A 56,761-nucleotide genomic window follows, 5' to 3' on the forward strand; every position below is an offset into this window, starting at 1 on the left:
GAGGATGTGGATGTGCATAAACCGTGTCGCGCCGCGTGGGCGAAGAGTGCGGGAAACATGAAACGGCGCCGCGTGCACGCCGTGCGCGAAGACGCCTGGAGGCGCATATTGTAACCGACGCACTCCGCCACCTTACGCCCGCCGGCAGCCGATGCAAACCGGCGCGATCGAGGGCCGATCAACGCTCGATCGAGACCCGATCGAAGCCGTTCAACGATATCTAGTATTATTTCGCCATGGTTCGCAAATCACATTTCGATCCGCAGCGCGTGCGCGAGGAAATTGCCATCGCGGCTGCGAGAATGATCGCCGAAGACGGCCTCGACTACTCCACAGCCAAGCGCAAGGCGGCGCGGCAGGTGGTCGGCGAGGCGAAGATCGGCGGCGAGTTTTTGCCCGACAACGATCAGATCGAAGAGGAGATCCGCGAGTATCAGGCGATCTTCCAGAGCGACAGTCAGCCTGTCGTCCTGCGCCGCATGCGCGAGTTCGCGCTCGAATGGATGGAACGGTTGAAGCCCTTCGATCCTTATCTGACGGGCGCGGTACTCAACGGCACGGCGGGCGAGCATTCCGACGTCCACTTGCAATGCTTCTGCGACAACCCGAAGGAAGTCGCGATCTACTTGCTGAATGCGAACATTCAGTACGACGTGTCGGAGACGCGGCATTTCGCCGGGCGCGGTTACGTGGAAACGCTGAGTTTTTTGCAGCGCATACCCGGCGAGGAACCAATGGGCCTGCACATCGCGCTCTACGATCCTGACGACTTGCGCGGCGCCGTGCGCGCCGATGGCCGCGGACGTCTCGCGCGTGCGAACGCCGCGACGGTACGCACGCTGCTCGATCATCCCGATACCCCGTCGCTCGAAATCAGCGGCTGACTCTATTTTTTCCTATGAACAGCAAACGGATTCTGGCGCTTCTAGTCGTCGCGGTCGCGGCGACGGTCGGCGGCTTCTACGCGGGGCATGTCTTCACCGGCGGCGAAACCGTGGCCGCGACACAGAACAATGGCAACGCCGTCGAACAATTATGGAAGGCCGCGCCGCCGGGAGCCTCGGGCACCGCGCAACCGCTTGCATCATTTAAAGGAAAACCGGTCGTCGTGAACTTCTGGGCTTCGTGGTGCGGACCGTGCGTCAAGGAAATGCCGGAGTTGTCGGCGCTACATCGCGAATATGAGAAAAAAGGCATCACATTTATCGGCTTGGGAGTGGACAGCGAGAAGAACGTCAACGATTTTCTCGGTAAGGTGAAGGTGGACTATCCCGTCTATGTGACGGGCTTCGGCGGCGCCGACCTCGCGCGCAGCTTCGGCAATAACGCGGGCGGTTTGCCGTTCACCGTCGTGATCGACGCAAAAGGCGTGGTCCGGTCGACCAAGCTTGGTGAAGTCAACGTCGCCGAACTTAAGCGCACACTCGACGCGCTGTAAAAATTCGCTGCGTTTTTAACCGAAGTGTCGCTCAATAAGCAGCAAGTTAGCAGGTTGAACGCCGATCTTGCCGGAACTTCGCTCTTTCGCTACGACTTGTCCGAACTTCTGCCCTACTGATCGGACCCTGTCGGAACGGTAAAACTAGACAAAATTCTCTAAAGAGCGCTAAAGTGCGCCGAATTCCGCACAACCCGAAGCGACCATGAACACTCAACCGGTGCCGCAAGGCGACATTGCTGTCGAAACCGACACGCGTTTGGTGTGCGTCGGCCAGGCTTTTCGCAGGCCATCGGGGAGCGCGCTTCAAAACGATCACGATGACGCATTCGACATGAACGCGCCTTGCGTGCCAATCGATTCTGCCGCCGCAACTTCGGCTCACGTTTGGTCCAGCGCACGGCGCTCGCAGCGAACGCGTGCCGAAGCGCTGGCCCTGCCGGTCCGCGGCTGACAGTCAGAACACCACAAAGTCAAGTCAAGCACCGGGGACAGTCCCGGTCTCCAAGCATTGAAAGGGGAATTTTCGATGGACCTTCGTAAACTTAAAACGCTGATCGACCTCGTCTCGGAATCCGGCATCTCGGAACTCGAAGTGACGGAAGGCGAAGGCAAGGTTCGCATCGTCAAGAATGCGGCGCCGGTCTACATGCAGGCGCCTCAGCAATACGCGCCGCAGATGCAGGCCGCACCCGCGCCGTTCGCCGGCAGCGCAGGCGAAGGTTCGGCGGCGCCCGCCGCGAGCCCCGCTGCCGTCGCGCCGCAAGGACACATCGTCACTTCGCCGATGGTCGGCTCGTTCTACCGCGCGCCTTCGCCGGGCGCGGACCCGTTCGTCCAGGTCGGCGATACGGTCAAGGAAGGCCAGACCATCTGCATCATCGAAGCCATGAAGCTCCTGAACGAGATCGAAGCCGATAAGTCCGGCGTCGTAAAGGAGATCCTCGTCGAGAACGGTCAGGCGGTCGAATACGGCCAGCCGCTCTTCGTGATCGGCGACTGACGCGTTACGCCGGACGACGCCGGATGCACCTCATCACGATGGCTCGCACCGTGTTTTCGATCTCCGGCTGCCCGCCGTGTCCGCGCGCTTCGCATCGGTTTTCCCCGATGCCCGAACCGCGCGCCGCCGATTCGATTCCCGAGGGCGCGCCCGTCGCGCCCGTTGATGAGCCGACCCACAGCCATGTTTGAAAAAATCCTCATTGCGAACCGCGGCGAGATCGCGCTTCGCATCCAGCGCGCGTGCCGCGAACTGGGCGTCAAGACCGTTGTCGTCTACTCGGAAGCCGACAAGGAAGCAAAGTACGTGAAGTTGGCCGACGAAGCCGTGTGTATCGGTCCGGCGCCGTCGAACCTCAGCTATCTGAACATGCCCGCGCTCATCAGCGCGGCCGAAGTCACGGACGCCGAAGCCATCCACCCCGGCTACGGCTTCCTTTCCGAGAACGCCGATTTCGCCGAACGCGTCGAGCAATCGGGCTTCACGTTCATCGGGCCGCGTCCCGAAACCATCCGCATGATGGGCGACAAGGTCACGGCCAAGCAAACCATGATCAAGACCGGCGTGCCGTGCGTGCCGGGCTCGGAAGGCGCGTTGCCGGACGATCCAAAAGAGATCGTGAAGATTGCGCGCACGGTCGGCTATCCGGTCATCATCAAGGCGGCGGGCGGCGGCGGCGGACGCGGCATGCGCGTCGTGCATACGGAAGCGGCGCTCGTAAACGCGGTAAACATGACGCGCGAGGAAGCGGGCCGTGCGTTCGGCAATCCGCAGGTCTACATGGAGAAATTCCTGGAGAACCCGCGGCATATCGAGATTCAAGTGTTGGCGGATTCGTTCCGCAACGCGATCTGGCTCGGCGAGCGCGACTGTTCCATGCAGCGCCGACACCAGAAAGTGGTCGAGGAAGCGCCGGCGCCGGGTATCGCGCGGCGGCTGATCGAGCGTATCGGCGACCGCTGCGCCGACGCATGCAAGAAGATGGGCTATCTCGGCGCGGGCACGTTCGAGTTCCTGTACGAGAACAACGAGTTCTACTTCATCGAAATGAATACGCGCGTGCAGGTCGAGCATCCGGTGACGGAACTCATCACGGGCGTGGATATCGTGCAGGAACAGATTCGCATCGCGGCTGGCGAGAAGCTCTCGATCCGCCAGAAAGACATCCAGTTTCGCGGCCACGCGATCGAATGCCGGATCAACGCGGAAGATCCGTTCAAGTTCACGCCGTCGCCGGGACGTCTTACGTCGTGGCACGCGCCGGGCGGTCCGGGCATCCGCGTCGATTCGCACGCCTACAACGGCTATTTCGTCCCGCCCAACTACGACTCGATGATCGGCAAGCTGATCTCCTACGGCGCGACGCGCGAGCAGGCGATCAACCGCATGCGGATCGCGCTCTCGGAAATGGTCGTGGAAGGCATTCAGACCAACATCCCGCTGCATCGCGAACTGATGATCGACGCCAAGTTCGTCGAAGGCGGCACGAGCATCCATTACCTCGAAAACAAGCTCGCCGCGCGCAAGGCGGCGGTGGCCGAAGAGTCGAAGGCATAAGCGAGTCGATTAGCATGAGTTACCGGGAATTGATCGCCGAGCTGGATCGCGAGCACGCGGAAGCGCTGTCGGATGCGTTGCTCGACGTGGGCGCGCTGTCGGTCTCCGTCGAGGACGCCGACGCCGACACGCCTGACGAGCAACCGCTTTTCGGCGAACCCGGCCTCACGCCGGAGAAGAGCGCGTGGAAGCGTTCGCGCGTGGTCGCGCTGCTCGCCGACGACGCCGATCCCGCCGTGCTTCTCGCGGCCGCCGCGAATGAGATCGGTCTTGCCGACACGCCCGCCTATTCCCTGCGCGAAGTCGAAGAGCAGGATTGGGTGCGGCTCACGCAAGCGCAGTTCGATCCGATTCATATCGGCGAGCGTATCTGGGTCGTGCCTTCGTGGCATGACGCGCCCGACCCGGACGCGCTCGTGCTAGAACTCGATCCGGGCCTCGCGTTCGGTACGGGCAGCCATCCGACCACGCGGCTCTGCATGGAGTGGCTGGAGCAGTCGGTGAAACCCGGACAGTCGTTGCTCGATTACGGTTGCGGCTCGGGCATCCTCGCGATTCTCGCGAAGAAGTGCGGCGCACAGCCGGTATATGGCATCGACATCGACCCGCAGGCGGTGGAATCCGCGCGTCAGAATAGCGAACGCAATCACGCCGACGTCATCTACGGTCTGCCCGACGAATGTCCTGCCGGCGAGTTCGATATCGTCGTTGCCAACATTCTGTCCAATCCGCTCAAGCTGATGGCGTCGATGCTTGCCTCGAAGGTGAAAGCGGGCGGCCGTATCGCGTTGTCGGGCATTCTCGCGCGACAGGCCGACGAGGTTGCGGCGGTCTACGCGCAGTGGATCGACATCGCTGTCTGGCGCGAGCACGAAGGCTGGGTGTGCCTCGCCGGAACTCGGCGCGAAAGCCTTTAGAATAACGCCATCGTCCACGACTAGGCCGCGAGGCCAATGGCACTCTCCTATGGCGCTGGCAACCCGCTGCCCACACTGCGAAACCGTCTTCAGGCTGGACCCGCATCTGCTCGCGCCGCATGACGGCCGCGTGCGTTGCGGCCATTGTCAGGAAGTCTTCGACGCCGCGCATCATCGCTTCGAGCTTCCGGAAGAGCACGCCGCGCCGCACGAGGCGCAACATGCGGCGATCATCGACGATGAAGTCGCCGTCGGTCCTGCAAGCTTTGCGTCCGATGCGAATGGCGATGCATCGGCGAATTCGGTGGCAGCGGAATCTCCGGGTGTTACGGCGTCGGCAACGCCGAAGATAGCGAAGGAAATAGAGAAGCCGGCGACGCCGAGTCCGGCAGCGCCTGCCGCTGTAAAGCCTTCGACGCCTCCCGCCGCCAAGCCGATCACGCGAAAGACACCTGCGCCGGTTCCAAGCGGACCGTCTGCATCTGCGCCTCGACCGCTCGATCTGGGCGCGAATAATCCGCCCGCGCCGCCCGCGCCGCCCGTGCCGCCCGTGCCGCCCGTGCCTTTAGCGCCCGAAGAGGACAGCGACCGCACCGTCTACGCGAATACGCCTGCATCCGCGCAACCAGCGCAGAACCATCCCGCGAAGCAGTTCGTTCGTGTCGATGCACCGCCAGCCGATCACGTCACTCCGGCCGCACAATCTCCAACGCGCCCTGTCCCTCCGCCCGAGACACCCGCCGCACGCTTCGTTCCGCCAGACGATCGCGCGGAGCCGTTCATCGGCCCGACGCCGACCGCGGCCGAACCGCCGCGTCCCGCACCGGAGCCCGCGCCCGCCGCCGACTGGGGCAAGGACCCCGAGCCGGCCTTCGGCGCAAAGTCACCGCGCCCGCCGGGCGCCGCGCACGCGGCCAGCGCCAACGAAGCGTTCCCGGTCATCCGCGAATCGCGCGATGCACTCGGTCCGCTCGATCCGCCCGATCCCGAATGGACGCGTCCGCGCACGGGCTGGCGCGCGGCGGGCATCGTGCTCTCGGTGCTGCTCGTGCTGACGCTGATCGGCCAGATATTGTGGTGGCAACGCGAATCCGTCATGGTCTACGTTCCCGGCACGCATTCGCTCTACGCGGATATCTGCTATCAGCTCGGCTGCACCATCGCGCCGCCGCGCTATATCGACGGGCTGCAGATCGAGAGCTCCGGGCTGCGTCAGGTCGACGGTCCGCACAAGCTCGAACTGAAGCTGTCGCTGCGCAATCGGTCGGACGTATCGCTGGCTTATCCTGCGCTCGAACTCACCCTGCTCGACGACAAGAGCAACGTCGCCGTGCGCCGCGTGCTGTGGCCGCAGGATTACGCCCGACCGGGTACGATATTCCCCATCGGCCTTCCGCCGCAAAGCGCGCAGCCGGTCGTCGTGAGGCTGGATACGGGCGATGCGGTCGCCGCGAACTACAGGGTTCAAGTTTTCTATCCGTGATGCGTGCCCGCGCGGCCGCACGAACCCTGTCCTTTCTGACGCGCGCGTTGGCATCGAAGATGAACGAACGCGCGCGCTTTCCCGTCAGCATCTGACACATTCTCTGGAGCGCAACATGAGTCAAGTTACCCTCGGCGGCAATCCTATCGACGTACGCGGCACGTTTCCGAGCGCCGGCCAGCAGGCGGCCGATTTCACGCTCGTCGGCGCCGATCTCGGCGACGTCAAGCTGGCGAATTTCGCGGGCAAGCGCAAAGTGCTGAACATTGTGCCGAGTCTCGACACGCCGACCTGCGCGACCTCGACGCGCAAGTTCAACGAAGCCGCCGCCGGCCTCGACAACACGGTCGTGGTGGTCGTCTCGGGCGATCTGCCGTTCGCCGCCAAGCGCTTCTGCACGACCGAAGGCATCGAAAACGTGGTGACGGCATCGACGTTTCGCGGTCACGAATTCGCGGAAGCTTATGGCGTGGACGTCACGAGCGGACCACTCAAGGGCCTGACGGCACGCGCCGTCGTCGTGCTGGACGCAGACAACAAGGTGCTGCATTCGGAACTCGTGCCGGAAATCAAGCAGGAGCCGAATTACGACGCCGCGCTTGCTTCGCTCAAGTAAGGTCGACGGCATGCCGGACCGCCGCGGCGGTCCGGCGGTCCGCATACGGGACGCGGTGGACGCTCATAAGGGTTTCACCGCCGCGCGCCGTATGCGCACCCTCTTCCTCGGCACCTAAACTTAAAGGACGTTCGCCTTGGCTACGCTTATCTGCGGCTCGCTCGCCTACGACAACATCATGACTTTCCAGGGCCGCTTCGGCGACCACATCCTGCCGGACCAGGTGCACATGCTGAACATCAGCTTCCTGGTGCCGACGATGCGGCGCAACTTCGGCGGCTGCGCGGGCAACATCGCCTACGCGCTCAAGCTACTTGGCGGCGATCCCAAGATCATGGCGACACTGGGCGCGGCGGATGCTCAGTTGTATATCGACCGGCTCGACGCGCTCGGTATCTCGAAAGAGTACGTGCGCGTCCTGCCGGACCAGCACTCGGCGCAATGCTTCATCACGACCGACCTGGCGAACAATCAGATCACCGCGTTCCACCCCGGCGCGATGATGGAGTCGCACCTGAACCGCGCCGACGAAGCGAAGAACATCTCGCTTGGCATCGTGGCTCCGGATGGCGCAGACGGCATGCGCGAGCACGCGGCGCAGTTCGCGTCGGCGGGCGTGCCGTTCGTGTTCGATCCGGGTCAGGGTCTGCCGATCTTGGAAGGTGTCGAGCTTTGTCGCATGATTGAACTTGCCACTTACGTGGCGGTCAACGATTACGAAGCCAAGTTGTTGAGCAACAAGACCGGATGGTCGATCGAAGACATCATGAGCCGCGTCGATGCGCTCATCATCACGCGCGGCGAGCATGGCGCGCAGATCTATCACGAGGACGGCGTGCTCGAAGTGCCCGCCGTGAAAGCGCGGCAAGTCGTCGATCCCACTGGCTGCGGCGACGCGTTCCGCGGCGGCCTGCTGTACGGTATCGAAAACAAGCTTGGTTGGGAAAAGACGGGCCGTCTTGCAAGTCTGATGGGCGCATTGAAGATCGAACATCAGGGTCCGCAAACTTATGAGCCGGCACGTGCCGAAATTGAAGAGCGTTACAAGCAGGCTTTCGGAAGCAGCCTGTCGTGATTGAGTGGAGTAATGGAATGAAAACGATAAGTCGTATCGCGCTTGCAGTAGCGCTCGTCGGCTCGGTGGCGCTCACGGGCTGCGCCTACAACAGCAGTTCGCCGGACGTGTACACGGCTTCGCAGGCGCAACGTGAAGAGACGGTGCGCATGGCGACCGTCGAAAGCGTGCGGGGCGTGAAGATCAGCTCGAACAACGGTCAACCGACCGGTCTCGGCACCATAGGTGGCGGCGCGCTCGGCGGCGTGGCCGCAGCCAGCGTCATTGGCGGCGGCAACGGGTCGATCATCGCGGGCATCATCGGCGGTCTGGCAGGCGCGGTCGCGGGTAACGCGGTCGAGAACAACGTCGCCATGAAGAACGGCCTGGAGATCACCGTGCGTCTCGATAACGGCGACATGCGCGCCATCACGCAAACCTCGAACGGAGAAGTGTTCCAGGCAGGCGAGCGAGTTCGCCTGCTGTCGAGTGGCGGCGTCACACGCGTCACGCACTAAGGTATTCAGCGGAGGATTAGCCCTCGCGTGGGCTCGTCAGATCGAGCGCACGCAGGTCTTTCGCGTTCCGAACGAAGCGTATGTATCGAAAGATGCATGCGCTTTTTCTTTGGCTCACGAAAACGCGGCGAAGCCCCAAGTCATGCGAACGGAAAAACCCGCCGCCAGGTTTCCCTGAGCAGCGGGTTTTGAGGCCGGGTAGGCCTACCCGGTCGAAAGGCACATCGGTGTGTGCCGTGGTCCTGCCAACTACGAACGTAAAGACTTACGGACGGCTGCCCGTCGGGAACGGCCATGCTGCCGCCGGATTCAACGCCGTCTTGACTGCGGCGGCCGGAGCCGGAGCAGGCGTCGATACGGTCGTTGCCGTCGTTGCAGGAGCGGCAGCCGTAGTCTTCTTCGCAGCAGCGGCCTTTTTGGCCGGAGCTTTCTTGGCTGCGGGAGCCTTCTTCGCTGCGGGAGCAGCGGAAGCAGGAGCGGCAGCGGGGGCAGGCGCGGCGGCGGGAGCAGGGGCAGCAGCGGTTTTGGCGGGAGCCTTTTTCGCGGCAGCCTTCTTCGCAGGAGCCTTTTTCGCGGCAGCCTTTTTGGCGGCAGCCTTCTTCGCGGGGGCCTTCTTCGCCGCAGCCTTCTTAGCAGGCGCCTTCTTGGCAGCAGCCTTCTTCGCTGCGGCCTTCTTCGCAGGCGCCTTCTTCGCGGCTACTTTCTTGGTGGCTACCTTCTTCGCTGCAGCCTTCTTGGCGGGCGCCTTCTTGGCAGCAACCTTCTTCGTTGCGACCTTCTTCGACGCTACCTTCTTTGCTGCCGCCTTTTTAGCCGGAGCCTTCTTCGCTGCAACCTTCTTCGCCGCGACCTTCTTCACCGCGACTTTCTTGGCTGCTACCTTCTTCGTGGCGACCTTCTTGGCTGCTACTTTCTTCGCCGGGGCGGCCTTCTTTGCGGTGACTTTCTTTGCTGCAACCTTCTTGGCTGCGGGTTTTTTCTTGGCAACTGCCATGGTTTTTCTCCTTCAGGTTTTCAGATGAGAGTCAGTTCAAACTACACCCTTCGTCAAAACCCGCTTCCCACGCGTCGCTTCTCAAGGCGCACGCTACGAAGCGGATTATTCATCGGCGTACGCTGATCCCACCTGCTTACGCTAATGAATACGGCAAGGCGCGCCGTGCCCTTTGGCACCGCGCGCCAGATAGTGTCAGCACCGCTGATACGCGGCGCCGGCCATCGCTTGATCGAGCCAGCGAGCTTGCCGCTGGCGTTTTCCGGGGGGAAGTTTGCCCATCCCATTGAAGGGATCGCAAAAGGCCTGTCTTCTATCGCAGCCGTGTACGAGCACGGGCTAGCTAAGTCACAAGGCGCACTCTGCATCAGGCGACCGTTCTCCTAAACCTTGTCGGCCGAGCGCGCGTGAGTGTCACGCCGCTGCCCGGCCGTCCCATCGATTTCGTCTGCAACACGTCCTGGGCTTGTTGTTATTCCCAGGTCAGCGCGCCGCCGGTTTGATACTCAATCACGCGTGTCTCGAAGAAGTTGCGTTCCTTCTTCAAGTCGATCATTTCGCTCATCCACGGGAACGGGTTTTCCTCGTTCGGGTAGAGCGGGTCAAGCCCGATCTGCTGGCAACGCCGGTTGCAGATAAAGCGCAGGTAGCTCTTGAACATCGACGCGTTCAGGCCGAGCACCCCGCGCGGCATGGTGTCTTCAGCGTAGCGATATTCAAGTTCGACCGCCTCCTTGAAGAGCTCGCGGATCTCGGCCTTGAAGTCGGCGGTCCACAATTGCGGCTCTTCGAGCTTGATCTGGTTGATGAGGTCGATGCCGAAATTGCAGTGCATCGATTCATCGCGGAGGATGTACTGATACTGCTCGGCAGCCCCCGTCATCTTGTTCTGGCGACCCAGCGCCAGGATTTGCGTGAAGCCTACATAGAAGAACAGCCCTTCCATGATGCAGGCAAACACGATCAACGACTTCAGCAATTTCTGGTCCGCTTCCAGCGTGCCCGTGGTGAAGGCCGGGTCCGTCAACGTCTGGATGAACGGAATCAGGAACTCGTCCTTCGCGCGGATGGAAGCGACTTCGTGATAGGCGTTGAAGATTTCGCTTTCATCGAGCCCGAGCGATTCGACGATGTACTGATACGCGTGCGTATGGATGGCTTCTTCGAACGCCTGGCGCAGCAAGAACTGGCGGCACTCGGGAGCGGTGATGTGACGGTACGTACCGAGCACGATGTTGTTCGCGGCGAGCGAGTCTGCCGTGACGAAGAAGCCCAGGTTGCGCTTGACGATGCGGCGCTCGTCGTCCGAAAGACCGTTCGGGTCTTTCCACAGGGCGATGTCGCGCGACATGTTCACTTCCTGCGGCATCCAATGGTTCGCGCAACCCGCAAGGTACTTTTCCCACGCCCACTTGTACTTGAACGGCACCAACTGATTGACGTCGGTCTTGCCGTTGATGATGCGTTTGTCCGCGACGTTGACGCGTGCTTCGCTTTGCGCGGCGATGACGCCAGCGGAAGGAGTCGCGGCTGCGGGCGGAACGAAGCCATCGGAGAAGATGTTGTTCGCTTGCGCGATCTGATGAGCAGCTTGATGAGCTTGGGCAGCACGATGATCGACATGCGCTGTACCTTGCGTACCGAAAGTCGTGCCTTGAGCGTTCTGCAACGGGTTCTGTTGCGAAGCGCTCGAGGGAGCTACGGCAGTGGTCTCGTCATCCCAGTTGAGCATAAATTCTCACCATCAATTTAGTTCGGTTTGTACCATCTTTCCATGAGCATTAAAAGAGTTTGCTCATGGAAATTCTCGTTTTCACGCGTTTTAGTTTCGGCGTTGCTTCCTGCATACAACATTTGGTTCATCACATCGTGTGTGAAGCGTCATGCAAGATCGGTGGAAGCGTGTGTGAAGCGGTCCTGATCGAGTGTGTTCGATGACATCGGCGAGTGCTTCGACCGTGTTCTCTCGAAGCTCTGAGAGCGTTGCCGCATAAGGCTTTGCGGCTGACGATCAAATCATGTCGCGTGACTTCGCGCTTGCTCGATGACTCTCTTCGCGATAGATGCCGCGTAGCGCTGACGTTCTTGCTTGCGATGTTCGAGCGATGCAATGTCGAGCGATGTCACAAGACTCAAGCGCTTGGATGATTCGTGGTGTCGATACGTCATCTCTGCATGCTCTTCGCCGTGCTTCGATGTGCTTTGCCGTGGTCTCGCGAGACGCGGATGCATGAGCTCGACGAGTGACTCGATGCAAGGGTTCGAAGCCTGTTCATGCATGCACCGAAGGCTGTTTTCGACCTCTCGGCAAAGCGCTCCGATGCGTCGAAACCGTTGCCGAAGTCTAGCATTTGGCGCATCCAATTTCCACTAGATATTGTGTCTTGCGTTCCCGGCAAATACAACCTATAGCGCTTGACGCACAGCCTCAGCGGCCTCGCAGCGGATCGAGCAGAGAGCGCAAATTGTTATGGTCGATCTCATGCATGAGCGCAAGCAGGCGACCCAGCTTGCCCTCTGGAAAACCCTCACGCGCGAACCACGCGAGATAGTGAGCGGGCAAGTCGGCGATGAGCCGGTCCTTGTACTTGCCGTAGGGCATCGTCTGCGTGACGAGTCGTTGCAGGTCTTGCGGGTCCATCGCTTCTTCACTCCTCTTCCATGTTCATCGCGGCGCGTTGCGAGTTTCGTACTCGTCGGCTGCTCCATATCGGTGCCATAATCGCCGCTCTCGCTGCCTCGTGTCGAACGCGATTCTCCATGCCGATCGCCAAAGCTCTCATCGCCCCTCTCATCGTCGCGTGCGCGATGTTCATGGAAAGCGTCGATGCCAATGTCATCGTCACTGCGATTCCCGAAATGGCGCGTGCCTTCGGGCGCGATCCCGTCACGCTGAAGATTGCCGTCACGAGTTATGTGCTCGGCCTTGGCGTCTTCATACCGATCTGCGGCTGGGTCGCCGACCGCTTCGGCGCACGCACCGTGTTTCGTGCGGCCATCGGCGTGTTCGTGGTCGGCTCTATCCTATGCGCGGCGTCCACCTCGCTCGGACCATTCACGGTGGCGCGCTTCATCCAAGGCGTCGGCGGCGCGATGATGGTGCCGGTCGGGCGCATCATCATCTTCCGCTCGGTGCGGCGCGCGGACTTCATTCGCGCGATGAACTATCTCTCGCTGCCCGCAATGCTCGGACCCGCCGTGGGGCCGCTGCTCGGCGGTTTCATCACGACCTATCTGCACTGGCGGCTGATCTTCTTCATCAACATTCCGATCGGCATTCTCGGTATCTATCTGACCAACCGCTACATCGCGGATTCGCGCGAGGAGCATCCGGGCAGGCTCGACTGGTTCGGCTTCTTTCTCTCGGCGGGCGCGGGCGTGCTGCTGCTGCTCGGCTTGTCGCTCGTGGGCGGCGAGCTCGTGTCGCCAAGCGTGGCCGTTGCGATGTGCGTCGTCGGCGCGCTCATGGTCTCGTTCTACATCATGCATGCGGCGCGCGTCGAACGGCCGCTGCTCGATCTGCGCTTCTTCAAGGTGCCGACGTTTCAGGCGAGCGTGATCGGCGGATCGCTCTTTCGCATCGGGCTTGGCGCGGTGCCGTTTCTGCTGCCGCTCGCGTTGCAGGAAGGGCTCGGCATGACGGCCTTCAAGTCCGGCGCGATCACCTGCGCTTCGGCTTTCGGCGGCATGTTCATGCGCTCGCTGGCGTCGCGCGTGTTGCGGCGCTTCGGCTTTCGACGCACGCTCTTCTTCAACGCGGCGCTTTCCGGAATTGCCATCGCCGCCTGCGGGACCTTCTTTCCGGGCACGCCGACCTGGCTGATCTGGGCAGTCGTGCTGCTCGGCGGCTTCTTTCCCGCATTGCAGTTCACGAGCCTCAACTCGCTCGCTTATGCGGAGATCGAAACGCGCGATGTCGGACGCGCGACGAGTCTCGCGAGCTTCGTGCAGCAGGTATCGCTCGGGCTGGGTGTGACGATCGCCGGCGTGACGCTCGAGTTCTCGCAGTATCTGAACGGACATTCGGCTGTGCAGTGGTCGGATTTTTGGCCCGCGTTTTTCGTCGTCGGAATGTTTTCGTTCTTGTCGATGCCGATAACCGCGCGATTGCCGCTCGATGCCGGATCGGAGATTTCGCGAGGAACGCGAGGTTGATGAAAGCCTGAAGCGCCACGCTGCAAAGCCGCGAAGCAAACAGAACGATCGAACCAAAACGAAACCGGGCCGGCACCGCGCGCTTCCTTCAACGAAGCACGCAATGCCGGCCCGGCGTGAAACATAAAGCCCTACCTGATCAAACCGCCAGCAACTAGCTTACTGACAAGCTTCGCACTCGTCGAAGCCGGGGTCGCCGGGACGCATCATGCAGACGGGCCCATCCGCTTCCGGAGCCGCTTCAACCGGCACGGCAGCAGCCACCGCCGCAGCGTTGAATCCGCCCGCCGCCGCACCGCCAACCGCGCCGCCGTTGAATCCGTCCGCACCACCAGCGCCAGCGGCACCGCTACCGCCATCGCCTGAAGGAACCGCGTTGAGCGCGCCGTGCGCCACCGTCGACTTCTCGACGTGCGTCGCCGCCATCGTGCGGAGATAGTAGGTGGTCTTGAGGCCGCGCAGCCATGCGAGCTTGTAGACCTCGTCCAGCTTCTTGCCTGATGCGCCGCCCATGTAGATATTGAGCGACTGCGCCTGATCGATCCACTTCTGGCGACGCGCCGCCGCTTCCACCACCCACTTCGCGTCCAGTTCGAACGCGGTGGCGTAAATGGCGCGCAGATCGGCCGGAATGCGGTCGATGCGCGACAGCGTGCCGTCGAAGTACTTCAGGTCCGACACCATGACTTCGTCCCACAGGCCGCGCGCTTTCAGGTCGCGCACCAGGTAGTCGTTGACCACCGTGAACTCGCCCGACAAGTTCGACTTGACGTACAGGTTCTGGAACGTCGGCTCGATACACGCCGACACGCCGATGATGTTCGAGATCGTCGCCGTCGGCGCAATCGCCACGCAATTCGAATTGCGCATGCCGTGCGTCGAGATGCGCGAACGCAGCACGGACCAGTCCATGGATTCGGACGTGTCGACTTCGACATAACCGCCACGCGCCTCGGCCAGCAACTGCAGCGTGTCCTGCGGGAGGATGCCGCGATCCCACAACGAGCCGCGATAGCTCGAGTAACGGCCGCGCTCTTCCGCCAGTTCCGTCGACGCGTAGTAAGCGTAGTAGCAGACGGCTTCCATCGAACGATCCGCGAACTCGACCGCTTCTTGCGACGCATACGGCGTGCGCAGCAGATGCAGGCAGTCCTGGAAGCCCATGATGCCCATGCCCACCGGACGATGCTTCAGGTTCGAGTTACGCGCCTTCGCCACCGCGTAGTAATTGATGTCGATGACGTTGTCGAGCATGCGCATCGCCACACTGATGGTGCGCTTGAGCTTCGCGTGATCCAGCGCGAGCGTGCCGTCCGCCTGTTTCGCCAGGTGCGCGACCAGGTTCACGGAACCCAGATTGCACACGGCGATTTCGTTGTCGCTCGTGTTCAGCGTGATTTCCGTGCACAGGTTCGACGAGTGCACGACGCCCACGTGCTGCTGCGGCGAGCGCACGTTGCACGGGTCCTTGAACGTGATCCACGGATGGCCGGTCTCGAACAGCATGCCGAGCATCTTGCGCCACAGTTGCGCCGCGGGCAGCTTCTTGAACAGCTTGATCTCGCCGCGCGCCGCTTTCTCTTCGTAAGCCGTGTAGGCCTTTTCGAAAGCCGCGCCGAACAGGTCGTGCAGGTCCGGGCAGGTAGCCGGCGAGAATAGCGTCCAGTCGCCGCCTTCGTGCACGCGCTTCATGAACAGGTCGGGAATCCAGTTCGCCGTGTTCATGTCGTGGGTGCGGCGACGGTCATCGCCCGTGTTCTTGCGCAGTTCTAGGAATTCCTCGATGTCCAGGTGCCACGTCTCCAGATACGCGCACACCGCGCCCTTGCGCTTGCCGCCCTGATTCACCGCGACGGCCGTATCGTTCACGACCTTCAGGAACGGCACGACGCCTTGCGACTTGCCGTTGGTGCCCTTGATGTGCGAGCCGAGCGCACGCACGCGCGTCCAGTCGTTGCCGAGCCCGCCCGCGAACTTCGAGAGCAGCGCGTTTTCCTTGAGCGCTTCGTAGATGCCGTCGAGGTCGTCGGCGACGGTCGTCAGATAGCACGACGAAAGCTGGGAACGGCGCGTGCCGGAGTTGAAGAGCGTGGGCGTGGACGACATGAAGTCGAACGACGACAGCACGTTGTAAAACTCGATGGCGCGCGCTTCGCGGTCGATCTCGTTGAGCGACAGACCCATTGCGACGCGCATGAAGAACGCTTGCGGCAGTTCGATACGCTTGCCTTCCGTGTGCAGGAAGTAGCGGTCGTACAGCGTCTGCAGGCCGAGATAGCCGAATTGCAGATCGCGGCTCGCGTCGAGCGCGGCGCCGAGACGCTTCAGGTCGAATTGCTGGAGCTTGTCGTCGAGCAGTTCGGCTTGCACGCCCTGCTTGATGAATTGCGGGAAGTATTCGGCGTAGCGCTCGCCCATTTCGGCTTGCGTCACTTCGCCTTCGAGAATTTCGCGGCGGATCGTGTGCAGCAGGATGCGCGCGGTGACCTGGCTGTACGCCGGGTCTTTTTCGATCATCGTGCGCGCGGCGAGGATGGCCGAGTCGTAGACCTGGCTCATCGGCACGCCGTCGTACAGGTTCTTCACCGTTTCGGCGACGATCGGGTCGGCGGAGACGGCATCGCCCAGATTGGCGCAGGCCGAGACGATCAGAGCCTTGAGCGCGTCCAGATCGAGCGGATGCGTGACGCCGTTGTCCACCACGTTGATGCCGCTCGCGTTCGCCCGGACTTCCGGCGCGTGCGCGCGCTCTTGCGTGCGCTTCTCGCGATACAGCACATAGGCACGCGCGACGTTGTGCTCGCCGCCGCGCATCAGCGCGAGTTCGACCTGATCCTGAATGTCTTCGATATGGAACGTGCCGCCATGCGGACGGCTGCGCACGAGCGCGCGCACGACGGCTTGCGTCAGTTGGTCGACGAGTACGCGCACGCGAGCGGACGCCGCGCCCTGACCGCCGTTCACGGCGATGAACGCCTTCGTGACCGCGATGGCGATCTTCGACGGCTCGAACGACACCACGCTTCCGTTGCGGCGGATGACTTTGTAGTCCGCGTACGTCGTGTTCGGCGCGAGCGCTGGCGCGCCCGATGCATTGGCGCCGCCCTGCGGCCGCGCGGATGCGCCTTCGAAGGAAGTCGTGGCGTTCTCGGTGGTTTGCATGTGCAAAACTCCTGATGTTCGAATGGTGCGGATGGTCCGCGGATTTATCACTTATGCCGCGCGCGTTTGCTGTCGTCGTTGAACCGATGCGACACGCGCGATGTTTGACGGTAAAGCCAGGCTGTGAATACAGCAGGCTCGGAACACGAATCGCGCAAAAAATAACGCCGATAACGGCCCGCATTGTTTCTGGCGTCTCATGCGATGCCCGCGTTGGCGCGCGGTGTCGGTCGACGCGATTTCACGTTTCAACTCACGTTCCGACTCACGTTCCGACTCACGTTCACTTGCATGCCTTCTTCACGGTGCTTCTTGCTGGCGCTCGATACACCCGATGCCCCATTCCTCGCAGATGGAAGCGTCGCGCGCACCGCCCCGGGCCAGCCAACTTCTCTTACGCCGGAAAGCCGACGGCGCCGGCTCATTAGAGCGGGCGCCGCCTCAACAACACAAGATATAGTGCAAAGTACGTCTTTCGGCACCAAGTATAGTGGACTTTCGCACAGTCTCAAAAAGTTTTATTTGCTCTGACCATGCGCTCACGGGGTTGACTTTTGCTGCGTCAAAGCACGGCAAGGGATCGGGCGTGAGCTTGCTGCGGCGCAGCGAGACGGAGCTTCCGCGAGGCGTTTATAACGAAGTCAAGATGTGTGGACAGGCGTGAATCGGGCGCGTGATTGCGCTATACGCGAAGGCCGATTTGAGTCTTTGCGCGTGCGGGACGTTCACGCCGATGCCATCCTGGCGATACAGGCGTTCGCGGTCGACGAGAGTTTAGATGCATGAGACTGCGCTCGCCGCACTAAAGACGCTGCAAACCGCATCTCACGTTCACGGTTGGCCAAGTAGCCGCCGCATGCGCTTAGTGCGTGTCAAGGGAGGATGACCGTGCTTACCGCAGCACGGCCTTTGCGGGAACAGCGCGCCTTTGCGGTCTGCAAGACATCCTCGACGTGAGGCGGCGCATGTTCGTTTCGGCACCGAAGGCTCAACGCGCGTCGCGCCCTCGCGGGCTCGCGGCATGACGTCGCGCGTGTTCATCGCAACAAAAGCGCTGTCCCGCCACCACGATCGACTCGCTGCGTGGCGTATGCACGCCGCATTGCACGCAGCGGATGAGCGGATCGGTGAGCTGCGGAGCATCGCTCGCAGCGGCGCCGCCACGCGTGCGACGCGCACCAGTGGCACCCGCAGCACCCGCAGCGCCCGATGAACCCGGCGCGCCGCTTCCCGCCGACGAACGCGCATCGGCTTGAGCGCGCTCGTTGGCGCGGCGCAGTTTCTTCAGGAGCCATTGGGTCACGAAGAAGAGCGCGATCAGAAGAATGAAGTTTCGCATCGACTTGAACAGGTTGGAAATGCCGCGCTCACACCACTGCGCGATGCAGCAGCACTTCGAAGACGAACCGGCTGCCCACGTAAGCCAGCAACAATGCGACGAACGAAGCGAGCACCCAGCGCAAGGCAGCGCGTCCGCGCCAGCCGGAAACGCGTCGCGCGGTCAGCAGTGCGCCGAACATTACCCAGGAAAGGAACGCGAACACGGTCTTGTGATCGAGACGCAGCGCGCGATCGACCAGTTGCTCGTTGAACGCGATGCCCGACACCAGCGTCAGCGTAAGCAGCACGAAGCCAGCCGCGATCAATCTGAACAGCAGCTTTTCGAGTGTAAGCAGCGGCGGCAAGGTATCGAGCCAGCTCGCGAGCCAGCCGCCATTGGCCGCATGACGCGTGTTGAGGCCGCGCATGCGCTGCAGCCGGCGCTCGAGCAGCAACATGAGCACCGCATGCAGCGCCGCGATGGCGAACAGCCCATAAGCGATATTGGCGATCAGAAAATGCAGCTTGAACATTGGCGCGGCGGAATACGAGAGCACGCGCACGCCGCCGAACAGAAGCGGCAGCAAGGACGCCACGCAAGCGAGCGGCAACACGAGCAGACGCAGGCCGTCGAGCGGAAAGAAGAAGCTTTCGATCCAGTAGATGCCCGCGCCCAGCCAGAACATGGCCGAGAGCGCGAACGCGAAGCCGAAGATCATCGCGTTCTGCGGAAAGATGGTGGTGTGCAGCAGAACGCCATGCACCAGCAATGCCACTAATAATAAAGCGCGCCCGACACCGCTCATGCCCGATGCGCGCGACGTCGATGTCATCGAGCCTACGCCCGCAGGCACGCCCGCCAGCGCCGGTTCGACGGCGGTATGACGATGCGCGCGCCACCCCGCCACGGCTAGTCCGCCGTAGAGAAGCGCAGTGAGGGCATACAGTACAATATCCATGTTCGAAGTTTACACTAGGCCCCGGTTCCGCGACGCCTTCACCCTTGCGCCAGCATAGTGCGCAGCGCGGTGAGCGCGCCATGTCACTGTGAATTCTGGGCCGCATTCTATAGCGCTCCCCATGCTCGACAACCTCACTCAACGGATGGCGCGCGTCGTCAAGACGCTGCGCGGCGAGGCCCGCCTCACCGAGGCCAACACGCAGGAGATGCTGCGCGAAGTGCGTCTCGCGCTTCTCGAAGCAGACGTGGCGCTGCCGGTCGTGCGCGAATTCATCGCCAAGGTGAAGGAAAAGGCGCTCGGCGAGGAAGTCCTGTCGAGCCTTTCGCCGGGCCAGGCGCTCGTCGGCGTCGTGCAGCGCGAACTGACTGCCGTGATCGGCGGCGACTACGAAGGCAAGGCCGCCGAACTGAATCTCGCGGTCACGCCGCCCGCCGTCATCCTCATGGCCGGCCTGCAGGGCGCGGGCAAGACCACGACCACCGGCAAGCTCGCCAAGCTGCTGCGCGAAAAGAGCAAGAAGAAGGTGCTGACGGTTTCTGTCGACGTGTATCGTCCGGCGGCTATTCGTCAGTTGCAGACGGTGACCGAGCAGGTCGGCGCGGACTTCTTCCCGTCCGAGCCGGATCAGAAGCCCGCGGATATCGCGCGCGCGGCAATCGACTGGGCCAAGCGCCACTACCATGACGTCGTGATCGTCGACACGGCCGGCCGTCTCGGTATCGACGAAGCCATGATGAAGGAGATCAGCGAGCTACACGCGCTGCTCAAGCCCGCCGAAACGCTCTTCGTCGTCGACGCCATGCTCGGTCAGGACGCGGTCAACACCGCCAAGGCGTTCAACGACGCCCTGCCGCTCACCGGCGTCGTGCTCACCAAGCTCGACGGCGACTCGCGCGGCGGCGCGGCGCTCTCCGTGCGTCATGTCACCGGCAAGCCGATCAAGTTCGTCGGCGTCGCGGAAAAGCTCGACGGTCTCGAAGTGTTCCATCCGGATCGCATGGCGAACCGGATTCTCGGCATGGGCGACATTCTCGCGCTCGTCGAGGAAGCGCAGCGCGGCGTCGACACGCAAGCCGCGCAGCAACTCGCCGACAAGGTCAAGAAAGGCGGCGACTTCGACCTGAACGACTTCAAGGCGCAGCTCTCGCAGATGAAGAAAATGGGCGGCCTCTCTTCGCTCATGGACAAGCTGCCGGCGCAGTTTCAGCAAGCGGCGCAAGGCGCGGACATGAACAACGCCGAGAAGCAGATGCGCCGCATGGAAGGCATCATTAATTCCATGACGCTTCAGGAACGCGCGAAGCCCGAGCTCATCAAGGCCGCGCGCAAGCGTCGTATCGCGGCGGGCGCGGGCGTGCATGTGCAGGAAGTCAACCGCATGCTGAACCAGTACGAGCAAATGCGCGGCATGATGAAGAAGCTCAAGGGCGGCAACCTGCAAAAGATGATGCGCGGCATGAAGGGCATGATGCCCGGCATGCGCTAGGCGCGACAGAACAGGCCCGCGCTCGCGCCGAACGCCGCGAGGAGCGCGGGTTTATCATAGGGCGCACGCCGCCGTTTCTTTCCACACTAAGTAGTCCGCCTCCCCGCTTCCCTCTATGAATCGCGAAGAAGCTCTCCATATTTTCAGCCACTCCGAAGAGATCGTTTCGGTCGAGGCCGTCAACGCATCGATCGAACGCATGGCTGCAGCCATCAAGGCGGCAACGAGCGACGATTTCCCGCTCGTGCTTTCGGTCATGGGAGGCGCGGCCGTTTTCACCGGCATGCTGCTGCCGCATCTCGACTTCCCGCTCGAGTTCGACTACATCCATCTGACGCGCTATCGCAACGCCATCAAGGGCGGCAGCGAAATGCAGTGGCGCGTGGCGCCGGCCGAATCGGTGAAAGATCGCGTGGTGCTCGTACTCGACGATATCCTCGACGAAGGCGAAACCATGGCTGCTATCCGCGACCGCATCATGGCGATGGGCGCGAAGCAGTTTTTGTCGGCGGTGCTGTGCGAGAAGATCATTCCAAAGGCGAAACCGCTGCGTCCTGATTTCTGCGGCTTCGAAGTGCCGGACCGTTATGTGTTCGGCTGCGGCATGGACGCGAAGGGTTACTGGCGGAATCTGCCGACCATTCGCGCGCTAACCGAAGGCGCATGAGCGTTCGTTCGGTAGTCAGTGAAAAAAAGCGGCCGAGGCCGCTTTTTTCATAGCTGATGCACGAAGGTCCGTATGCCCGTGAGCATCATCTCGACCGAAATGGCCACGAGCACGAGCCCCATCAAGCGCTCGAATGCCGTCACCGCGCGCTCGCCGAGCCAGTGTTGAATCTTCTCGGCCAGCACGAGCACGATGGCGCACACAACCATGGTGACCGTGAGCGCGCCGATCCATTCCAGCATCTTCCCCGGCGCTTGCGATGTCAGCAGCATTACCGTGGCAAGCGCGGACGGTCCCGCAAGCGCGGGAATGGCGAGCGGCACGATAAGCGGTTCGCCGCCGCGCGAGTCGCCGCCCATCGGGCCGTCGGGATGCGGAAAGATCATCCGCAGCGCGATCAGAAACAGCACGATCCCGCCACCGATACGCAACGACAGATCCGTCAAGTTCATCGCGCGCAGGAAGCGGTCGCCGGCCAGCATGAACACCAGCAGGATCACGAACGCAATCGCCACTTCCCGCAAGATCACGACGCGACGCCGCTCGATAGCGACGCCGCGCAGTGCGTTGATGAAGATTGGAATATTGCCGAGCGGATCGGTAATCAACAGAAGCAGAATCGTTGCCGACAGGAAGTTGTATTGCACGTTACTCCGCGAGCGCCTCACGAATCTTGGCCGTCACCATGCCCGCTGCCTCGTTCACCGGCACGAGCGTGGCTTCGGTATCGCGGCGCGCCTGATATTCCAGCTTGCCGTCCTTGAGCCCGCGATCGCCAATGACGATGCGATGCGGCACGCCGATCAGCTCCCAGTCCGCGAACATCACGCCCGGGCGCTCACCGCGATCGTCGAGAATTACGTCGAGGCCGGCTTCCTGCAAGGTCGCGTAGAGCTTGTCGGCCTGCTCGCGCACGGCTTCACTGCGGTCGTAGCCCATCGGGCAGATCACGACTTCGAAAGGCGCAATGGCTTCCGGCCAGATGATGCCCTTGTCGTCGAAGTTCTGTTCGATGGCTGCGCCCAGAATACGCGTGATTCCGATGCCGTAGCAGCCCATCTGCATGGGCGCGGGCTTGCCGTTTTCGTCGAGGAAGGTCGCGCCCATCGAATCCGAGTACTTGGTGCCAAGCTGGAACACGTGGCCCACTTCGATACCGCGACAGATTTCGAGCGTGCCCTTACCGTCCGGCGAGGGATCGCCCGCGACGACGTTGCGGATATCCGCGACTTCCGGCTCGGGCAGATCGCGGCCCCAGTTCACGCCGGTCGTGTGGAAATCCACTTCGTTCGAGCCGACCACGAAGTCGCTCATGTTCGCGACCGTGCTGTCGGCGATCACGCGCACCGGCTTTTTCATGCCGATTGGGCCGAGATAGCCCGGCGGCGTGCCGAACCATTCGACGATCTCCGCTTCCGTCGCGAAGCGATAACCCTTGAGGCCCGGCAACTTGCCCGTCTTGATGTCGTTCAACGAATGGTCGCCGCGCAGCATCAGAAGCCAGATGGTCGGCTCGGCGCCTTCGTTGTCGGTGGCGAGAATGATCGACTTGATCGTGCGCTCGAGCGGAATGCCGAGATACTCGGCGACGGCTTCGCACTTCGCCTTGCCGGGCGTCGGCGTCTTTTTGAGCTCTTCGGCGGGCGCGGCGCGCGTGGCGATGAGCGGCACGCCTTCGGCAGCCTCGACGTTCGCCGCGAAATCCGAAGCCGGGCAATACGCGATGTCGTCCTCGCCCGTCTCGGCGATTACGTGGAATTCATGCGAGCCGCTGCCGCCAATCGAACCGTTGTCCGCCGCGACGGCGCGAAACTCCAGGCCGATGCGCGTGAAGATGCGCACGTAGGCATCGAACATTTTCCGATACGACTCGGCGAGGCCGGCCGTGTCTTTATCGAACGAATACGCGTCTTTCATGATGAACTCGCGGCCACGCATGACACCGAAGCGCGGGCGGATTTCATCGCGGAACTTCGTCTGCACCTGATAGAAGTTCACCGGCAACTGCCGATAGCTCTTGATTGCGCTGCGCGCGATCTCGGTCACCACTTCCTCGTGCGTCGGGCCCATGACGAAGTCGCGGTCGTGACGGTCCTTGAAGCGCAGCAGTTCGGGGCCGTATTGTTCCCAGCGTCCCGATTCCTGCCACAGTTCGGCGGGCTGCACGGCGGGCATCAGCAGTTCGAGCGCGCCCGCGCGGTTCATCTCTTCACGCACGATGGCCTCGACCTTGCGTACCGAACGCAAGCCGATTGGCAGGTAATCGTAAATGCCGCCCGCGACGCGACGGATCATGCCGGCGCGCATCATGAGCTTGTGGCTGACGATTTCGGCCTCGGAGGGCGCCTCTTTCAGGGTGCCGATGAAGAAACGGGATGCTTTCATTCAAGTTTTCCAAATGCGCCACGCGCTCCGAAAGCTCTGGCTCTCGAAACTGGCGATACGTTTGAACGACGGGACGGACGACGGCTTTGTACGGAGCAGAGGCGGCGCGTCGATGCGCTACTTCGGCCAACGGAAGAAGATTTTGCCGCACGCGGAGTGCTCTGGCAAAAAGTCGCTTATGCGTGCTTCGAACCCGGGCTAATGACGAAGGCCGGTTCCGCGGGTTGATTCCAATACGCCGTGCCCGTTATCTGTTTATAATCAAAGCAATTTTAAAGGATTCGAAGGTGGTTGTATGCTGGATCGTGAAGGCTTTCGCCCGAACGTCGGCATCATCCTCTTGAACGCGCGCAACGAAGTGTTTTGGGGTAAGCGGCTGCGTGAACATTCCTGGCAGTTTCCGCAAGGGGGCATCAAGTACGGTGAGACCCCTGTGCAAGCGATGTATCGGGAGTTACACGAAGAAACCGGCTTGCTTCCGGAGCACGTCAAGGTCGTCGGTCGCACGCGCGACTGGCTGCGTTATGAGGTGCCGGATAAGTTCATCAAGCGCGAAGTGCGCGGACATTATCGCGGACAGAAACAGATCTGGTTTCTGCTGCGCATGGTGGGACGCGACTGTGACATTTGCCTGCGCGCGACGGACCATCCGGAATTCGATGCCTGGCGCTGGAACGAATACTGGGTCCCGCTGGATGCGGTAATCGAGTTCAAGCGTGACGTTTATCAACTGGCTCTGACCGAGCTATCCCGCTTCTTGCGGCGTACCAACTCCCGCGTCGAACGCGGCGAGCGCGTCGCGCATCACGGACCGCGCTATCCACGCGTCGTCCAGACGATGACGATCGAAGCACCTGCTGTAACCGTCGCTGGCAACGAGGTTCAGGCAGAATGCACGATCAGCGAGGAAGTGCATATCATCGTGCAGCGGTCTTCGTGCGACTGATCACTGCGGTTCTTCTTTTACTTTGACACTGAGCACGGCACGGCGAGTAATTCGCCGTGCTGTTGCCGTATGCGCACCTGTTTTCGGGAAGATCGAATTGAAAGCCATTGGTTCATTTGCGTTGTCCGCTGCGGTATCCGTGGCCATGCTGGCCACGCTCGCTGCCTGCTCCAGCAACAAAGGCCCGTCCACACAGGACGATGGCGTCTTCACCTATCTGCTCGACCAGAAGCCGGAGTGGACCGAGGAAAAGGTCGATACGCTTCCGCCGCTGCCCGAAGCCTCGAATCTGCTTGCGTTCAACGTGTCGCAGAATACGCCGCTGATTTTCGCCGTCGACAAGACTTCGCTTTCGGTCGGCAAGGATGGCGTCATTCGCTACGTGATCGTCGCGACGAGCCCGAGCGGCGCGCGCAATGTGAATTACGAAGGCATTCGCTGCGATACCTACGAATGGCGCCGCTACGCGAGCATCAACGATAACGGTACGGCCTGGGATCGCGAGGTCGCATTCGACTTTCGCCGCATAGAAAATGGCGAATTGAATGCGTATCAGGCGGCGCTGTATCAGGATTATTTCTGCACGAGCAAACTGCCGGTCGGCACGGCCAAGCAGATCGCCAGCAACATTCAGTACAAGCGCACACAGAGTTCCATCAACGTGCGCTGAAGTTGGGTTGCGTTGAGTTTACGTTGAGTTGAGTTGCGTCGAACGTGCGCTCATGCGAAAAGGCCCGCTTTCAAGCGGGCCTTTTACGTATCAAGTCTCAGACGAGCACCAGATTATCGCGGTGAATCAGCTCCGGCTCCAGCATATAGCCGAGCACCGTTTCGATCTCGCCGCTCGGCCGCCGATGAATCAGCCGCGCTTCCGAACTGCTGTAATTCGTGATACCGCGCGCCACTTCGCGTCCTTCGTCGTCCAAACAGGCGATGACTTCGCCGCGATCGAACGCGCCCTTCACGTCGATCACGCCGATCGGCAGCAAGCTCTTGCCTTCGGCTGTGACCTTCTGAACCGCGCCGCTGTCGATCACCACGTGACCGCGCATTTGAAGGTGATCCGCCATCCACTGCTTGCGCGCCGCAATGCGCGCCGTACGCGCGATGAGTTGCGTGCCGATCATCTCGCCGGAAGCGAGCCGCGTGAGCACATCGGCTTCGCGGCCGCTTGCGATCACCGTGTTCGCGCCGCTATGCGCCGCGCGCTTCGCCGCGAGAATCTTCGTCAGCATGCCACCGCGTCCGAGGCTCGAACCCGCGCCGCCCGCCATGGCTTCGAGTTCTGGCGTGCCGGCGTCCGCCTGTTCGACGAGCGTCGCGCTCGGGTCCTTGCGCGGATCGGCGGTAAAGAGGCCGCGTTGGTCGGTGAGAATGACGAGCGCGTCGCCTTCGATCAGATTCGCCACGAGCGCGCCGAGCGTGTCGTTGTCGCCGAACTTGATTTCGTCGGTGATGACCGTGTCGTTCTCGTTGATGATCGGCACCGCGCCCAGACGCAGCAGCGTGAGCAAAGTGGAACGCGCGTTCAGATAGCGCTCGCGGTCGGCCAGGTCGGCGTGCGTCAGCAGAATCTGCGCGGTGCGAATGCCGTGCGCGCCGAAGCTGCTCTCGTAGACCTGCGCAAGCCCCATCTGCCCGACGGCGGCGGCGGCCTGCAATTCGTCGATTTCGCGCGGACGCTTGGTCCATCCAAGCCGATGAATGCCCTCCGCGATCGCGCCGGAACTCACCAGCACGACTTCCTTGCCCTGCTCGCGCAAGGCCGCGATTTGCGCCGCCCAGCGATTGATTGCCGCATGATCGAGCCCGCGCCCGTCGTTTGTAACGAGGCTAGACCCTACTTTCACTACGATTCGCTTCGCAGCGGCGATGACCGAACGCATCGTGCGCATTCTCCTCGGGTGTCGCGGCCCACGCGGGCGGGCCGCGTCGTTACTCTTCGTCTACGTCTTTGTCTGCTTGCTCTTTCACAGGCGTGTCGCGAAAGCGCACGTCCGCCGCGAGATCCTCGGCCTCGGCCGCGCGCGACGCGTCCGAGTTCTGCGAAATGTAGTCGTAGATTGCGTAGATGAGCGCCTCGCAACCCTGACCGGTCAGCGCCGAAATCTCGTACACCGGCCCGGTCCATTCGAAACGCTCGACGAAGTCGTCGATACGCGCGCGACGTTCGTCTTCCGGCACCATGTCGAGCTTGTTCAGCACGAGCCAGCGCGGCTTTTCGTAGAGCGACTCGTCGTATTTGCGCAGTTCGTTGACGATGGCCTTCGCCTCGGCAACGGGATCGACGTTTTCATCGAACGGGGCGAGATCGACCAGATGCAACAGCACGCCCGTGCGCTGCAAGTGACGCAGAAAGCGATGCCCAAGCCCCGCGCCTTCCGCCGCGCCTTCGATCAGGCCGGGAATGTCCGCGATCACGAAGCTCTTGCTCGGACCCACGCGCACTACGCCGAGATTCGGCGCAAGCGTGGTGAAGGGATAATCGGCGATCTTCGGCCGCGCGTTCGACACCGACGCGATAAACGTGGATTTTCCCGCGTTCGGCATGCCGAGCAGACCGACATCCGCGAGCACCTTCAGCTCGAGCTTGAGCATGCGGCGCTCGCCCGGCTTGCCGTCGGTCTTCTGACGCGGCGCACGGTTCGTGCTCGACTTGAAATGTAGATTGCCGAGGCCGCCCGAGCCGCCTTGGGCAATCAGAATCTGCTGATTGTGTTCGGTCAGATCGGCGATGAGTTCGCCCGTGTCCTGATCCGTGATGATGGTGCCGACCGGCATGCGCAACGTGATGTCGTCGCCACCTTTGCCGTAGCAGTCCGCGCCGCGACCGTTTTCGCCGTTGCGCGCCTGATGCTTCTTCGAGAACCGGTAGTCGATCAGCGTATTGATATTGCGATCCGCAACTGCGTAGACGCTGCCGCCGCGACCGCCGTCGCCGCCGTCCGGTCCGCCGAACGGGACGAATTTTTCGCGGCGCATCGACGCGCTGCCATCTCCCCCGTCGCCGGCGATGACTTCAATTCTCGCTTCGTCAATGAACTTCATGCGTTGCTCCGTCCCGTGTTTCTGCTCGATGAGACCGAAACTTGCATTGAAGCTCAAGTTCCGGTCGAGATACTATTTTGCCGTGACTGACGTGCGCCAGCCATGGTGATGAAGAATTCCTGGCGATGCGGCGTTTCGCGCATCCAAAAAACAAAAGGCCCCGCGAACTTCGCGGGGCCTTTGTCGGTCCTGAAGCCCGTGCAGTAAAACTTAAGCTGCCGGGACGACGACGACCGTGTGCTTTCTTGCTGCGCCCTTCGTCACGAACTTGACGTGACCGTCGGCCAGCGCGAACAGCGTGTGATCCTTGCCGATGCCGACGTTTTCACCCGGGTGCATGCGCGTGCCGCGCTGGCGAACGATGATGCCGCCTGCGTTGATTGCCTGGCCGCCATAAACCTTCACGCCGAGGCGTTTCGATTCTGAGTCGCGGCCGTTGCGGGAAGACCCGCCTGCTTTTTTGTGTGCCATTTGATTAGCTCCTTAACCGATTTCCGCGTAACGATAACGATGCGACCGCGCCTTAGGCGTTGATCGCGTCGATGCGCAGTTCGGTATAGTTCTGGCGATGGCCAGCGTGCTTTTGGTAGTGCTTCCGGCGACGCATCTTGAAGATGGTCACTTTGGCATGACGACCTTGGGAGACCACGGTAGCCTTGACGGAAGCCCCACTGACCAGCGGCGCACCGAACTTAATCGATTCGCCTTCGCCTACTGCGAGAACCTGGTCGAGCGTGATTTCAGCGTCAATGTCTGCCGGTATCTGTTCTACTTTCAATTTTTCGCCAACGGCAACTTTGTACTGCTTGCCGCCGGTTTTTATGACCGCGTACATTGAGAACCTCACTCTGAATTCATTTTTCCACGCACCGCGCGAGGAAAACACGAGATTATACATAGGGTTAGAGGCTTCGTCAAAACGCATTGACAATCCCGTGCGTTGTGCATGACGGCGCGATCCTCGGCGAAAACAGTCCGATTTGACGCCGATTTCGCGGGCAAACGCCTCCGATGCTCGCGCCCGACACGCGTGGTCAGTCGGATTCGCCTTATAATCCGCCGCATCACCTTATTAGCCGATCATGTCGTCCACCGCCACTTCCCCTCCCAACGCCGCCGCACTGCTTGCCCCGATCGCCGAGGACATGCAGCAGGTCAATCGCGTCATCCGGCAGCGCCTGGCATCAGAAGTGATGCTCATCAACCAGATTTCCGAGTACATCATCGGCGCGGGCGGCAAGCGCTTGCGGCCGGCGCTCCTGCTACTCGTCGCGGGCGCGCTCGGGGACACGACGGGGCACCGGCATGAACTGGCCGCCGTGGTCGAGTTCATTCATACGGCGACGCTTCTCCACGACGACGTGGTCGACGAATCCGACCTGCGTCGCGGCCGCAAGACGGCCAATGCGCTCTTCGGCAATGCCGCGAGCGTGCTGGTCGGCGACTTCCTGTATTCGCGCTCGTTCGAAATGATGGTGACCGTTGGCAAGATGCGCGTGATGGAGATTCTATCCGTCGCGACCAACGTCATCTCCGAAGGCGAAGTGCTGCAGCTTCTGAACATGCACGATCCGGACGTGGACGAAGCGCGTTACATGCAGGTGATCCGCTACAAGACGGCGAAGCTTTTCGAAGCGGCGGCCCAGCTCGGCGCGGTACTTTCAGGCTCTGACGCGCGCACGGAAGCAGCGGCGGCGGAATTCGGCCGGCGCATCGGCACCGCGTTTCAGATCATGGACGACTGGCTCGATTACACCGGTACGCCTGAATCCATGGGCAAGAATGCCGGCGACGACCTGCGCGAAGGCAAGCCCACGCTGCCGCTCATCTATTTGATGGAGCACGGCACGCCGGAGCAAGCGACACTCGCGCGCGAGGCGATCGAGCAAGGCGGCACCGATCGATTCGATACGATCTTCCACGCCATTACGACTTCCGGCGCGCTCGATCACACGCTGGAGTGCGCGCGCAAGGAAGCGCATGCTGCGGCAAGCGCGATTTCTTCGTTTCCAGATTCCATTTACAAAGAAAGCCTGATAGAATTATGTTCTTACTCGACATCGAGGCAGTCTTGAAAGAGACTAAACCGCCTCAAAAGTCCAGGTAAAACAAATTCGGGGTGTAGCTTAGCCTGGTAGAGCGCTACGTTCGGGACGTAGAGGCCGGAGGTTCGAATCCTCTCACCCCGACCAGATCTTTCCTTACAAACAGCGGACTAGATGTCCGCTGTTTTTGTTTGTGTGCTCGGTAGTGGCAATTCGGTGGCAATCGGGCCGAATTCGCCATCGCGAAAAAAGTCGAAAAAAAGTTGGCCTACTGTTCTCAGGCACTTTCTGACAATCCACGCGCCGAGCGACAAAACATGCGCACTAGTTCGACGTATACCGTGCTCCTCAACAAATTGAGCATGGACATGGCGTCCATCGAAAACCGCTCGCAGTATCTCGTAACGGTCAAGCATCGTGACGACCTCAAGCAAACCTTCGCCCACAGCGCCAAGAAAAAAGCCGACGCATACGTCGAGTCGCTGAAAGGCCAACGCCTTAAGCCCAAGCTCAGCCGGTTGGACGACTATTTCGTCGTCCGCGTGCGAAGTGGGTCCGACAAGAATCAGACCCTAGTTGCCCGCATCGAAAAGGAAGCGAACGACATCAAGAATCGGCTTGAAGGCGAACGGCGGCATGGCCTGTTCGTCAATTACGCCCAGGCCCATAAGGTCGCTTATTTATTTGGAGGAGGACGCCTTCGAGCCGGGATACATCCTGCTCGAGAAACCGCTCAAGTTCGCCGCGAGACTCCCTGACCTGAAACATCTCATCCCCCTCCTTTTGCATTCGAAGATACGAGTTCTGTCGAATTCAACCCCTGTCGCACGCCCAAGCCTTGCCATCGTTCCATAACGTCCGAACGCTGCGCGAGTGTCCTATTAGGACACCGGTGAGCGATTTTTCGAAGACTTGGGGGATTCACAAACCCGATAAGCATCATCTGATGCCCATCATGCAGCAATATCACCAGTCGGCCCAATGCCCGGCTATTCGGCCAGCACGGGCTGCTGTGGCTCAGCGGCAAGACTAATGTGCTCCAGCCTCCAGCGCTTCAACTGCTTGAACATCTCGTACGTCAGCACCGACTCCGACATCGGCTCACAAAAGCGGAGTTCGATTTGCTGCCATTGCTTTGAAGGGGCGAGCAGCTTTTCCTTGAACGCCTTCCCGATGGCATCAGCGGCCGCCCTTGCAGCGCTTTCCGCAGCGACGAAATCAGGGGCCGCCTGGTGAAGGATAGTAATGTCGAGCACATAGGTGTCATCTGGACCGTTCCGAGTAACTTCCACACCTTCGTCCACGTCGAAGAAGACACCGATAATCAATTCCCCATGCGGCTTGACGGCCTTCGCGATTTTCTCCGCCAGCTTGGTTTCCTTGGTCAACCGGCGCTCGAATTCATCCGCAAAAGCGGAGCGGCGGTATCGACTCGCCAGCCACATCTGCAGGACGGCGTGGTCCTCGGAACGGAGGCGGACTTCGGACCGAGGCAAGTATTCATTTAGCCTGAGCTTGTCGATACTAACTTTGGCCGTCGCCTCGAACTCCGCCCAGAAGGGAGCCTCGCCTGCAAATTCAACGTGAAGCTTGCGCGCATTTTTGGCGTGGGTGCAGTTGCCGTCCTTCACGGTCAAACATCCCACGACGACCTCGACGACCGGCTCGAATTGCGGGTCCTGTGCGAGGTCACAGTCGTGAGTTGCAACGACGACTATCGTCTTGTCGGGACTTGCCGCATGGCGAAGCCCCAACGCATCAATTGCGGCGTCGCTGAGCAGAAATCCTTGGCGCCACGGTGTCTCACGATTCCACTCCACCACTTCGCACCTTTACGCCTGGTCGTTGGATGAAGGAAGGTCAAAGTCGGCAGTAGCTGACGTCTTTGCGCGGTTTGCAATTCGAGCGTTCATACGCTCACGCTGAGCGCTCTCGCGCTGGTGAATCTGCGCCAGCACCAACGCTGCGTCGCGCGCAGACTCTCCTGACTGGGCGACTTGCATGAGCGTTCGGCCATTGGCAAATTTCCGCTTTAGCAATGCCGCATTTACGGCGACTCCTTCGTGGGCCAGCACATCAGCAGCTCGAGCAAGGTCCTGCAACCTAGCTGCATTCTCCTCTGCAACTTGCTCCCCATTGAGCCAGTTGTAGACGGACTGACGGGACACTCCGAGTGTCGCAGCCAGGTCCGACACTGCCGGATGCAGCACGTCGCGTATCCGTGCAAGGTCTTCAGCTGGCGTTCGGACATCGTCAACTACCGCTACATCAGCGGTGCTATAGAGCGCTTGCTGAACTCCCGATTGAAGGCGCTCCAGTGACAAGTGGCCGCCCGTACCTATCACGGTCAATGCCGCCCCAGCAGCGGCGACCCACCCGACCAGCCGCACCAGGCTTGAAGTACCGCCAGTCACGGCCGGGCGTTCGGTAACCCATCCACCGTAGGACATCTCGCTGCTCATAGCGCCTCCTTCAGGCCCAAGTGGCCAAAGCGTGGTCTGTTACGATAGCCTTGAAGCACTTGTCAATTTCGTTGTGAAGGGCTGTCAACCGGGCCTCGATTTTTTCCAAATCGAACACCTCTCGCTGAGTGACGGAGGCATCCGTATCGATTACGGCGTGCAAGCCTACGTGCTGCGTAAATCGAGGGTCTATATTTGGTGCCAGCGAGGTCAGTTCAACTGGCAGACCAACTTGCCCATGACGAATAATCACGCGCGAGACAAGCTGCCCTGCAGGACTGGTCACGAGCGTTTCACTGACCGAATGTTGGTGTTGTGCGTGGTCGCGCAATGAGAGTCCGAGGACCTCTGGTACGAGAAAGTCTCGCAGCGACTCCTTTTCTCCTGACGGCAACACGGCATCCAGATACCGTAGGCCGATTCGCTCGATAAAATCCAGTTGCAGGGCGTCATGCACAGTGCCAAGACCCGCCAACAACGCATGAGAAAAGGCATCGAACGTTTCGTACTCAGTGGTCTGAAACGACAGTGCGTTCGTCTCCAGCACGAACCTTGTGCTGCCCGAAATATCGCCAAACTGATACCTCGACTGAGGTGTGAAGGTCGGCGCCGCGACCTGGCCAGGCTCAATAGCTCCAAAAGGAAGCACAAGCCGCTGGACCACCTCCTGCTTGAAGTCCGGAAAATGCTTTTCCCGCATTTTGGCTTGGATAGCCGAAATGTATGCGTCCAGATTCAGGACGGGATTGAACTGGATTTGGGCGACGGTGTAGTAGACCGGTGCGTTGCTCAGCCTCTTACCCATGACTTCCTCGATGTTGACTTGACAGGCGGGTTGACACTTTACACTGTACTTGACAGATTAACCATCGTAAAGTGCCATCCGTGGATGCACCGCCAGACCAAAATTTTCAAGAATTTGTCGGTCCGGTCCCGGGTGTCACTCCAGCCTGCTCGCATCCGCATCTCCAGCAAACAGCGCATCTACAGCGTGCCCGCTTTCCCGGAGGCAAATCGGTGGCACCTTTGATTCAATGCCGTGCGAAGAAAAACAGGTGGCGAATAGGTGCCAATTTTGCGCGGATTGCCACCGAACCGAAAACATCAACCGACCATCGCGTTATACTAACCCATTGATATATAATGACTCTTCCCTAGGCTGGGGTACGGATACAGGCAGCGAAAGCGCGTTCGCGACGTAGAGGCCGGAGGTTCGAATTCTCTCACCCCGACCAGAATTGCTGAAAAACCCGCATGGTCTGCCATGCGGGTTTTTTGTTTTGCGCGGCTGATTTACGCGTCTGCCATGGGTCCGCCAAGCGCGTGCACGCAGCAGGCAAGTCAATAAAACCGTCTGTTATAGTCGTCCCCATCACCGCCCCTACTCGATCAACGCGTGGACAACCTTCCTTTATGGGCGCAAATTTGCGCCATCTTTCTGCTGCTCATTCTTTCCGGTTTTTTCTCGATTTCCGAAACGTCGATGATGGCGCTCAATCGCCATCGGTTGAAATTCCTTGCTAGTCAAGGATCGCTGCGCGCGCGCACCACGCAAGGACTACTCGCCAAGACCGATCAACTGCTTTCGGTCATTCTCATCGGCAACAACCTGATCAATACGATCATCCCGGTTCTCACCACGTCGATTGCGCTCAAGACTTTCGGCCACAACAACATGGTCCTGTCGATCACGACGGGCATGGTCGCGTTTCTCATCATCGTGTTCGCGGAAATCGCGCCGAAAATCGTCGGCGCGACATATCCCGAAAAAGTCGCGCTGCCCGCGAGCCTGATCCTTTCGCCGCTCATGCGCATCGCGCGGCCGCTCGTGTGGTTCGTGAATCTTTTCGCCAACGCCATTCTGAGCGCGTTGCACATCAACACGAAAGGCGGCCGCGATCAACGCATTTCGCCGGAAGAATTGCGCACCATCGTGCTGGAATCGGGCAGTTTCATGCCGACCAAGCACCGCAGCATCCTCCTGAATCTGTTCGATCTGGAGAACATTTCCGTCGATGACGTGATGATCCCGCGCCGACGCATTGAAGCGCTCGACTTCGATGCGCCCTTCGACCAAATTCTGCATCAGCTCGAAACCTGCTATCACAATAAGCTGGTGGTGTTTCAGGGCGATATCGACCGCGTGCTAGGCGTGCTCCACGTGCGCAAGACCTTGTCCGCGCTGCATAACCAGGAACTCGAACGCGAGACGCTGCGCGCGCTGCTCGCCGAGCCTTACTTCGTGCCGACCGGAACGCCCGTGTTCCAGCAGCTTCAGTACTTTCAGGAAAGCGGCCAGCGAATCGCGATCGTCGTCAACGAATACGGTGAATTGCAGGGGCTCGTGACGCCGGAAGACATCATCGAAGAACTGATCGGTGAATTCACGACGACGATTCCGCGCGGCGCGGGGTCGCGCGGCGGCTGGGACGACAAAGGCGAGTGCATCGTGGCGGGCAGCATGCCGCTGCGCGAACTCAACCGCTGGCTCAAGCTGACCCTGCCGACCGATGGCCCCAAGACGCTCAACGGTCTGATCCTCGAAACGCTGGAGGACATTCCGGACGGCGACGTGTCGGTGCGTATCGCGGGCGTGTATTTCGAAGTCATGCGCAGCGACGATCAAGCCATCCGCACGGTCAAGATTTTCCGCCCCGTCGCGCCGGTCAAACGCCCGCAGCGTTAGCCATTCGGACGACTACGCACGCGCCGTGCGCCGCGAGATGATCGGAGCCTTCCGACATCGACCGGCTCACGCGCATGAATTCTCCCTTTCGCCTTGCTTCAACCGCCGATCCGGCACCCGATTCCCCTTCCGATCAAGACGCGCCCGCGGTCACGCTCGTCGCCGATACGCTGCGCGAAGCGGCGTCGCGCGGCGCGTCCGATGTCCACATCGAGCCGGGCGAGCATGGCTGGCGCGTTCGTTTGCGTGTCGATGGCGTGCTCCATGTGTTGCGGCATCCGCCGACGCATCTGCGCGATGCCGTCATCACGCGAATCAAGGTGCTGGCGCGGATGGATATCGCCGAGCGGCGCGTGCCACAGGACGGGCGGCTGCGTCTCGCGCTGGCGGGCGGGCAGATTGGCGACTATCGCGTGAGTTCGCTGCCGACCGTGTTCGGCGAAAAGTTGGTATTGCGCAGGCTCGACGCGCTGCCGCCCGCTCTTTCGCTCGATGCCCTCGGGCTCGATGCGCAGCAAAGCCGCACGGTCGAGTCCGCCATTCGCGCGCCGCATGGTCTCGTGCTCGTGACGGGTCCGACCGGCAGCGGCAAGACGCTCTCGCTCTATTGTTTCCTGCAGATGCTCAACGCCGAGGCGCGCAACATCTGCTCGGTCGAGGACCCGGTGGAGATTCAGCTCGCGGGCATCAATCAGGTGAACGTGCGCGACAAGGCGGGGCTCAACTTCGCCGTCGCCTTGCGCGCGTTCATGCGGCAAGACCCGGACATCGTGATGGTCGGGGAAATCCGTGATGCCGAAACCGCCGACGTCGCCGTGAAAGCCGCGCAGACCGGCCATCTCGTGCTCTCGACGCTGCACACCAACGACGCGCCCGCGGCTATCGCACGGCTGATCGATATCGGCGTCGCGCCGTATAACCTCGCATCCGCGCTGCGGCTCGTCACCGCGCAAAGGCTCGTGCGCAAGCTGTGCGAAGCGTGTCGCGCGCCCGCGCCACTTACGCTAGATGACGGCATCCGGCCGTTCGAACCGCGTGGGTGTCCGGCGTGTCATGGCATCGGATATCGCGGGCGCGTCGGCGTGCATCAAGTTATGCCGGTTTCCGATGACATCCGCGAACTCATCGTCGGACGCGCGGCGACGCACGCCATTGCCCGCACAGCGCAACTGCACGGCATGCCCGCCTTGCGCGATGCCGCTTTCGCACGCGTTCGCGAGGGCGTGACGAGCGTCGCGGAAGCCACCGAGGCCACGGAAATCGCATGATGCGCGACGAATCCACGGACACGCGCTTCGCGTGGCGCGGCGTCGATGCCGACGGCCGGCGCCGCAGCGGCAAGACCATCGCCGCCGATGCCGCATCGGCGCGCGCGTCGCTTCGGTCCAACGGCGTGATCGTCATCGGGCTGGAGGCACTCGGCCGGGCCCCGGCGCCGCGCACGAAAGGGATCGAGATCACGGTCTTTACGCGTCAGCTCGCCGGTTTGCTGCGCGCGGGACTGCCGCTCGCAAATGCGCTCGACATGCTATCCAATGCCGGTTCGCGCGGCGGATTGGCGCGTCTCATGCGCACGCTCGCCCGCGACATCACACGCGGCGTGCCGTTTTCGGCGGCGCTAGCGCGTCATCCCGCTTCGTTCGATGCGCTGTATTGTCAGCTCGTCGCGGTCGGCGAAGTGGCGGGCGCGCTGCCTGCCGTACTCGGACGTATCGCCGATGACCGCGAGCGCAGCGCGTCGCAACGCGCGAAGCTGCGGGCCGCGCTGACTTATCCGGTGATGGTGCTACTGCTGTCGCTCGCGATCACGGCGGGGCTGCTGATCGGCGTCGTGCCGACCTTCAAGACGATCTTCGACGGCTTCGGCGCCGCCCTGCCCGCGCCGACGCGCTTCGTGCTCGCGTTATCGGACGGCGTCGCGCGTCATGGCGTGCCGTTCGTGGTGGTTTGCGCGTGCGTGGCGCTGATCGGCGTACATCGGCTGAAGCGGTCACCGCAGGCGCGACGGCGCGCGGATCTCGCCGCGCTGCGTTTGCCGCTCGCGGGTACGTTGCTGCGCTCGCTTGCGGTGGCGCGCTGGAGCCGCGCGCTCGGCACGCTGCTCGCGGCCGGCACGCCACTCTCCGACGCATTCGATTCGCTCACTCAGGCCACCGGAAATCGCGTGTTCGACGACGCCACCGTGGAGATCGCCGTGCGTCTGCGGCGCGGCGAGCGTCTCGCGGCCGCCATGCGCGCGCTGCGGTGCTTCCCCGATGACGTCGTGCAGCCGATCGCCGTCGCCGAGGAATCCGGCTCGCTCGACGCCATGCTGCTCGATCTCGCGAGCCTTGCCGACCGGCAGGTGGACGATCGCATCGGCACCTTTGCGAGTCTGTGCGAACCCGTGGTGATCGCCGTGCTGGGCGCGCTCGTGGGCGGTCTCGTCATCGCGATGTATCTTCCCATCATTCAGCTCGGCAACGTGGTGTAGCATCGCGGGCCAAAGCCATCGTTTCACTAACATGCAGCCTTTGTTCGATCCATCCGCCGTTCATTACGCCAGCCGCTATTTCGCGGCTTTCGCCGCGCTTCCGTACGCCGTTCAGTACGGCTTCGCCATCGTGTTCGGCCTCGTGATCGGCAGCTTTCTCACCGTCGTCGTGCACCGCTTGCCGGTCATGCTCGAACGCGCCTGGCGCGCCGAAGTCGATGCAGCGCTTCCAAATGCTCCGCAGCCCGAAGGCGATTCCTACCCTAAACGCTTCAACCTCGCCGTGCCGCGCAGTGCGTGCCCTCATTGCGGTCACGTCCTGCGCGCGTGGGAAAACATTCCCGTCGTCAGCTATCTTGCTCTGCGTGGAAGATGCGCGTCATGCGGCGCGCGCGTGAGCCCGCGTTACCCGCTGACCGAACTGACGACGGGCGCGTTCGCCGCGCTTTCGCTCTACGCGTTCGGACCGGACTGGCCCGCGTTCGCCGCGTTCGGGCTGTGCGCGACGCTCTTGGCGGCCAGTCTCATCGATTACGACACGCGCTATCTGCCCGATGTGCTGACGCTGCCTCTGCTTTGGGCCGGGCTCATCGTCAATTTCGGCGCGGGCGGGTTTGCGACGCTGCACGATGCCGTGACCGGTGCCATCGCGGGCTACCTTTTCCTATGGTGCGTCTATTGGCTCTTCAAACTCGCGCGCGGCGTCGAAGGCATGGGCTATGGTGACTTCAAGCTACTCGCGGCTATCGGCGCGTGGCTCGGCTGGGAAGCGCTTGCGCAGGTCGTGCTGATCTCGGCGGTCGCGGGCGCGGCCTTCGGCATCGTGGCGACGTGGCGCGGGCGCATGCGCTTTGAAGAACCGCTGCCGTTCGGGCCGTTCCTCGCGGCGGGCGGCGCGATCACGCTTTTTATCGGAACACCGCTTTATGCTTTGTTCGGATGACGACAAGGAGCCACGGATGTTCAGCATCGGTCTGACGGGCGGCATCGGCAGCGGCAAAAGCACGGTCGCTGACCTTTTCGCGGCGCGCGGTGTGCCGCTAGTCGATACCGATCTCATCGCGCATCGGGTGACAGCGCCGGGCGGCGTCGCAATGCCGCTTATCGCGAATGAATTCGGCCGAGAGTTCGTTGCAACCGACGGCTCGCTCGACCGCGCGAAAATGCGCACGCTCGTCTTCTCCGACGATACCGCGAAGGCCCGGCTCGAAGGCATCGTGCATCCGCTGATTCGCGCGGAGACCGAGCGTCAGCGGCAGGCTGCAACGGGCGCGTATCACATCGTCGTCGTACCGCTTCTGGTGGAATCGGGCAACTGGAAGACGCGAGTGTCACGCGTGCTGGTGGTCGATTGCCCGGTGGAAACGCAGATCGCGCGCGTCATGCGACGTAATGGCTTTGCGCGCGAACAAACGCTCGCAATCATTGCGAAGCAGGCAACGCGCGAAGCACGCCTCGAAGCAGCGGACGATATCGTCATAAACGATGAAACATCCACGCTGGACACGCTCGCCCGTCATGTCGATACCTTGCACGCCTGCTATCTCGCGCTGGCGTCCGAATGAGCGTTCGTTGCGGCCGGCATGGGCGAAATTATCGAAATGCTTCGAAATCGACCTAAATGTGGCGCGATTTGCTAGGGTAGGGATGCAGCATTAGAATGTCCTGACTTCCCTGCCGGGGAAGCAACCGACCTACGCCGAGGCGAGCGCTTGATCCTTTACGAGTATCCCTTCAACGAGCGAATCCGGACGCTGTTGCGTCTCGAAGACCTGTTCGAGCGCTTCACGTTCTTTCTGACTCAGGAAGATCCGCGGGAGCATCATGTCGCGTTGATCACGCTCTTCGAGATCGCCGAAGTAGCGGGCCGTACGGACCTCAAAGCCGATCTCATGAAGGAACTGGAGCGCCAGCGCCAGACGCTCGCGCCCTTTCGCGGCAATCCCGGGATCGAACAAGAAGCGCTGGAAGCGGTGCTGGGCGAGATCGAACAGACGCTCGCGGGCCTTGCGGACATGCACGGCAAGACCGGCCAGCATCTTGCGGACAACGAGTGGCTCGCGAGCATCCGTAGTCGTACGATCATTCCCGGCGGTACGTGCAAATTCGATTTGCCCTCGTATTACGCGTGGCAGCAGTTGCCGGTGGAAGAGCGCCGGCAGGACATCGCCAAATGGGTCATGCCCATGCTCGCTTTGCGCGACGCCGCCGCCATCGTATTGCGGCTTGCGCGCGAATCCGGCCAGGCGTCTAAAGTCATGGCCATGCAGGGCAGCTATCAACAGATGTTGTCCGGCAGAACGTATCAACTAATGCAGGTGCGGGTGTCGCAAGAAGTTCGCGTGATTCCCGAAGCAAGCGCAAACAAGTACATGCTGTGGGTGCGTTTCACCGTGCAGGACGGCGATCTCAAGCCGCGCGCCGTCGATGTCGACGTGCCCTTTCATCTGACGCTTTGCAGCCTTTGAACCCGAGCATTTCGGTTTCGTATCGAGGATAGATCGAAGCCCGCTCCATTCGTTACGTCTCATCGTCATGACCACTGTCGTCAAATGCCCGACCTGCGCCAAGGAAGTTCGCTGGGTACCGGAAAACCGTTTTCGTCCGTTCTGCTCTGAGCGTTGCAAGCAGATCGATCTGGGCGCCTGGGCCACCGAAAAGTACAAGATCGGAGGCAACGCCCAGGAAACGCCGCCTGACGACGACACGCGCGGCAGCCTGAACTAAGCTTCTTCGGCGAGCCATTCCAAAATGGGAATGGCTGCAGGCAGCAGCGGCGCCACGTCCACCGGCAGAGTCTGCCAAGAAATAGCCTGCCCTTCGCGCCCGAGCGGCTCGCCCTTCCACTCCGTCACTTTGCAGAAAAAGAGCCGCACGTAGGCATGCGGATAATCGTGTTCGAGCGTGCGCCAAAGTTCACAGGCGACCACGTCGATTCCCAGCTCTTCATGCAACTCACGGCCAAGCGCAGCCTCGACGCTCTCTCCTCGTTCCAGCTTGCCGCCCGGAAATTCCCAGTAACCTTCGTATGGCTTGCCCGGCGGACGCTGCGCAAGCAGATAGCGCCCGTCCGGCTGAACCATGACGCCGACGGCCACTTTCGTCACCTTGCGGCCATCGGGCGCAAGGTCGATGGTCGCCTCGTTCTTGTGCCTGGCGTCGGTCATGTCCGTCATTGCTTGCGTCCCGACCAGTCGCGCGCGAACTGCCATGCAACACGGCCCGAACGCGAACCGCGCTCGAGCGCCCAGACGAGCGCATCGCCACGAGCGCCGGCAATCTCGGCTTCATCGACGCCGAAATGGTTCAGCCAATGGCCGACGATCGCCAGATAATCGTCCTGCTTGAATGGATAGAAGCTCACCCACAGCCCGAAACGCTCCGACAGCGAAATCTTCTCTTCGACGACTTCGCCCGGATGAATCTCGCCATCGGACGTGTGCTTGTACGTCTCGTTTTCGCTCATGTACTCGGGCATCAAGTGACGGCGATTCGACGTCGCGTAAATGAGCACGTTGTCAGACTGCGCGGCAACCGAGCCGTCGAGCGCGACTTTGAGCGCCTTGTAGCCAGACTCGCCTTCCTCGAAGGAAAGATCGTCGCAGAACACGATGAAGCGTTCCGGCCGCGTTGAAATGAGATCGACGATATCGCCAAGGTCGTGCAAATCGTCTTTGTCGACTTCGATCAGACGCAGGCCGTCTTTCGAATACGCGTTCAGGCAAGCCTTGATGAGCGACGATTTACCAGTGCCGCGCGCGCCCGTCAGCAACACATTGTTGGCGGGCAGCTTCTGCACGAACTGGCGCGTATTCTGTTCGATCAGGCCTTTCTGACGGTCGATGTTCTGGAGATCATCCAGCGCAATCTGCGAAACAGCCGTCACCGGCTGCAAATAGCCGCGCCCCTGGCGCTTGCGCCAGCGAAACGCCACTGCGGATTCCCAGTCGATTTCCGGCGCCGCGGGCGGCAACATGCCTTCGATGCGCGCCAGCACCGCTTCGGCGCGCGTGAGGAATTGTTCGAGCTTGTCCATGGTGTCTTTTTCTTGGGCGCGCCGGATCAGGAGCGATAGTCGGCGTTGATGCTCACGTAATCGTGCGAAAGGTCACAGGTCCAAACGGTGGCTTGTGCGTCGCCACGGCCGAGCAGCACGCGAATCGCGATCTCGCTCTTTTTCATCACGCGCTGGCCGTCTTCCTCGCGATACTCGGGGTTGCGCCCGCCCGCTTTCGCGACGAGCACGTCGTCGAGGTAAAGATCGACCTTGCCGACGTCGAGGTCCGCCACGCCCGCATAGCCGATTGCCGCGAGAATACGCCCGAGGTTAGGGTCCGACGCATAGAACGCGGTCTTCACGAGCGGCGAATGGCCGATTGCATAAGCAATCTGGCGGCACTCCGCGACGTCCTTGCCGCCTTCGACGGTGATCGTCATGAACTTGGTCGCGCCTTCGCCATCGCGCACGATGAGTTGCGCCAGTTCTTGCGCGACGGCAGTGACCGCATCGCGCAAAGCAGCGTAAGCGGGTGAATCCGTCGAAGTGATTGCCGGCAGGCTCGATTTGCCCGACGCGATCAGAATGAATGAATCGTTGGTCGAGGTATCGCCGTCGATGGTGATGCAGTTGAACGAGCGATCCGCAACGTGCCTCACCAGTTCGTCGAGCACGGGTTGCGCGACGTTGGCATCGAAGGCGAGGAAACCGAGCATGGTGGCCATGTTCGGCTTGATCATGCCCGCGCCCTTGCTGATGCCCGAAAAGGTCACCGTGTGGCCGTCGATCCGCACCTGACGCGACGTGGCTTTCGGCAGCGTGTCCGTGGTCATGATGGACTGCGCGGCCTCGAACCAGTGCGCGGCCTGCTGATTGGCCAGCGCGGCAGGCAAGCCCGCTTTCAGACGATCGAGCGGTAGCGGCTCGAGAATCACGCCCGTGGAGAACGGCAGGATCTGCTGCGCGTCGAGGTTCGCGAGGCGCGCAAGCTCCGCGCAAGTCTCGCGAGCGATCACGAGGCCCGGCTCGCCGGTGCCCGCATTCGCGTTGCCCGTGTTGATGACGAGCGCGCGAATGCCCTTGCCGCCCGCGCGAACGGCTTCGAGATGCTCGCGGCAGACGATTACCGGTGCGGCGCAAAAACGATTTTGCGTGAACACGCCCGCCACGGTCGCGCCTTTATCGACGCGAATGACCAGCACGTCCTTGCGATTGGGCTTGCGAATGTTCGCCTCGGCCCAGCCTAGCGTGACGCCGGCGACGGGATGAAGCGCTGCGGGATCGATCGAGGGGAAATTGACGGCCATGTTCGCGACTCAGCTGTAGGTGACGCGTGCCGGTGAGAAGACCAGGCCGGCACAGGATGAAGGACTGACGCGCGCCGGGAGCGGAGCGACGCCGTGAAACGCGCGCGAAAGCGCCAGATGGACAAACGACGCATTGCTGCGTCGCTTGGTCCGTTTCGTCTGAGCAGCCTATTAAGCCAGCTTGCCGTGACAGTTTTTGTACTTCTTCCCGCTGCCGCACGGGCACGGGTCGTTGCGGCCGACCTTCGGCAGATCGTCGGCTGAACGTGTGACGACGCTGACGTCGTCGCCTGCGGACATAGCCTGATTGACCATCTGCGCGGCCGCGGTTGCCGCCACCGCGGCCGGCGCGGGCGCTGCCGCCGGCGCGTTGAAGTCCGCGTGCGTGAACGACACGTTCTCCAGATGGCTGCCACGCTCTTCGTACTGTTCGGCGGCTTCTTCGAGCTGCTCCGGCGACTGGATCTGCACGTTCATCACGACGCGCGTGACTTCCTGCTTGACCTCGTCGAGCATGGCCGCGAAGAGTTCGAACGCCTCGCGCTTGTATTCCTGCTTCGGGTTCTTCTGCGCATAGCCGCGCAGATGGATGCCCTGACGCAGATGATCGAGCGCGGCCAGATGCTCGCGCCAGCGGCTGTCGAGCGTCTGCAGCATGATCGAGCGTTCGAACGCGCTGAATGAATCGCGGCCGACCATGGCGACCTTCGCCTCGTACGCTTCGTCGGCGGCGGCGAGCACGGCTTCGTTGATTTCCTCGGCGTCGATGGAGTTCGACTCGTTGATCATCTCCTGCACGGCAAGATCGAGCGACCAGTCATTGCGCAGCACTTCTTCGAGCTCGGGCGCGTCCCACTGTTCCTCGATACTGCCCGCCGGCACGAAGTTGCGCACCAGGTCGCCGATCACGCTCTGACGCATGGCCGCGATGGTTTCCTGCACGTCCGTCGCTTCCAGCAGCTCGTTGCGCTGCTGATAGATCACCTTGCGCTGATCGTTTGAGACGTCGTCGTATTCGAGCAGTTGCTTCCGGATGTCGAAGTTGCGCGCTTCCACCTTGCGCTGCGCCCCTTCGATCGACCGCGTGACCATGCCCGCTTCGATCGGCTCGCCTTCCGGCATCTTCAGGCGGTCCATGATCGCGCGCACGCGGTCGCCCGCGAAAATGCGCAGAAGCGGATCATCCAGCGAAAGATAGAAGCGCGACGAACCCGGATCGCCCTGACGGCCCGCGCGGCCGCGCAACTGGTTGTCGATACGGCGCGATTCATGCCGCTCGGTCCCGATGATATGCAGGCCGCCCGCTTCCTTCACGGTGTCGTGCAGCATCTGCCATTCGTCGTGCAGCTTCTGAATCAGCCGGGCCTTTTCGCCTTCGGCAATCGAAAGATCCGCCTCGATGAACGAAGCCTGCTTCTCGACATTGCCGCCAAGCACGATGTCCGTGCCGCGACCGGCCATGTTGGTCGCAATGGTCACGGCGCTCGGACGCCCCGCTTCCGCGACGATGGCCGCTTCGCGCGCGTGCTGCTTCGCGTTCAGCACTTCGTGGCGAATGCCTGCCTGAGTGAGCAGGCTGGAGAGCAATTCCGACGCTTCGATGGACGTCGTGCCGACGAGCGTTGGCTGACCGCGTTCGACGCACTCGCGAATGTCGCGGATGACGGCGTCGTAACGTTCCTTCGATGTCTTGTAGATTTGATCCTGCTTGTCGACACGCTTCGGCGCCCGGTTGGTCGGGATCACGACCGTTTCCAGACCGTAGATTTCCTGGAACTCGTAGGCTTCCGTGTCAGCCGTGCCGGTCATGCCGGACAGCTTGGAATACATGCGGAAATAGTTTTGCAGCGTGATGGAAGCGAGCGTCTGGTTTTCGCTCTGAATCTGCACGTGCTCCTTGGCTTCCACTGCCTGATGCAGACCGTCCGACCAGCGGCGGCCCGTCATCATGCGGCCCGTGAATTCGTCGACGATAACGACCTCGCTGCCCTGCACAACGTAGTGCTGATCGCGGAAGAACAGCGTGTGCGCGCGCAAAGCGGCGTACACGTGGTGCATCAAGGTGATGTTCTGCGGCGCGTAGAGACTTTCGCCCTCGCCGATCAAACCCCATTCGGCAAGCAGACGCTCCGCCTTTTCATGGCCCGATTCGGTGAGGAACACCTGACGCGCTTTCTCGTCGAGCGTGTAGTCGCCCGGCTTTTCGACGCCCGTGCCGTCCGCCTTCTCCTCGCCGATCTGCTGTTCGAGCAGCGGCGGGAGCGCATTCATGCGCACGTAGAGGTCGGTGTGATCTTCGGCCTGACCGGAAATGATAAGCGGCGTACGCGCTTCGTCGATGAGGATCGAATCCACTTCATCGACGATGGCGAAGTTGAGCGGCCGCTGCACGCGCGCGTTGGTCTCGTAGACCATGTTGTCGCGCAGATAGTCGAAGCCGAATTCGTTGTTCGTGCCGTAAGTGATGTCCGCCGCGTAGGCTTCCTGCTTCTGGCCGTGTTCCATTTGCGACAGATTCACGCCGCACGAAAGACCCAGGAAGTTGTAGAGACGCGCCATCCATTCGGCGTCGCGTTGCGCGAGGTAGTCGTTCACCGTCACGACATGCACGCCGCGGCCCGACAGCGCGTTCAGATACGCGGCGAGTGTGGCGACGAGCGTCTTGCCTTCGCCCGTGCGCATTTCCGCGATCTTGCCGTAATGCAGCACCATGCCGCCGATCAACTGGACGTCGAAGTGGCGCATTTTCAGGACGCGCCGACTCGCTTCGCGACAGACCGCGAACGCCTCGGGCAGAAGCACGTCGAGCGATTCGCCGCTCGCGACGCGCTGGCGGAACTCGTCCGTCTTCGCGCGTAGCTGATCGTCCGTGTATTTCTCGACGGTCGGCTCGAGGGCGTTGATCGCCACAACGGTCTTTTGGTACTGCTTGACCAGCCGCTGATTGCGGCTGCCAAAAATCTTCTGAAGGAAACCGGTGGTCATCGGATCAGTGTCTGCGTCGCGGCTTCGGATGGGCGCATGTTGCTTGCTGCGTCCGAGTTCGGAGAACCCCGGCGACTTAAGTCCATTGGGTGAAATCGAATCGGGAATTTTAGCACGCGAGTTTGGCAGACCTTACGTCCGCGTGGGCTCGCGCGCGTCGGGGGAACGCGACAGTCAACCGTTTGAAAGTTTGTTCCGGCGCGGTTGCCGAATAAGGCTTGCGCGTCGGGGAAGCGCGCGGGCGCGCGTTACAATCGAACCATTGCGTCGGGCGTTCTCAAGCCAAAAATGAGCCGTTTTTCTACAAATTCAAGGTCTGGACCGCAGCGGTTCGATCCGCGCAAGCCACAGGCGCTGGCCGATGTCCTCGATCGCACCGATGCCTTTCGCGCATTGCGGGCAGGCGTCGAGCAAGTGGCGGCGCTGCAGCGCGATCTGAGCACGCTTCTGCCGGATTATCTCGCGGCCAATGTCGAGCCCGGTTTCATCAAGGATGGCGTGCTAGCGCTTTTCGCCGCGCATAACGCGCTCGCGGCGCGGCTGCGCCATATCGAGCCCACTTTGCTCGCCGATTTGCAGCAACGCGGCTGGGCGGTCAACTCGCTGAGAGTGCGCGTGCGTCCGCAATCGATGCAGGACGCGGTGCCGCCCAAGCAAGCGCGGATGTCGGCGGCGGGCGCATCGGCGCTGCACGAGCTTGCCGAGACGCTCGCGCCTTCGCCGCTGCAGGAAGCGCTCGCGAAAATGGCCGCGCGTCATCGAGGCAACGGCGAAAAAAAATGAGCGATGCTTTCGCACCGCTCATTCGCTTGAAACTCGCTGCCTGAAGTGACTCAGGCAAATGCCGTCTGCGTGTCGAAACTGAAACCGCGCGGCGCCTTCTGAATGTCCTCGAACGTGACCATTTCGTAAGCGTCTTCGTTTGCGAGCAATTCGCGCAAAAGCATGTTGTTCATGGCGTGGCCGCCCTTGTACGCTTTGTATGACGCGAGCAGGGGATTCCCCACGACATACAGGTCGCCAATGGCGTCCAGCATCTTGTGCTTCACGAATTCGTCGTCGTAGCGCAAGCCGTCGTTATTCAGGATGCGGTACTCGTCGAGCACGATCGCGTTGTCCATGCTGCCGCCGCGTGCGAGACCGAGTTCGCGCATCATTTCAACTTCGTGCGCAAAGCCGAACGTACGAGCACGCGCGATTTCACGCACATATGACGTAGTCGCGAAATCCACTTCCAACGCCTGACCGGTCTTGTCGACGGCCGGGTGACGGAAGTCGATGGTAAAGCTCAGTTTGAAGCCAAAATACGGGTCGAGACGCGCGAATTTATCGCCGTCGCGCACTTCGACGGGCTTCGTCACCTTGATGAATTTCTTTGGCGCGTTCTGCTCTTCTATACCCGCCGATTGAATCAGAAACACGAACGAAGCCGCGCTGCCGTCCATGATCGGGATTTCCTCGGCGGTTACATCGACATACAGATTGTCGATACCGAGTCCCGCGCATGCCGACATCAAATGCTCGACGGTGGAAACGCGCGCGCCGTCCTTCTGCAACACGGACGCCAGACGCGTGTCGCCGACGGACATCGCGGACGCGGGAATGTCGACCGGCTGCGGCAAGTCGATACGCGAGAACACGATGCCCGTGCCAGCCGGTGCGGGCTTGAGCGTCAGTTCGACCTTTCGGCCGGAATGGAGCCCGATCCCCACGGTCTTGACTACGGTCTTGATTGTTCGCTGCTTCAACATGATTTTCTTCCGATATGAATTCCCAATAAAGAGAATTAATCGCACTATATAAGCTAATAGGCCGAAGTATACTCCATCCAGTGCACGTCGTCGCGCTCCGGGAGGTTTCAAGTGTTTCCCGGTGTTACCTGCCGATGACAGATTTAATGAAGTAGAACGGGCCGATGGCCGGAATGGAGGCATTTCCGGTCATCGGCCCCAAGTTGCGGCTGTTTGAGAGTGCGTCTGCGGCGTTGTACAGAGACAACGCGACGCCGCTTCACTCAGCGCAACGTCGCCAGGATGCTTTGAGCGTCGCTGACTTCGAACTTGCCGGGCGCTTCGACATTGAGCGTCTTGACCACGCCATTGTCGATCACCATCGCGTAGCGCTGGGAACGAATCCCCATGCCGCGCTCGGTCAAATCCTGATCCAGTCCGAGTGCCTGGGCAAAACGCGCACTGCCGTCCGCGATCATCTTCACCTTGCCCGCGGTTTGAAGATCGCGTCCCCACGCGTTCATGACGAACGCGTCGTTGACGGAAACGCACCAGACTTCGTCGATACCCTCAGCGGAAAACTCCTCCGCCGCCTCGACGTAGCCGGGCACGTGTCTGGCGGAACACGTTGGCGTGAACGCGCCCGGCAATCCGAAGATCACCACGCGCTTGCCAGCGGTCCGCTCGCGCGCCGAGAACCCGTTCGGTCCCACGGCGCAGCCTTCGCTCGGCTCCTCGATGAACTCGAAGAGACGCACATCCGGCAACGTTTCACCCACTTTGATCATGCTCGGTCCTTCCCTCGTCAGTGCCCGCACATTCCGGCGAAGTGCATCGTCCCGCGCTTGACGCTTTATCGCGAAGTTCGACGACACCGGCTTCATCTGCACAGTGGCAAATTCGTGGAGAGCGCCTGGCCACGGCCTGGCGTCCGATTCGATACGTCCTCGAACGCGGCCTTGGACAGTCGCCCCACGTGAAGCCTGCATTGTCGCGCTTCTCGACTCAGCGCGCGTGATAACGGGTGCTACGGCTTCGCTCGTCGCCATGATTCGGCGATGAGGCCCGTCTTAGTCCGCTTGCTTGCGCAGGAACGCCGGGATGTCGTAAGTGTCGACGCCCTTTTCCTGCAATGCCTGCACATGCGATGCCGCCGTTTCCCGCGTCGAACGCCACACTGCCGGCGTGTCCAGCTGACCGTAATCCGTCGGCTGACCATGCTGCGGCGAATACGTGTTGTGCGTTGCGTGCGCATGCGCGACCGGCTGATTGTCGGTGCCCGTGCGCAGGAGGGTCATTGGCGCTTGCTGCTGCTTCTTCGCCGCGCGGCCCAGTCCCGTTGCCACCACCGTCACGCGCAGGGCATCGCCCATTGCGTCGTCGTACACCGCGCCGAAGATCACGGTTGCGTCGTCGGCCGCGTAGCTCTTGATGGTGTTCATCACTTCACGCGTTTCCGACAAACGCAGCGAACGGCTCGACGTGATATTCACGAGCACGCCGCGCGCACCCGACAAGTCCACGCCTTCGAGCAACGGGCTCGCCACGGCCTGTTCCGCCGCGAGACGCGCGCGATCGACGCCGGCGACTGTCGCCGTGCCCATCATCGCTTTGCCCTGCTCGCCCATCACGGTCTTCACGTCTTCGAAGTCGACGTTCACGAGACCATCGACGTTGATGATTTCCGCGATGCCCGCGACAGCGTTGTTCAGCACGTCATCCGCGCACTGGAAGCACTTGTCCATTTCGGCGTCGTCGCCCATCACGTCGAACAGCTTGTCGTTCAACACGACGATGAGCGAGTCGACGTGATCTTCCAACTGCTGCGAGCCGGCTTCCGCCACGCGCATGCGGCGGCCGCCTTCGAACTCGAACGGCTTGCTCACGACGCCGACGGTCAGAATGCCCATTTCCTTCGCGATCTGCGCGACCACCGGCGCCGCGCCCGTCCCCGTGCCGCCACCCATGCCCGCGGTGATGAACACCATGTGCGCGCCACGCAATGCATCGGCGATACGCTCGCGCGCGTCTTCCGCCGCTTCCTTACCCTTGTCCGGCTTGGCGCCCGCACCGAGACCGGTCATGCCCAATTGCAGAACCGCCGGCGCGCGTGAGCGAGCCAGTGCCTGCGCGTCGGTATTCATCACGATGAAGTCGACGCCTTGTACACCTCTGTTGATCATGTGCTGCACGGCGTTGCCACCCGCACCTCCGACACCGACCACCTTGATGATCGTTCCGTTGGTTTCCGTTTCCAGCATTTCGAAATCCATGTTGCCTCCGTCAAGAATGAAGATCGGCGTTATTCGGCGAGAGATCGGGCAACCCCTCACCGCGCGCCAGCCGCCGGTACTGGCACGAATTATATTCAGCGTCTGCTGCTTTTTCTTTCGTGCTACTTATGTTTCTTATTCGATTCAGAAGTTTCCGAGAAACCAGTCTTTCATGCGCGTGAAGACCTGGCCCATCGATCCGTTCTGTACCGCGACCTTGCGGCCGCGCATGCGTTGCGAGCGTCCTTCGGCGAGCAGGCCCATGGCCGTCGAATAGCGCGGATTGCGCACGACATCTGCAAGGCCGCCCGCGTATTCCGGCACGCCGATACGCACTGGCTTCAGGAAAATGTCTTCGCCGAGTTCGACCATGCCGGGCATCATCGCCGCGCCGCCGGTCAGGACGACGCCGCTCGACAGCAATTCTTCGTAGCCGGATTCGCGCACGACCTGCTGCACCAGTGAGAACAGTTCCTCGACACGCGGCTCGACCACTGCTGCGAGCGCCTGACGCGACAGCGTGCGCGGACCGCGTTCGCCGAGACCCGGCACTTCGATCATCTCGTCGGGATCGGCGAGCGCCTGCTTCGCGATGCCGTAGCTCACCTTGATGTCTTCCGCGTCCGGCGTCGGCGTGCGCAGCGCCATCGCGACGTCGCTCGTGATTTGATCGCCGGCGATGGGAATCACGGCCGTGTGACGGATCGCGCCTTCGCTGAAGATGGCGATGTCCGTCGTGCCGCCGCCGATATCGACGAGCACTACGCCCAGTTCCTTCTCGTCTTCCGTCAACACCGCCAGCGACGAGGCGAGCGGCTGAAGAATGAGGTCGTTCACTTCGAGCCCGCAGCGGCGCACGCACTTCACGATGTTCTGCGCCGCGCTCACCGCGCCCGTCACGATATGCACCTTTACTTCGAGCCGGATACCGCTCATGCCGATAGGCTCGCGCACGTCTTCCTGACCGTCGATGATGAATTCCTGCGTGAGGATATGCAGCACCTGCTGATCGGTCGGGATGTTGATGGCCTTGGCCGTTTCGATCACGCGGGCGACGTCCGTCTGCGTGACTTCCTTGTCCTTGATCGCCACCATGCCGCTCGAATTGAAGCTGCGGATATGGCTTCCCGCAATGCCCGTGAAGACATTCGTGATCTTGCAATCCGCCATCAGCTCGGCTTCCTCGAGCGCGCGCTGAATGGATTGCACCGTGGCCTCGATGTTGACCACGACGCCCTTCTTCAACCCCTTCGAGTCGCTCTGACCGAGTCCGATCACCTCGTAGTGGCCCTCGCCTTTCAGTTCGGCGACGATCGCGACCACCTTCGACGTTCCAATGTCGAGGGAAACCAGCAGGTCTTTGTAGTCTTTGCTCATAGCGTGCTCATGCCCGTTTTGTCTGCTTACTTCTTGGCCTTGTCGGTGTCATTGATGAAACGCATTCCAGCTGCTCGTATCGCGAAGCCATTCGGGTAACGCAAATCCGCGTATTCGATGTCGTTGCCCCAACGCCCCGTCACCGACGGCCACGACGCGACGAAGCGCCGGCTGCGTTCGAGCAATGTGTCTTCATTGCGCTCGCGGCCCAGTTCGAGCTGCGTGCCGTTCGAGAGCTTGACCGTCCACGCGAATCGCGGCGACAGCGTCACTTCCTCCGGCTGCGCGTCGAGCGGCGCGAACCACTTCTGAAAATCGTGATACCGGGCGACCACTTCCTTCGCCGTGCCCTCGGGACCGTCGAACGCGGGCAGGTCGTCGTCGAGTTCGCCCTGGTTCGCCGTGAAGAGTTCACCGTCCACGCTCACCAACTGGTCGTTGCCCCAGGTGCCGAGCGGCTTGTATTCCTCGAGTGTCACTGCGAGCGCATTCGGCCAGACGCGCCGCACGCTTGCATGACGCACCCACGGCATCTGCTCGAACGCGGCGCGGGCCGTATCGAGATCGACCGTGAAGAAATTGCCCTTCAGATGCCCCACCACGCTCGCGCGCACCGTCGGCGTGTTGATGTGCGCCGTGTCGCCGTCGATCTGGATACCGCGCAGACGAAACTCGGGACGCTGTATCGCCCAGATGCCCGCGGCGGCCAGCAGCATGAGCACGAGCATCAAGTGCAGCGCGCTGGCGGCGAGGTTCATTTGGCGAACGTTGTTCCACATGGTTCGTTTGCTTGTGTCCTGTGCGAATGTTTAGTCTTCGAGCGTCAACGACAACACCTTCACCACCAGATCCTTGTAGCTGATGCCCACCGCGCGCGCCGCTTTCGGCGGCAACGAGTGATCCGTCATGCCCGGCGCCGTGTTGACTTCGAGAAAGTACGGATTGCCGTCGAGGTCCAGCATGAAGTCGGCGCGGCCCCAGTCCGTGCAGCCGAGCATGTCGAAGGCGCGCTGCGTCAGTTGCTTCATGCGCGCTTCCTCCGCTTCGGTCAGGCCGCAGGGAATCAGGTACTGGGTGTCGTCGGCGACGTACTTTGCGTGATAGTCGTAAAACTCGCCCGCCGGCACGATCTTGATGACCGGTAAATCGAGATTGCCGGCGATACAGCACGTGAACTCGCCGCCGCCTTCGATGCTCTTCTCCACGATCACGATCTTGTCGTACTTCGCGGCTTCTTCGAGCGCGGGCGCGAGCGTTTCCGCGCTCTTCACCTTGATGACCGCGACGCTCGAGCCTTCCGTCGCCGGCTTCACGAAAAGCGGCAAGCCGAGCTTCGCAATGATTTCGTGCGTGCGCGCGTCGTAGTCTTCACCGCGATACACGGTCTCGAACGGCGGCGTGGGAATGCCGGTCTGCTGCCACACGAGCTTGGTGCGCAGCTTGTCCATGCCGAGCGCCGAACCGAGCACGCCGCTGCCCGTATAACGGATGCCGTAAAAGTCCAGCGCGCCCTGCAACTGGCCGTTCTCTCCATAGCCGCCATGCAGCGCGATAAACACGCGCTCGAAACCTTCCGCCTTCAAGTCCGAGAGCGGACGCTCCGCCGGATCGAACGGATGCGCGTCGATGCCCGCTTCGCGCAAACCTTCGAGCACGAGCCGTCCCGAGTTGAGCGAGACTTCGCGCTCGGCCGAGTTACCGCCAAGCAGCACGGCGACCTTGCCGAAGACCTCGGGATCGAGTTGATTCACGTTGCTTTTGGTTGCGTCTTTCATGTTCAGTTCTGGCTCAGCGCGAGCCGCCCGCATACACCGCCGATGGAACCCGCGCCCATGGTGATCACCACGTCGCCGTTGCGCGCAAGCGTCGTCACGGCATCGGGTACTTCGTCCACGGTTTCGACGAACACCGGTTCGACCTTGCCCGCCACGCGGATGGCGCGCGCGAGCGCACGGCCGTCGGCGGCGACGATGGGCGCTTCGCCCGCGGCGTAGACATCGGTGAGCACGAGGGCATCGACGGTGGACAACACCTTCACGAAATCCTCGAAGCAGTCGCGCGTGCGCGTGTAGCGATGCGGCTGGAACGCGAGCACGAGCCGGCGATCCGGAAACGCGCCGCGCGCCGCCGCGATGGTCGCGGCCATCTCGACCGGATGATGACCGTAGTCGTCGATCAGCGTGTACGCGCCTTCGTTGTTGTTCGCCTTCACTTCGCCATAACGCTGGAAGCGCCGGCCCACGCCGTTGAACTCGGCGAGCGCACGCTGGATATCGGCATCCGCGACTTCGAGTTCGGTCGCAATGGCGATGGCGGCGAGCGCGTTCTGCACGTTGTGCGTGCCCGGCAGATTCAGTTCGATATCGAGCGGCGGCGCGTCTTCGCGCAGCGTCGTGAACTTCATGCGGCCGCCGCGCGCTTCGACGTTCACCGCGCGCACTTGCGCTTCGGCGCCGAGACCGTAGCGGATGATCGGCTTTGACACGAACGGCAGGATTTCGCGCACGTTCGGGTCGTCCACGCACAACACGGCAATGCCATAGAACGGCAGGCGATGCGTGAATTCAATGAACGCCTGCTTCAGTCGCGCGAAGTCGTGGCCGTAGGTGTCCATGTGATCGGCGTCGATGTTCGTGATGACTTCGATCACGGGAAAGAGGTTGAGGAACGACGCGTCCGACTCGTCCGCTTCCGCGACGATGAAGTCGCCCGTGCCGAGCCGCGCATTCGCGCCCGCGCTGATCAGCCGGCCGCCAATGACGAAGGTCGGATCGAGTCCGCCTGCCGCCAGCACACTTGCGACGAGCGACGTGGTCGTGGTCTTGCCGTGCGTGCCGGCAATGGCGATGCCCTGCTTCAGGCGCATGAGTTCCGCGAGCATGACCGCGCGCGGCACGATAGGCACGCGACGATGACGCGCGGCCAGCACTTCCGGATTGTCTTGCCGCACGGCCGTGGATACGACGACCGCGTTCGCGCCTTCGATGTTCTGTTCGTGATGCCCGATAGCCACGCGCGCGCCGAGCATCTTGAGGCGCTCGGTGATTGCGTTGTTCGACAGGTCCGAACCGCTGACCTGATAACCGAGATTGAGCAGCACCTCCGCGATGCCGCTCATCCCGACTCCGCCAATGCCGACGAAGTGAATGTGTTTGACGATATGTTTCATGACTTAATGTGCCTCTCGAGCTTGCGCGTGGGTACGCGCACCGGCCACGTCGGCGCAAACCTTCGCGACCCGTTCGGTCGCGTCCGGTTTCGCCAGCGCGCGCGAACGCTCGGCCATTGCCGTAAGCGTTTCGCGCGACTGCATACGCAACCAGCCGGCGAGCCTTTCCGCCGACAAATCGCGTTGTTGTATCAATTCCGCCGCGCCGTTCCTGGCGAGGAACGCGCCGTTGGTCGTCTGGTGATCGTCGACGGCGAACGGGAACGGCACGAACAGCGCCGCTACGCCGACCGCCGCGATCTCGGAGACGGTCATCGCGCCTGAACGGCAGATCACGAGATCGGCTGCCGCATAAGCGCTTGCCATGTCTTCGATGAACGGCACGAGTTGCAAGTCGCCGCCACGCGAAAAACCTGCCGCGGCGTAATTCGCTTCGAGCGCTTCGATATGCTTCGCGCCTGCCTGATGCACGATGCGCGGACGTTCTTCGTCGCTCAACAGGGCAAGCGCCTTCGGCACCGTTTCGTTGAGCGCAGCCGCGCCGAGACTGCCGCCGACCACGAGCACGTTCAACCGGCCCGAACGCGCGGCATAGCGTTCTTTAGGTGGCAATGTGCGCGTTAGTTCCGCACGAATGGGATTACCCGTCCATTCGGCATTGGGCAGCGCGTTCGGAAAAGCGACGAGCACGCGCTTCGCAAGATGCGCGAGCACCTTGTTCGCGAGTCCCGCGATGGAATTCTGTTCGTGCAGCACGAGCGGGCAGCCGGCGAGTCTCGTCATCACGCCCGCCGGGAACGTGATGTAGCCGCCCATGCCGAGCACGACATCCGGCTTCACCTGACGCAGCACGCGCAGACTCTGCGAACACGCGCGCAAGAGATTCACGGGCAACATGAACTTGGTCTTGATGCCCTTGCCGCGCACGCCGCCGAAGCGCACGGACTCCATCGGAATACCGTGCTTCGGGACGAGCGTCGCTTCCATGCCGCTCGCATTGCCGAGCCACACCACGCGCCAGCCCTGCGCCTGCATCCAGTGCGCGACCGCTAGACCGGGGAACACGTGGCCCCCGGTGCCGCCCGCCATGACCATCAGCGTGCGTGCGTTCGCAGTGGATGAGCCTTGCACGGTCATACCTTGCCTCCGCGCATCAGCACCCGGTTTTCATAATCGACGCGCAGCAGTACCGCGAGCGCGACGCAGTTCAAAAGAATGCCCGAGCCGCCGTAGCTCACGAGCGGCAACGTGAGACCCTTGGTCGGCAGAAGACCGAGATTCACGCCCATGTTGATGAAGGTCTGCGCGCCGAACCAGATGCCCACGCCCTTGGCCATCAGACCGGCGAAGGTGCGATCGAGTGCGAGTGCCTGACGGCCGATCTCGAATGCGCGGCGCACGATCCAGTAAAACAACAGGATCACGCAGATCACGCCGACGAAGCCGAGCTCTTCACCGATCACCGCGAGGATGAAGTCGGTATGCGCTTCCGGCAGATAGTTGAGCTTCTCGACGCTGCCGCCGAGGCCCACGCCGAACCATTCGCCGCGTCCGAATGCGATGAGCGAGTGCGTGAGCTGATAAGCCTTGCCTTGCGCGTAACGGTCGTCCCACGGATCGAGGTAAGCGAAGATTCGCTCACGACGCCAAGGCGATGCCCACACGAGCAAGGTGAAGGTGCCGACCGCCGTCGCCACCAGGCCGCCGAACAGCTTGCCGTTGACGCCGCCGAGGAACAGCACGCCCATGGCGATAGCCGCGATCACCATGAACGCGCCCATGTCCGGTTCGAGCAGCAAGAGCGCGCCGACCGCGCCGACCGCGACCGCCATCGGCAAAAAGCCCTTGCCGAAGCTATGCATGAACTCTTGCTTGCGCACGGTGTAGTTCGCGGCGTAGATGGTCACCGCGAGCTTCATGATTTCCGACGGCTGCATGTTCGTGATGCCAAGCGGAATCCAGCGGCGCGCGCCGTTCACGCCCTTGCCCACATGCGGCACCAGCACGATGACGAGCAGCACGAGCGCCACGAGAAAGAGCTTCGGCGCGTACTTGTCCCAGGTCTTGATGGGAATCTTGAACGCGATGACCGCGCCGACGAGCGCCGTTGCTATCGAGATCAGATGGCGCACGAGGAAGTGATAGTCGCGATACTGCGCGTACTTCGGCGAATCGGGCATGGCGATCGAAGCCGAATACACCATCACGATGCCAAGGCCGAGCAGCGAGATCATCACCCACAAAAGCGAGTAGTCGTAGTCGAGCATGCGCGAGCGCGCCGGACGCACGCCGTTGACCGCGCTCGAAATGCCGCCCGCGGTTTCGGGACGTCCGACGCGCACCGAAGCGCCCGCGCGACCCGCAAGCGAATCCTGCGGAACCGCGTTGCGCTGGCCAGTCAATTTCGATCCAAAGCGTTCCGACCAGCTCATAGCATGACTCCCCGCGCGGCGGCAATTTCTTCGACCGCGCCGCGAAATACGTCGGCGCGATGTGCATAGTTTTTGAACATGTCGAGGCTCGCGCAGGCCGGCGAGAGCAGGACG

54 protein-coding genes, 1 tRNA gene and 1 pseudogene (2 of these 56 only partly in view) are annotated in these 56,761 nt (G+C 61.7%); 25 read left to right on the forward strand and 31 right to left on the reverse strand.

The genetic code is table 11. From position 1 onward, the window contains the following. Positions 1–18: the beginning of a UDP-N-acetylmuramate:L-alanyl-gamma-D-glutamyl-meso-diaminopimelate ligase gene (gene mpl, locus NCR98_RS11480; protein WP_244826258.1), read on the reverse strand. It extends 1,377 nt beyond the left edge of the window; the window shows 18 of its 1,395 coding nt (coding positions 1–18); its start codon is at positions 16–18; the stop codon falls past the left edge of the window. A gap of 218 nt (positions 19–236) precedes the next feature. Between mpl and NCR98_RS11485 the strand changes: the two genes are divergently transcribed. The 9 genes from NCR98_RS11485 to NCR98_RS11525 all read left to right on the forward strand — a co-directional run bounded on the left by NCR98_RS11485 (position 237) and on the right by NCR98_RS11525 (position 8,586). After that, positions 237–884, forward strand: a complete 648-nt coding sequence (locus tag NCR98_RS11485; RefSeq protein WP_244826259.1) for a UDP-N-acetylmuramate--alanine ligase — start codon at positions 237–239, stop codon at positions 882–884. A gap of 14 nt (positions 885–898) precedes the next feature. Further along, complete coding sequence (locus NCR98_RS11490; RefSeq protein WP_244826260.1) at positions 899–1,438, forward strand: TlpA family protein disulfide reductase; 540 nt, start codon at positions 899–901, stop codon at positions 1,436–1,438. A gap of 529 nt (positions 1,439–1,967) precedes the next feature. Then, positions 1,968–2,441, forward strand: coding sequence for an acetyl-CoA carboxylase biotin carboxyl carrier protein (gene accB, locus NCR98_RS11495; RefSeq protein ID WP_250526255.1), 474 nt, complete (start codon positions 1,968–1,970; stop codon positions 2,439–2,441). 183 nt (positions 2,442–2,624) lie between these two features. Beyond that, entirely contained in the window at positions 2,625–3,998 is a 1,374-nt protein-coding gene (gene accC, locus NCR98_RS11500) for an acetyl-CoA carboxylase biotin carboxylase subunit (RefSeq protein ID WP_244826262.1), read from the forward strand. Positions 3,999–4,012: 14 nt separating this feature from the next. After that, entirely contained in the window at positions 4,013–4,915 is a 903-nt protein-coding gene (prmA, locus tag NCR98_RS11505; protein WP_250465677.1) for a 50S ribosomal protein L11 methyltransferase, read from the forward strand. A gap of 49 nt (positions 4,916–4,964) precedes the next feature. Further along, positions 4,965–6,398, forward strand: coding sequence for a DUF3426 domain-containing protein (locus NCR98_RS11510; protein ID WP_250526256.1), 1,434 nt, complete (start codon positions 4,965–4,967; stop codon positions 6,396–6,398). A 115-nt stretch (positions 6,399–6,513) separates the two neighbouring features. Beyond that, entirely contained in the window at positions 6,514–7,014 is a 501-nt protein-coding gene (gene tpx / locus NCR98_RS11515) for a thiol peroxidase (RefSeq protein ID WP_250526257.1), read from the forward strand. Between the two features lie 136 nt (positions 7,015–7,150). After that, positions 7,151–8,089: a carbohydrate kinase family protein gene (locus tag NCR98_RS11520; RefSeq protein ID WP_244826266.1), complete on the forward strand. Its 939-nt coding sequence runs from the start codon at positions 7,151–7,153 to the stop codon at positions 8,087–8,089. Positions 8,090–8,106: 17 nt separating this feature from the next. Next, positions 8,107–8,586, forward strand: coding sequence for an outer membrane lipoprotein (locus NCR98_RS11525; RefSeq protein WP_244826267.1), 480 nt, complete (start codon positions 8,107–8,109; stop codon positions 8,584–8,586). Positions 8,587–8,851: 265 nt separating this feature from the next. On the opposite strand, the gene NCR98_RS11530 is transcribed toward NCR98_RS11525, so the two are convergent. The 4 genes and pseudogenes from NCR98_RS11530 to NCR98_RS11545 form a co-directional block, all read right to left on the reverse strand. Then, positions 8,852–9,580, reverse strand: coding sequence for a histone H1-like DNA-binding protein (locus NCR98_RS11530; RefSeq protein ID WP_244826268.1), 729 nt, complete (start codon positions 9,578–9,580; stop codon positions 8,852–8,854). Between the two features lie 31 nt (positions 9,581–9,611). Further along, a pseudogene (locus tag NCR98_RS11535) lies at positions 9,612–9,948 on the reverse strand (hypothetical protein). Positions 9,949–10,052: 104 nt separating this feature from the next. Further along, positions 10,053–11,312, reverse strand: a complete 1,260-nt coding sequence (locus tag NCR98_RS11540) for a ribonucleotide-diphosphate reductase subunit beta (protein WP_250465682.1) — start codon at positions 11,310–11,312, stop codon at positions 10,053–10,055. A 696-nt stretch (positions 11,313–12,008) separates the two neighbouring features. Beyond that, a complete protein-coding gene (locus NCR98_RS11545; protein WP_250465684.1) occupies positions 12,009–12,221 on the reverse strand; it encodes a DUF3820 family protein in 213 nt (70 codons plus the stop codon). Positions 12,222–12,340: 119 nt separating this feature from the next. On the opposite strand from NCR98_RS11545, the gene NCR98_RS11550 reads away from it, so the two are divergent. Continuing rightward, positions 12,341–13,735 (forward strand): MFS transporter, encoded by a 1,395-nt coding sequence (locus NCR98_RS11550; RefSeq protein ID WP_244826271.1) that lies wholly within the window; start codon positions 12,341–12,343, stop codon positions 13,733–13,735. A gap of 159 nt (positions 13,736–13,894) precedes the next feature. Here NCR98_RS11550 and NCR98_RS11555 read toward each other — a convergent pair whose 3' ends face one another. From NCR98_RS11555 to NCR98_RS11565, 3 genes are all read right to left on the reverse strand, one after another. Further along, positions 13,895–16,897: a ribonucleoside-diphosphate reductase subunit alpha gene (locus tag NCR98_RS11555; RefSeq protein WP_250526258.1), complete on the reverse strand. Its 3,003-nt coding sequence runs from the start codon at positions 16,895–16,897 to the stop codon at positions 13,895–13,897. A 988-nt stretch (positions 16,898–17,885) separates the two neighbouring features. Next, positions 17,886–18,236, reverse strand: coding sequence for a PP0621 family protein (locus tag NCR98_RS11560; protein WP_244826273.1), 351 nt, complete (start codon positions 18,234–18,236; stop codon positions 17,886–17,888). Between the two features lie 28 nt (positions 18,237–18,264). Then, positions 18,265–19,176 (reverse strand): cytochrome C assembly family protein, encoded by a 912-nt coding sequence (locus NCR98_RS11565; RefSeq protein ID WP_244826274.1) that lies wholly within the window; start codon positions 19,174–19,176, stop codon positions 18,265–18,267. 121 nt (positions 19,177–19,297) lie between these two features. Between NCR98_RS11565 and ffh the strand changes: the two genes are divergently transcribed. Both ffh and NCR98_RS11575 read left to right on the forward strand, forming a co-directional pair. Further along, positions 19,298–20,665 (forward strand): signal recognition particle protein, encoded by a 1,368-nt coding sequence (ffh, locus tag NCR98_RS11570; protein ID WP_244826275.1) that lies wholly within the window; start codon positions 19,298–19,300, stop codon positions 20,663–20,665. 115 nt (positions 20,666–20,780) lie between these two features. Continuing rightward, positions 20,781–21,332: a hypoxanthine-guanine phosphoribosyltransferase gene (locus NCR98_RS11575; protein WP_244826276.1), complete on the forward strand. Its 552-nt coding sequence runs from the start codon at positions 20,781–20,783 to the stop codon at positions 21,330–21,332. Positions 21,333–21,379: 47 nt separating this feature from the next. On the opposite strand, the gene NCR98_RS11580 is transcribed toward NCR98_RS11575, so the two are convergent. Together NCR98_RS11580 and NCR98_RS11585 are read right to left on the reverse strand one after the other, a co-directional pair. Continuing rightward, a complete protein-coding gene (locus NCR98_RS11580; protein ID WP_244826277.1) occupies positions 21,380–21,979 on the reverse strand; it encodes a MarC family protein in 600 nt (199 codons plus the stop codon). 1 nt (position 21,980) lies between these two features. Next, on the reverse strand, positions 21,981–23,717 hold the full coding sequence (locus tag NCR98_RS11585; protein WP_250526259.1) for a proline--tRNA ligase: 1,737 nt from the start codon (positions 23,715–23,717) through the stop codon (positions 21,981–21,983). 295 nt (positions 23,718–24,012) lie between these two features. Here NCR98_RS11585 and NCR98_RS11590 point away from each other — a divergent pair, with 295 nt between their 5' ends. Together NCR98_RS11590 and NCR98_RS11595 are read left to right on the forward strand one after the other, a co-directional pair. Next, positions 24,013–24,663: an RNA pyrophosphohydrolase gene (locus NCR98_RS11590; RefSeq protein ID WP_244826279.1), complete on the forward strand. Its 651-nt coding sequence runs from the start codon at positions 24,013–24,015 to the stop codon at positions 24,661–24,663. 106 nt (positions 24,664–24,769) lie between these two features. Continuing rightward, the gene (locus NCR98_RS11595; protein WP_370652138.1) at positions 24,770–25,333 is read left to right on the forward strand and encodes a CNP1-like family protein; all 564 of its coding nucleotides are present in this window, start codon (positions 24,770–24,772) and stop codon (positions 25,331–25,333) included. A gap of 97 nt (positions 25,334–25,430) precedes the next feature. Here NCR98_RS11595 and proB read toward each other — a convergent pair whose 3' ends face one another. From proB to rplU, 4 genes are all read right to left on the reverse strand, one after another. Further along, the gene (gene proB, locus NCR98_RS11600) at positions 25,431–26,549 is read right to left on the reverse strand and encodes a glutamate 5-kinase (RefSeq protein ID WP_250526260.1); all 1,119 of its coding nucleotides are present in this window, start codon (positions 26,547–26,549) and stop codon (positions 25,431–25,433) included. A 49-nt stretch (positions 26,550–26,598) separates the two neighbouring features. Further along, positions 26,599–27,711 carry an Obg family GTPase CgtA gene (gene cgtA / locus NCR98_RS11605; protein ID WP_244826282.1) on the reverse strand — a complete coding sequence of 371 codons (1,113 nt, stop codon included), beginning with the start codon at positions 27,709–27,711 and terminating at the stop codon, positions 26,599–26,601. 210 nt (positions 27,712–27,921) lie between these two features. After that, entirely contained in the window at positions 27,922–28,182 is a 261-nt protein-coding gene (gene rpmA / locus NCR98_RS11610) for a 50S ribosomal protein L27 (RefSeq protein WP_014192314.1), read from the reverse strand. Between the two features lie 52 nt (positions 28,183–28,234). Next, positions 28,235–28,546 (reverse strand): 50S ribosomal protein L21, encoded by a 312-nt coding sequence (rplU, locus tag NCR98_RS11615; protein ID WP_244828118.1) that lies wholly within the window; start codon positions 28,544–28,546, stop codon positions 28,235–28,237. A 247-nt stretch (positions 28,547–28,793) separates the two neighbouring features. Between rplU and NCR98_RS11620 the strand changes: the two genes are divergently transcribed. The 3 genes from NCR98_RS11620 (at position 28,794) to NCR98_RS11630 (ending at position 30,514) form a co-directional block, all read left to right on the forward strand. Further along, positions 28,794–29,786 (forward strand): polyprenyl synthetase family protein, encoded by a 993-nt coding sequence (locus NCR98_RS11620; RefSeq protein WP_244826283.1) that lies wholly within the window; start codon positions 28,794–28,796, stop codon positions 29,784–29,786. A gap of 40 nt (positions 29,787–29,826) precedes the next feature. Next, positions 29,827–29,903: transfer RNA gene (locus NCR98_RS11625), tRNA-Pro, on the forward strand. 221 nt (positions 29,904–30,124) lie between these two features. Further along, complete coding sequence (locus tag NCR98_RS11630; RefSeq protein WP_250526261.1) at positions 30,125–30,514, forward strand: hypothetical protein; 390 nt, start codon at positions 30,125–30,127, stop codon at positions 30,512–30,514. Positions 30,515–30,745: 231 nt separating this feature from the next. Here the strand turns inward: NCR98_RS11630 and NCR98_RS11635 are convergent, their stop codons facing one another. Genes NCR98_RS11635 through NCR98_RS11645 form a run of 3 tightly spaced genes read right to left on the reverse strand, consistent with a single transcriptional unit; the run spans position 30,746 to position 33,023 of the window. Continuing rightward, entirely contained in the window at positions 30,746–31,576 is an 831-nt protein-coding gene (locus NCR98_RS11635) for a hypothetical protein (protein WP_250526262.1), read from the reverse strand. A gap of 12 nt (positions 31,577–31,588) precedes the next feature. Next, on the reverse strand, positions 31,589–32,218 hold the full coding sequence (locus NCR98_RS11640; RefSeq protein WP_250526263.1) for a hypothetical protein: 630 nt from the start codon (positions 32,216–32,218) through the stop codon (positions 31,589–31,591). Between the two features lie 10 nt (positions 32,219–32,228). Continuing rightward, positions 32,229–33,023 (reverse strand): TIGR04255 family protein, encoded by a 795-nt coding sequence (locus NCR98_RS11645; RefSeq protein WP_250526264.1) that lies wholly within the window; start codon positions 33,021–33,023, stop codon positions 32,229–32,231. 591 nt (positions 33,024–33,614) lie between these two features. Between NCR98_RS11645 and NCR98_RS11650 the strand changes: the two genes are divergently transcribed. The 7 genes from NCR98_RS11650 (at position 33,615) to NCR98_RS11680 (ending at position 40,104) form a co-directional block, all read left to right on the forward strand. After that, positions 33,615–34,904 (forward strand): HlyC/CorC family transporter, encoded by a 1,290-nt coding sequence (locus tag NCR98_RS11650; protein WP_244826284.1) that lies wholly within the window; start codon positions 33,615–33,617, stop codon positions 34,902–34,904. Positions 34,905–34,978: 74 nt separating this feature from the next. After that, positions 34,979–36,172 (forward strand): GspE/PulE family protein, encoded by a 1,194-nt coding sequence (locus NCR98_RS11655; RefSeq protein WP_250526265.1) that lies wholly within the window; start codon positions 34,979–34,981, stop codon positions 36,170–36,172. Next, on the forward strand, positions 36,169–37,377 hold the full coding sequence (locus NCR98_RS11660; protein WP_250526266.1) for a type II secretion system F family protein: 1,209 nt from the start codon (positions 36,169–36,171) through the stop codon (positions 37,375–37,377). Before NCR98_RS11655 ends, NCR98_RS11660 begins: the two co-directional genes overlap by 4 nt. Before the next feature lie 31 nt (positions 37,378–37,408). After that, complete coding sequence (locus NCR98_RS11665; RefSeq protein ID WP_250526267.1) at positions 37,409–38,320, forward strand: prepilin peptidase; 912 nt, start codon at positions 37,409–37,411, stop codon at positions 38,318–38,320. 16 nt (positions 38,321–38,336) lie between these two features. Further along, on the forward strand, positions 38,337–38,942 hold the full coding sequence (gene coaE, locus NCR98_RS11670; protein ID WP_250526268.1) for a dephospho-CoA kinase: 606 nt from the start codon (positions 38,337–38,339) through the stop codon (positions 38,940–38,942). A 147-nt stretch (positions 38,943–39,089) separates the two neighbouring features. Further along, on the forward strand, positions 39,090–39,845 hold the full coding sequence (gene zapD, locus NCR98_RS11675) for a cell division protein ZapD (RefSeq protein WP_244826289.1): 756 nt from the start codon (positions 39,090–39,092) through the stop codon (positions 39,843–39,845). 67 nt (positions 39,846–39,912) lie between these two features. Then, positions 39,913–40,104, forward strand: a complete 192-nt coding sequence (locus NCR98_RS11680; RefSeq protein WP_244826290.1) for a DNA gyrase inhibitor YacG — start codon at positions 39,913–39,915, stop codon at positions 40,102–40,104. Here NCR98_RS11680 and NCR98_RS11685 read toward each other — a convergent pair. The 4 genes from NCR98_RS11685 to secA form a co-directional block, all read right to left on the reverse strand. Beyond that, complete coding sequence (locus NCR98_RS11685) at positions 40,101–40,544, reverse strand: NUDIX domain-containing protein (RefSeq protein ID WP_250509502.1); 444 nt, start codon at positions 40,542–40,544, stop codon at positions 40,101–40,103. The two genes, NCR98_RS11680 and NCR98_RS11685, sit on opposite strands and share 4 nt — an antisense overlap. 5 nt (positions 40,545–40,549) lie before the next feature. Next, positions 40,550–41,413 carry an ATP-binding protein gene (locus tag NCR98_RS11690; RefSeq protein WP_250526269.1) on the reverse strand — a complete coding sequence of 288 codons (864 nt, stop codon included), beginning with the start codon at positions 41,411–41,413 and terminating at the stop codon, positions 40,550–40,552. Between the two features lie 26 nt (positions 41,414–41,439). Next, positions 41,440–42,681 carry a bifunctional glutamate N-acetyltransferase/amino-acid acetyltransferase ArgJ gene (gene argJ / locus NCR98_RS11695; protein WP_284503824.1) on the reverse strand — a complete coding sequence of 414 codons (1,242 nt, stop codon included), beginning with the start codon at positions 42,679–42,681 and terminating at the stop codon, positions 41,440–41,442. Positions 42,682–42,852: 171 nt separating this feature from the next. Next, positions 42,853–45,666, reverse strand: coding sequence for a preprotein translocase subunit SecA (gene secA / locus NCR98_RS11705; RefSeq protein WP_250526270.1), 2,814 nt, complete (start codon positions 45,664–45,666; stop codon positions 42,853–42,855). Between the two features lie 288 nt (positions 45,667–45,954). Here secA and NCR98_RS11710 point away from each other — a divergent pair, with 288 nt between their 5' ends. Beyond that, a complete protein-coding gene (locus NCR98_RS11710; RefSeq protein WP_250509503.1) occupies positions 45,955–46,449 on the forward strand; it encodes a DciA family protein in 495 nt (164 codons plus the stop codon). 50 nt (positions 46,450–46,499) lie between these two features. Here the strand turns inward: NCR98_RS11710 and lpxC are convergent, their stop codons facing one another. From lpxC to murD, 10 genes are all read right to left on the reverse strand, one after another. Then, positions 46,500–47,417, reverse strand: a complete 918-nt coding sequence (lpxC, locus tag NCR98_RS11715; protein WP_250526271.1) for a UDP-3-O-acyl-N-acetylglucosamine deacetylase — start codon at positions 47,415–47,417, stop codon at positions 46,500–46,502. A gap of 263 nt (positions 47,418–47,680) precedes the next feature. Next, positions 47,681–48,184, reverse strand: a complete 504-nt coding sequence (locus tag NCR98_RS11720; RefSeq protein ID WP_244826297.1) for a peroxiredoxin — start codon at positions 48,182–48,184, stop codon at positions 47,681–47,683. A 282-nt stretch (positions 48,185–48,466) separates the two neighbouring features. Then, positions 48,467–49,669, reverse strand: coding sequence for a cell division protein FtsZ (gene ftsZ / locus NCR98_RS11725; protein ID WP_244826298.1), 1,203 nt, complete (start codon positions 49,667–49,669; stop codon positions 48,467–48,469). A 144-nt stretch (positions 49,670–49,813) separates the two neighbouring features. After that, complete coding sequence (gene ftsA / locus NCR98_RS11730) at positions 49,814–51,046, reverse strand: cell division protein FtsA (RefSeq protein ID WP_244826299.1); 1,233 nt, start codon at positions 51,044–51,046, stop codon at positions 49,814–49,816. A 26-nt stretch (positions 51,047–51,072) separates the two neighbouring features. Next, positions 51,073–51,825, reverse strand: a complete 753-nt coding sequence (locus NCR98_RS11735; protein ID WP_244826300.1) for a cell division protein FtsQ/DivIB — start codon at positions 51,823–51,825, stop codon at positions 51,073–51,075. 30 nt (positions 51,826–51,855) lie between these two features. Next, positions 51,856–52,821, reverse strand: a complete 966-nt coding sequence (locus NCR98_RS11740; RefSeq protein ID WP_284503825.1) for a D-alanine--D-alanine ligase — start codon at positions 52,819–52,821, stop codon at positions 51,856–51,858. Positions 52,822–52,823: 2 nt separating this feature from the next. After that, on the reverse strand, positions 52,824–54,215 hold the full coding sequence (murC, locus tag NCR98_RS11745; RefSeq protein WP_250526272.1) for a UDP-N-acetylmuramate--L-alanine ligase: 1,392 nt from the start codon (positions 54,213–54,215) through the stop codon (positions 52,824–52,826). A 3-nt stretch (positions 54,216–54,218) separates the two neighbouring features. Next, complete coding sequence (gene murG, locus NCR98_RS11750; RefSeq protein ID WP_250526273.1) at positions 54,219–55,352, reverse strand: undecaprenyldiphospho-muramoylpentapeptide beta-N-acetylglucosaminyltransferase; 1,134 nt, start codon at positions 55,350–55,352, stop codon at positions 54,219–54,221. Next, positions 55,349–56,647 (reverse strand): putative lipid II flippase FtsW, encoded by a 1,299-nt coding sequence (ftsW, locus tag NCR98_RS11755; protein ID WP_244826303.1) that lies wholly within the window; start codon positions 56,645–56,647, stop codon positions 55,349–55,351. The genes murG and ftsW overlap by 4 nt, the downstream gene beginning before the upstream one ends. Next, a protein-coding gene (murD, locus tag NCR98_RS11760; protein ID WP_250526274.1) for a UDP-N-acetylmuramoyl-L-alanine--D-glutamate ligase crosses the window boundary here: on the reverse strand, positions 56,644–56,761 show its end. It continues 1,394 nt past the right edge of the window; only the last 118 of its 1,512 coding nucleotides appear in the window; the start codon falls outside the window, past its right edge; its stop codon occupies positions 56,644–56,646. Before murD ends, ftsW begins: the two co-directional genes overlap by 4 nt.

Source organism: Caballeronia sp. GAWG2-1, assembly GCF_023631405.1.
In the GTDB taxonomy this organism is placed as follows: Bacteria; Pseudomonadota; Gammaproteobacteria; order Burkholderiales; family Burkholderiaceae; genus Caballeronia.

Excerpts from the sequence above, each read along its gene's own strand:
- NCR98_RS11485 (WP_244826259.1), top strand. The coding sequence starts at position 237 with ATGGTTCGCAAATCACATTTCGATCCGCAGCGCGTGCGCGAGGAAATT.
- NCR98_RS11490 (WP_244826260.1), top strand. The coding sequence starts at position 899 with ATGAACAGCAAACGGATTCTGGCGCTTCTAGTCGTCGCGGTCGCGGCG.
- accB (WP_250526255.1), top strand. The coding sequence starts at position 1,968 with ATGGACCTTCGTAAACTTAAAACGCTGATCGACCTCGTCTCGGAATCC.
- accC (WP_244826262.1), top strand. The coding sequence starts at position 2,625 with ATGTTTGAAAAAATCCTCATTGCGAACCGCGGCGAGATCGCGCTTCGC.
- prmA (WP_250465677.1), top strand. The coding sequence starts at position 4,013 with ATGAGTTACCGGGAATTGATCGCCGAGCTGGATCGCGAGCACGCGGAA.
- NCR98_RS11510 (WP_250526256.1), top strand. The coding sequence starts at position 4,965 with ATGGCGCTGGCAACCCGCTGCCCACACTGCGAAACCGTCTTCAGGCTG.
- tpx (WP_250526257.1), top strand. The coding sequence starts at position 6,514 with ATGAGTCAAGTTACCCTCGGCGGCAATCCTATCGACGTACGCGGCACG.
- NCR98_RS11525 (WP_244826267.1), top strand. The coding sequence starts at position 8,107 with ATGAAAACGATAAGTCGTATCGCGCTTGCAGTAGCGCTCGTCGGCTCG.
- NCR98_RS11530 (WP_244826268.1), bottom strand. The coding sequence starts at position 9,580 with ATGGCAGTTGCCAAGAAAAAACCCGCAGCCAAGAAGGTTGCAGCAAAG.
- NCR98_RS11540 (WP_250465682.1), bottom strand. The coding sequence starts at position 11,312 with ATGCTCAACTGGGATGACGAGACCACTGCCGTAGCTCCCTCGAGCGCT.
- NCR98_RS11545 (WP_250465684.1), bottom strand. The coding sequence starts at position 12,221 with ATGGACCCGCAAGACCTGCAACGACTCGTCACGCAGACGATGCCCTAC.
- NCR98_RS11550 (WP_244826271.1), top strand. The coding sequence starts at position 12,341 with ATGCCGATCGCCAAAGCTCTCATCGCCCCTCTCATCGTCGCGTGCGCG.
- NCR98_RS11555 (WP_250526258.1), bottom strand. The coding sequence starts at position 16,897 with ATGCAAACCACCGAGAACGCCACGACTTCCTTCGAAGGCGCATCCGCG.
- NCR98_RS11560 (WP_244826273.1), bottom strand. The coding sequence starts at position 18,236 with ATGCGAAACTTCATTCTTCTGATCGCGCTCTTCTTCGTGACCCAATGG.
- NCR98_RS11565 (WP_244826274.1), bottom strand. The coding sequence starts at position 19,176 with ATGGATATTGTACTGTATGCCCTCACTGCGCTTCTCTACGGCGGACTA.
- ffh (WP_244826275.1), top strand. The coding sequence starts at position 19,298 with ATGCTCGACAACCTCACTCAACGGATGGCGCGCGTCGTCAAGACGCTG.
- NCR98_RS11575 (WP_244826276.1), top strand. The coding sequence starts at position 20,781 with ATGAATCGCGAAGAAGCTCTCCATATTTTCAGCCACTCCGAAGAGATC.
- NCR98_RS11585 (WP_250526259.1), bottom strand. The coding sequence starts at position 23,717 with ATGAAAGCATCCCGTTTCTTCATCGGCACCCTGAAAGAGGCGCCCTCC.
- NCR98_RS11590 (WP_244826279.1), top strand. The coding sequence starts at position 24,013 with ATGCTGGATCGTGAAGGCTTTCGCCCGAACGTCGGCATCATCCTCTTG.
- proB (WP_250526260.1), bottom strand. The coding sequence starts at position 26,549 with ATGCGTTCGGTCATCGCCGCTGCGAAGCGAATCGTAGTGAAAGTAGGG.
- cgtA (WP_244826282.1), bottom strand. The coding sequence starts at position 27,711 with ATGAAGTTCATTGACGAAGCGAGAATTGAAGTCATCGCCGGCGACGGG.
- rpmA (WP_014192314.1), bottom strand. The coding sequence starts at position 28,182 with ATGGCACACAAAAAAGCAGGCGGGTCTTCCCGCAACGGCCGCGACTCA.
- rplU (WP_244828118.1), bottom strand. The coding sequence starts at position 28,546 with ATGTACGCGGTCATAAAAACCGGCGGCAAGCAGTACAAAGTTGCCGTT.
- NCR98_RS11620 (WP_244826283.1), top strand. The coding sequence starts at position 28,794 with ATGTCGTCCACCGCCACTTCCCCTCCCAACGCCGCCGCACTGCTTGCC.
- NCR98_RS11630 (WP_250526261.1), top strand. The coding sequence starts at position 30,125 with ATGGCGTCCATCGAAAACCGCTCGCAGTATCTCGTAACGGTCAAGCAT.
- NCR98_RS11640 (WP_250526263.1), bottom strand. The coding sequence starts at position 32,218 with ATGAGCAGCGAGATGTCCTACGGTGGATGGGTTACCGAACGCCCGGCC.
- NCR98_RS11645 (WP_250526264.1), bottom strand. The coding sequence starts at position 33,023 with ATGGGTAAGAGGCTGAGCAACGCACCGGTCTACTACACCGTCGCCCAA.
- NCR98_RS11655 (WP_250526265.1), top strand. The coding sequence starts at position 34,979 with ATGAATTCTCCCTTTCGCCTTGCTTCAACCGCCGATCCGGCACCCGAT.
- NCR98_RS11660 (WP_250526266.1), top strand. The coding sequence starts at position 36,169 with ATGATGCGCGACGAATCCACGGACACGCGCTTCGCGTGGCGCGGCGTC.
- NCR98_RS11665 (WP_250526267.1), top strand. The coding sequence starts at position 37,409 with ATGCAGCCTTTGTTCGATCCATCCGCCGTTCATTACGCCAGCCGCTAT.
- coaE (WP_250526268.1), top strand. The coding sequence starts at position 38,337 with ATGTTCAGCATCGGTCTGACGGGCGGCATCGGCAGCGGCAAAAGCACG.
- NCR98_RS11680 (WP_244826290.1), top strand. The coding sequence starts at position 39,913 with ATGACCACTGTCGTCAAATGCCCGACCTGCGCCAAGGAAGTTCGCTGG.
- NCR98_RS11685 (WP_250509502.1), bottom strand. The coding sequence starts at position 40,544 with ATGACCGACGCCAGGCACAAGAACGAGGCGACCATCGACCTTGCGCCC.
- NCR98_RS11690 (WP_250526269.1), bottom strand. The coding sequence starts at position 41,413 with ATGGACAAGCTCGAACAATTCCTCACGCGCGCCGAAGCGGTGCTGGCG.
- argJ (WP_284503824.1), bottom strand. The coding sequence starts at position 42,681 with ATGGCCGTCAATTTCCCCTCGATCGATCCCGCAGCGCTTCATCCCGTC.
- secA (WP_250526270.1), bottom strand. The coding sequence starts at position 45,666 with ATGACCACCGGTTTCCTTCAGAAGATTTTTGGCAGCCGCAATCAGCGG.
- NCR98_RS11710 (WP_250509503.1), top strand. The coding sequence starts at position 45,955 with ATGAGCCGTTTTTCTACAAATTCAAGGTCTGGACCGCAGCGGTTCGAT.
- lpxC (WP_250526271.1), bottom strand. The coding sequence starts at position 47,417 with ATGTTGAAGCAGCGAACAATCAAGACCGTAGTCAAGACCGTGGGGATC.
- NCR98_RS11720 (WP_244826297.1), bottom strand. The coding sequence starts at position 48,184 with ATGATCAAAGTGGGTGAAACGTTGCCGGATGTGCGTCTCTTCGAGTTC.
- ftsZ (WP_244826298.1), bottom strand. The coding sequence starts at position 49,669 with ATGGATTTCGAAATGCTGGAAACGGAAACCAACGGAACGATCATCAAG.
- ftsA (WP_244826299.1), bottom strand. The coding sequence starts at position 51,046 with ATGAGCAAAGACTACAAAGACCTGCTGGTTTCCCTCGACATTGGAACG.
- NCR98_RS11735 (WP_244826300.1), bottom strand. The coding sequence starts at position 51,825 with ATGTGGAACAACGTTCGCCAAATGAACCTCGCCGCCAGCGCGCTGCAC.
- NCR98_RS11740 (WP_284503825.1), bottom strand. The coding sequence starts at position 52,821 with ATGAAAGACGCAACCAAAAGCAACGTGAATCAACTCGATCCCGAGGTC.
- murC (WP_250526272.1), bottom strand. The coding sequence starts at position 54,215 with ATGAAACATATCGTCAAACACATTCACTTCGTCGGCATTGGCGGAGTC.
- murG (WP_250526273.1), bottom strand. The coding sequence starts at position 55,352 with ATGACCGTGCAAGGCTCATCCACTGCGAACGCACGCACGCTGATGGTC.
- ftsW (WP_244826303.1), bottom strand. The coding sequence starts at position 56,647 with ATGAGCTGGTCGGAACGCTTTGGATCGAAATTGACTGGCCAGCGCAAC.